Origin of the sequence: Chromobacterium vaccinii (assembly GCF_000971335.1) — a bacterium.
Lineage (GTDB): Bacteria > Pseudomonadota > Gammaproteobacteria > Burkholderiales > Chromobacteriaceae > Chromobacterium > Chromobacterium vaccinii.
The window spans coordinates 54,300-109,849 of record NZ_JZJL01000012.1 but is presented as its reverse complement, the minus strand read 5'-3'; the positions used below and the strand labels follow the sequence as shown (position 1 = coordinate 109,849).

Genomic DNA, 55,550 nt, shown 5'->3' with positions numbered 1-55,550 from the left:
TTCAGCATGGTGCCCATCAGCAGCGACTCGAACTGTGCGGCAGTCTCCCGCGCGGCGGCCTTTGGATCCGAAGCGGCCTTGGCGCGCAGGCTGCGCAGATGGCTCGGGTCTATCGCCAACTGGTGGCTGAGCGCGTCCTGCGGCAGAACAGACTGGAATTTAGCGGTCATCAATCACTCCTCGCCGCGTAAAAAGCAACAATCATGCCACAGTCGCGCCAGATTCAAATAATCTGCAAGTCGGCCTTCAGCGAACCCGCCGATTTCATTGCCTGCAAGATGGAAATCAGATCCTGCGGCGTGGCGCCCAGCGCGTTGAGCGCGTTTACCACCTGGGACAGGTTGGCCCCGCCCTTCAGGCCCACCACCTTGCCGCTGGTGCTGTTGATGGTGATTTCAGCCTGATTGGTGACGACGGTCTTGCCGCCTGACAGGGGGTTGGGCTGGCTCACCTGCGGCGTGTTGTTGACGGTGACGGACAGATTGCCGTGCGATACCGCGCAGGAGCTCAGCGTCACCGCCTGGTTCATCACGATGGAGCCGGTGCGGGCATTGATGATGACCAGCGGGGAAAGATCTGCCGGATCGACGGCAATATTTTCCATCCGCGACAGGAATTGCACGCGCTGATTGCTGTCGAACGGCGCCCTAACCTCGATCAGCCGGCCATCCACCGCGCGAGCGGTATCCGAGCCGAACACTTTGTTGATGGCCTGCACCGCGCGGTTGGCGGTGGTGAAGTCCGCCTCCTGCAGCTCCAGATGAATGAATTCGCCGTCGCCCAGCGCGGTCTGCACTTCCCGCTCCACTGTGGCGCCGCCTGGAATGCGGCCCACGCTCAACTGATTGATCTGGGTGGAGCTGCCGCCGGCCGACGCGCCCGCGCCGCCCACCACGACATTGCCCTGGGCCATCGCGTAGATCTGGCCGTCGGCGCCCTTCAAGGGCGACAGCAGCAGCGTGCCGCCGCGCAGGCTCTTGGCGTCGCCGATCGACGACGCGGTGATGTCGATCGCCTGCCCGCGTTTGGCGAACGGCGGCAAGGTGGCGGTCAGCGTCACCGCGGCCACGTTCTTGGGATCGATCTTGGTGCCCGGCGGAACCTGCACGCCCAGCTGGTTCAGCATATTGGTCATCGCCTGGCCGGTGAACGGCGAGGAAGTCACCTTGTCGCCGCTGCCGTCCAGACCCACCACCAGACCATAGCCGATCAACTGGTTGGGGCGCACGCCGCCGATATTGGCGATATCCTTCAAACGCTGCGCCGACAGGGCCGGCAGCGAGGCCAGCAACAAGCTGGCCAGCACGATCCATTTCTTCATCATCCCACCCCTCGCCGCGCTCAAATCGGCAGCAGCGACATGAAAATCTTGGACAACCAGCCGGGCTCGTTGTACAGCCGGTTGTTGCCCTTGGTTTGCTGTTCGATGCGCGCATCCGCCACTTTCAGCGACGATACCGTGCGATCCGGAGAGACATCGCGCGGATTGACCACGCCGGACAGGCGGATGGACTCGGTGTCGCTGTTGATGCGCACCTGCTTCTCGCCGCTGACCACCAGGTTGCCGTTGGCCAGCATGTCGATCACCGTCACGGTGATGGAGCTGACGAAGGTGGTGGCGACCTGATTGTTGCCCTTGCCGGTATTGTTGGCGGTGCCCGAGCTGTTGAAGTTGGTGCCGCCCAGGCCGCTGGCCAAACCGCTCGGCAGGAAGGGGATCTTCACCCCCGCCGTGATGCTGGACGTCAGCCCGGAGGTGCGGGTGTCGGTGGTCTGTTCAGACTGCGACGTGGAAGAATTCTCCTGAATCGTGACCTGCAGCGTATCGCCCACCTGCACCGGCATCGCATCCTGGAACATCGGCCGGTAGCTGGCCGCCTGGAAGATGGCGCCATTGGCCGGCAAGCCCACCGAGCGCGGCTGCGGCCGCGCCGTGGTCGGGCCCTGCACCAGCGGCGGCTCCTGCACCACGCACCCCGTCAGCAAAGCCGCCCCGGACAGCAAAATCGCCAGATTGGTTTTCATCGCCCCACTCCCATCATGCCGGCCGCGCTCGGCCCATCGTTACAGATTGCTCAATTTTTGCAGCATCTGGTCGGCGGTGGTCACCGCGCGCGAATTCATCTCGAACGAGCGCTGAGCGGTGATCATATTGACCAGTTCCTCGGTCACGTTGACGTTGGACATTTCCAGAAAACCGGACCGGATCGAACCCCGGTTGTCGGTTTGAGCGTCGCCGTCCTGCGGATCGCCGGAAGCCGCGGTCTGCAGATACAGGTTGCCGCCCGTGCTCTCCAGGCCCTGGGGATTGATGAAGGTGGTCAGCAGAATCGTGCCCGCCGTCTGCGGCGCGGTGGCGCCGGGCAGCGTGTACTGCACGACTCCGGCCGTCGACACGGTGATCTGCGTCGCATTGGCCGGAATATTGATATTGGGGTTCATCGGATACCCCATCGCCGTCACCACGTCGCCGTTGGCATTGCGCTGGAACTCGCCGTCGCGGGTGTACGCGGTGGTGCCGTTGGGCAGCTGGACGCGGAAAAAGCCGTCGCCGTCGATCTGCATGTCCAGCGGCTGGCCGGTCTGGGTTGGAATGCCCTGCGCATGTATGCGAGTGGACGCCACAGCTGCGGCGCCGGTGCCGATCTGCAGCCCGGATGGCAAAGTGCTGCCGTTGGCGAGCTGCCCGCCAGGCTGGCGCAGAGTCTGGTAATACAGCTCTTCAAATATGCCGCGGCTGCGCTTGAAGCCTATGGTATTGACGTTGGCCAAGTTGTTGGACACCACGTCCAGTTGAAACTGGCTGGCATCCATGCCGGTCTTGGCGATATACAGTGCGCGCATCATGGCGTTTTACCTTGTTCTTTCTTCTGTCCCGGCATCAGCTCATGGACAGCAACTGCGCAGCCTGCTGATCGTTCTGCTGCGAGGTTTGCATCATCTTGATATTGAGTTCGTACTGGCGGCCATGGGAGATCATCTGCACCAGCGCCTCCACCGAATTGACATTGGAAGCTTCCAGCGTTTCCGGCACCAGCTTGACGTCGGCGCTGGCCGGCAGCGTGCCGCCGCCGTTGACGTGAAACAGGCCGTCCTCGCCCTTGTACACATCCTTGGGCCCGGGATTGACCATCTTGATCTGCCCCACCAGCTGCGGCGCGCGATTGGCGCCGGTCAGCGGCGCCGCCATCACCGAGCCGTCCTGGCCCAGCTGAACCTGGGTTCCCGCCGGCACCGTGATCGGGCCGCCATCGCCCATGATGACAAGACCGGTGCGGGTGTGCATCAAGCCATTGGCGTCCAGCACATAACCGCCGTCGCGGGTATACGATTCTTGCCCGTCCGTGCCCTGCACCGCGAAGAAGCCCGGCGAGCCAAGCGCGAAATCGGACGGGTTGCCGGTATGCTGCAGCGCGCCCTGGCTGGCGTCGAAGCCGACGGTGTTGTCGACGACATAGGTCCGGGTCGGCGCGCCGTCACCGATCACCGGCAGCGCCCGATATGCCGCCAGATCCGCCTTGAAGGCATTGGTGTTGACGTTGGCCAGATTGTTCGCGGTAGTCGCCTGCTGCCAAGCCTCATGCTTGGCGCCGGTCATCGCGAGGTACAGCACTCTATCCATGCTTCAATCCGCCGCTTAGATGTTCAACAAGGTTTGGATCAGCGTGTCCTGCGTCTTGATCGTCTGCGCGTTGGCCTGATAGTAGCGCTGCGCGGTGATCATGTTCACCAGCTCGTTGGTCAGGTTGACGTTGGAATCCTCCACCTGCCCGGACGACAAGGTGCCGGCATTGCCAGCGCCCGGATTATTGACCGTCGGCGAACCGGAATTGCCGGTCTGAGACCACATATTGCCGCCGATATCCTGCATCCCCTGCGGATTGACGAAGGTGGCCAGGGCTATCTGGCCGATTGTCTTGGTCTGGCTATTGGAGAAGCTGGCCTGAATCAGGCCGTTGGCCGAGATGTTCACGCCCTGCAGCGTGCCCGGCGCGGTGCCGTCCTGAATCTGCGGCGACAAGGTGCCGAACTGCTGATTGTTCTGCACGGAGTTGGTGAAATCGACGGTCACGGTCTGAGGGATCGCCGAGCCGTTCACCGGCGTGGTGGTGAACGTGATCGGCACCGGCGTGAAGGGGGCGGGGGTCAGGTTGCCGCTGGTGTCGAAATTCAATGTGAAGCTTGCTCCGCCGCCAGTCGTAGTCGTTGGTTTGCCATCGACGTAGGTATTGACCGTCCAGGTGTTGCCGGTAGCGGCAGACGACGTCAGCGAGTAATAGAACACCATCTGGTGCGGATTGCCCAGGCTGTCGAACACCTGCACGGTATTTGGCCAGTTATACGACGTGGGGTCCGCCGGATTGTTGAGCGGCGAGCCGGTAGGCGTTTTCTGATTGGAGTTCAGCTGCACCGGCATGCTCAGCTTGGTGGTGGCGTGCGGAGCGATGGACGTGGTCGTCAATTGCAGATTGCCGACCGGCCCTTGGGAAACGCTCCCGCTCGAATTCGCCGTCCAGCCCTGGACAAAATTGCCGGCGGTGTTGACCAAGTAACCTTGGCTATTGACCTGGAACTGGCCGTTGCGGGTATACGCCTGCGTGCCGTTGGGCAAACCCATGATGAAGAAACCGGCATTGTTGATCGCCAAGTCCAGGCTGCGGCCGGTGGAGTCCAGATTGCCGTTGCCCATATTCTGGGTCACCGCCTGCACCTGGGTGCCGATGCCCGGCGTGGTCGCGGTGATGCCGTACAGGCTGTTGCCGTAGAGATCGGCGAACTCGGTGCGCGAGCTCTTGAAGCCGACGGTATTGGCGTTGGCCACGTTGTTGCCTATGGTGTCCAATTGCACGGACGCCGCGTTCAGACCACTCAGACCTTGTTGAAAGCCCATCTCAACTGCTCCTCATCAAGCTTTATTTAGGCAGAGTGCTTCAGGACATCTGCGCGACATTGGACAACGGCACCAGGTTGTTGCCCGGCAGCACCAGCATCGGCGAACCGTTTGCCCAGGATACCGCCTGGACCTGTTGGGTGTTGTAAGCCGTGGCGGTGGTGTTGCCGGACGAACTGGCCTGCGCCACCTTGACCTGGAAGGTATAACTGCCGCCGGCCGGCAACTGGTTGTTGTTGGCATCCTTGCCGTCCCAGCTGAAGGTCGTCAGCCCCTTGCCCGGATTTTGCAGCGGCACCGTATCCACCACATTGCCGTTCTGATCCAGCACATTGACCTGCACCGAGGCGGCGGGTCCGTTCAACAGCACGCCCGCCTGCGTCGTCTGGCCGGCGGCCGGCGCGGTCAGCGCGTTGCCGGCCACCATCACGTTCTTGCCTATCATGCTGGAGGCCATCAGCGACTGGGTGGCGCTCTGCGCCGACACCATTTGCTGCATGGTCTGGTTCAGCGTCTGCAGGCCGGCCACCTGGCTGATCTGGGCCATCTGGCTGGTCAGCTGGCTGTTGTCCATCGGATTCAGCGGATCCTGCGCGTTCAGCTGCGCGGTCAGCAAGGTCAGGAAGTTGTTCTGCAGGCTTTGCGCGCTGGTGGTGGACAAGGAGCCGCCAGTGCCCGAACCATTGGCCGTCTGAACACCGCTGCTGCCTGGCGTGGCCTGGCTGTTCAGCGAGTTGAAATTGAACGCGTTGCCGGTGGTGCTGTTGGTCGCTGCGGTAGTCATGGCGTCACCCTTTACCTGGTTTATTGGCCGAGCTGCAGCGTCTTTTGCAGCAGCGTCTTGGCGGTGTTCATCATTTCAACGTTGTTCTGGTAGGCGCGAGAGGCGGCGATCATGTCGGCCATCTCCTCCACCACGTTGACGTTGGGCATGGTCACGTAGCCGCGCTCGTCGGCCAGCGGGTTGCCCGGTTCGTACTTCAGCCTCGGCGGCGACTGGTCTTCCACCACCGACGTCACGCGCACGCCGGCCACTTGCGGCTGGGCGTTGTCCACCGGAATCGCGGTGAACACCACGTGGCGCCCCTTGTAAGGCTGGCCGGTCGAACTGGTGGCGCTTTCGGCATTGGCCAGATTGCTGGCCACCACGTTGAGCCGCATCGATTGCGCCGACAGCGCCGAACCTGAAATATTGAAGAGATTAGACAGTGACATTCAATCAGCCTCCCGTGCCGCTGCCCTGGATCGCCGAGCTCAGGCCGCTGATCTTCTTGTTGAGGAAGGCCAGCGTGGTCTGATACTGCAAGGCGTTGTCGGCGAAAGCGCCGCGCTCCACGTCCATGTCCACCGTGTTGCCGTCCAGGCTGGGCTGCACCGCGCTGCGGTACTGCAGCGGCGTGCCGGAGCCTTCGCCGGCCTGATTGGCGATGTGGCGCGCGTCGGTCTGGGCCAGTTTCAGTTGCCCCTGCTTGTCCACCTGCGCCTGCAGCGCGGACTTGAAATCGAAATCCACCGCCTTGTAATACGGCGTTTCAGCGTTAGCGATGTTGCTGCCTATCACTTCGGCGCGATAGGCCTGCAAATTCAGCGCGCGCTGCTGAAAATCGAAATAGTGGGCAATCTTGTCTAGCATTGGGCAATCTCCTCGCTGGCCTACGCTAAAGCACGAAGTGTGCCAGCGCTTGAAAGCCGCGCAAAGCCAAGTTTTCACGCCGATTAGGCTTCAAGCGGCAAGTTTGCCGGCCGGGCGCGGCGCGAGCGGCGGCAAAACTTGCCGCCCCCATCCGCATCAAGCTATTTGAGGATTTTGCTTGCCGGCCCACCCAAATCGTGCCAAACCGACAATAATGTAAATAAGTAGAATGTCGGAGCAGAGCGATGCTGGCTTTGGAACAACTGCTGATCTCATTGGCCGAACCCTCCCAGGTGCAGGCGCAAATCATCACCAAGGCGCTGGAGGCGATGGGCGCCGCCCAGATAGAAGTCCACCCTTCCGGCCGCGAGCTGATAGAGCAGGCCCGGCAAAGGCGGCCGAACCTGATCATCAGCGCCTACCACCTGCCCGACATCACGGGCGCGGAGCTGGTCCGCGAGCTGCGCGAAAGCGATGATCTGTACGACCTGCCCTTCATCCTGATCTCCAGCGAAACCAATCCGGAAAGACTGGAAACGATACGCCAGGCCGGCAGCCTGGCCATGCTGCCCAAGCCGTTCACGCCCGAGGAGTTCGATCTGGCGATGCAGTCGGTGATGAGTTTTCTCAACTGCCCCAGCCTGGGCGCCGAGGTCGACTCCGACATGGCGCTGATGAACGTGCTCATCGTCGACGACAGCAGCACTTCGCGCCACCACATCCGCCAGGTGCTGGAGAAGCTGGGCTTCGAGCATTTCTGCGAGGCGGCCAGCAGCGAAGCGGCCATACCCTACCTGGAGCAGGAGCCATTCAAGCTCATCATCACCGACTACCACATGCCGGGCATGGATGGACTGGACTTCGCCCGCCACGTCCGCAGCAGCGGCCTCCAGCCGGACACGCCGGTGATGATGATAACCAGCGACAGCGACAATATCGGCAAGGATGACCTGGAGGAGGCCGGCATCGCCGCCTGCTGCCAGAAGCCTTTCGACATGGACAAGATGCGCGAGCTGATCCGCACCTTGCTCAACGAGTACTGACGCCCGCGCAATCGGCGCCCAAAAAAACGCCCGGCTCAACCGGGCGTTTCATCTCCTCGGCAAGCGCTTTCGCGCCGCCGGGCAAGGCCTGCTCGCCAAGCTCAGCGCGGTGCCACCCATACCAGGCGCGAATGCGCCTTGTCCGCGCCGAAAGACTGGCGGCGCCAATAACCCTGGCTGGCATATTCGGTGCCATCGGCCAGCTCCGGCCCCCGGCAGAAAGTCACCTCGCCGAAGCCGGACTTCAACAGCTGGCTGCGCGCCTTCCGCCGGGTTTTGACGCACGAAGGATGCGCGGCGTCCGCCACCCACTCCGCCGGCGCGGAAGCCTCCCAACCCTTGGCCAGTTCCAGCTTGGGCTGAGTCATCATCGCCAGGCCGTTCAATACGGAAGACAGCAGCCCCTGCCAATCGGCGGCCACATTTTCCAGCTGCGGCGCCAACTCGCCCGGGTACTCCACCCGCGCCAACTCAACTTGGTCCGCCGCTTGCAGCCAATTGACGCCATCCGGCGCGAAGCCCATCCGCACCATTGTCAGCAGCAAGGCGCGGCGTTCCGGCTGATGCGCGATGAAGGCCCCGCCCTCGCCCGGCACATGCAGGAAGAAGGCTGCGGCGGGCAGATTCAGCGTATCGGGCAGGTTCGACGGCTGCCGGGTATGGGCCAAGGCGGCCGCCAACGCGCCATCCAGATGGGACACCACGCGCCCGTGGCGAGCGAAGTGTCCCCAGGCCTCGGCCAACGCCAATTCGCAGACGATGGTGGCCTGCGGAATCTCGAACACTTGCGCCGCGCGCTCCAACTCGCGCTTGATCACATCCTTCATCTGCGCCCGCGCCTCGGCGGCCTGGACCGTCTGGGCATACAGCTGCCCCACTCGCTTGGCCCAGGGCCGGGTGGCGGCGTAGCGTTGCACGGCGTATTCCATGCCACTGCTTCCTTCGAAATAAAAAGGGCCGCATTGTAGCAAACGCGGCCCCATGTCCCAACCCGTCCCCCAAAGCCGCTCCAAGCCTCTAACGGCCGCCGCCCTTTCGCCGCGCCGGCGACCGGTCCTGAATGACCCCGGAGTACAGCCACTGCCGGAAGTGGTTCAGCGCCATCGGCTTGCCGAAATAGAACCCCTGCAGCAACTCGAATCCACTCGCTTTCAGATAGTTCCGCTGGCCCGCAGTCTCCACGCCCTTGACGATCACGCTCACGCCCAACTGGCGGGACGACGGCAACAGGCCGTCCAGCACATTGCCGCGCAGCGTGTCCTGCCCCAATGCGGAGGCAAAGCCTTTTTCCACCTTCAGATAATCAAAACCCCAGCGCCGCAGATAGTCCTTGTCGGCATAGCCGGAGCCGAAATCGTCCAGCGCCAGCTTCACGCCCTCCCGCTTGAGTCTTCGGATCACCTCGTGCGCGCCGGACGCCTCGCTCAATGGCGTCTGCTCCGAAATTTCCAGCACCAACGCCGCCTGCTTGGCCTGCAGCATCTCCCGCATTTCCCGGCAATCGTCGGCCAGCTCCGGCATCGCCAGATGCTCGCCGGCGATATTGACGCCGACGATGAAACCCGGCGGCAAGGCCACCTGGCGCAACTCGCCGGCCGCCCGCTTAAGCAGATAGCGGGTCAGCGGCACGATCAACCCCGCCTCGGTCGCCTCCCGGATGAACAGGTCGGCCCTCACATTGCCCTGCATCGGATGGCGCCAGCGCGCCAGCACTTCCGCGCCGACGCATTCTCCGCCCGCGGCGGTGACGATGGGCTGGTAATGGACGAAAAACTCCTGGTTGCGTATGCCTTCCAGTATTTCCCAGTCGCTGGCGCTGCGCACGCCCGCGCCGCGCCGCAGCCAGCCGGCGAACATCGCCCCGGCCAGCGCGGCCAGAACCCCCACCTCCGCGCCGAGCGCCCATCCGCGCCAGTCCGGCGGATCAAAGCCCGCCCGGCCCAGCCACCAAGGCAGGAACAGCGCCGGCAGCGCGCACGCCAGCACCGCCAGCGCATACACCGGCGCGGCGCCCGCCCCGGCCGCCCGCCGCGACAGCCACACCGCCAACTTCCGCCCCATCCGCATCCGCCCGCCCCCAGCCCGCTGCCTTATAGTCCAGTGTAGCGAGCAGGGATGGCTTCGCCAGCCGCGCCCGCGCCCGCGCAGGGCGATCGCAGGCTATTTTTGCGGACAGTCCAAATCAAGACACAAACAATCAAATACTTATCCGGCCATTTTTCAGAAAACTGTTGCCTTGCCTCCGTAATTAATGTACAGTCCGGCCTCTTGTCATTTCACCGGGCAAACCCACACCACGCCTCTGCCCGAGTGTGTTTTCATCGTCCCTGACCCTTTACCAGGCTTCGTCCAAGCAATAATGTCGCTTTCGACTGGACCGCTGTTCGCCGCTTGCCAGGTTAGTGCCGATGATTTGCGGCCCAAAGGCGCCGTATAACCGCCACGAAATCTGGCTATAAGTGACGCCGGCATCATCCGGCCTGAAAGGATATACATGAACTTTTCCGATCTGGGCATCGCCCCGACCATCCTGCGCGCTCTGGAAGCTGCCGGCTACACCTCCCCGACCTCGGTTCAAGCCGAAGCCGTCCCGGCCGCCATCGCTGGCCGCGACCTGCTGGTTTCCGCTCAAACCGGTAGCGGCAAGACCGCCGCTTTCCTGCTGCCTGCGCTGACCAAGCTGTCGGAACGCTCCACCGGCAAGGGCCAAGGCCCGCGCGTTCTGGTGCTGACCCCGACCCGCGAACTGGCGCAACAAGTTGAAAAGAACGCTCTGGAATATGGCAAGGACCTGCGCTGGATGAAGACCGCCTGCCTGGTGGGCGGCTCTTCCTTCGGCTTCCAGATTCGCGCCCTGTCCCGCCCGATCGATCTGATCGTGGCGACTCCGGGCCGCCTGATGGACCACATGCGCTCTGGCCGCATCGATTTTTCCCGTCTGGAAATGCTGGTGCTGGACGAAGCCGACCGCATGCTGGACATGGGTTTCATCGACGACATCGAAGCCATCGTCAAGGCTACGCCGGAGTCGCGTCAGACCGTGCTGTTCTCCGCCACGCTGGACGGCATCGTCGGCCGCATGGCTGAAAAGATGACCCGCGATCCGCAGCGCATCGAGATCGCCCGCACCGAAACCTCCGGCGGCACCATTGACGAGCACCTGCTGTACGCGGATGACCTGAACCACAAGCATCGCCTGCTGGATCACATCCTGAAGGAATCCGGCTTCGACCAGTGCGTGATCTTCTCCGCCACCAAGGCGTATACCGAAGAGCTGGCCGACAAGCTGTCGGATCAGGGCTACTCCGCCGCCTGCCTGCACGGCGACATGCCGCAAAGCTGGCGCAATCGCACCCTGAACGACCTGCGTCGCGGCCGCATCAAGGTATTGGTTGCCACTGACGTGGCCGCCCGCGGCATCGACGTGCCGACCATCACCCACGTGGTGAACTTCGACCTGCCGAAACAGGCCGAGGATTACGTGCACCGCATCGGCCGTACCGGCCGCGCCGGCCGCGACGGCACCGCCATCACTCTGGCGGAAGCGAAAGAGTCGCACAAAGTGCGCCGCATCGAGCAATACCTGAAGCGCTCCATCGCTGAAGGCGTGATCGAAGGCATGGAGCCGACCCGTCGCCCGTCCAAGGGCGGCCCGCGTCGCAACGGCAAGCCGGGTGGCTACGGCGATCGTCGCGGCAATGGCGGCGGCAGCCGCGGCGGCTATCAGGGCAATCGCCGCGAAGGTGGTTACCAAGGCCAGCGCCGCGAAGGCGGCTACCAAGGCAACCGCGGTCCGCGCAGCAACGCGCAATAAGGCTGAGCTTGAAATGAAAAACGGCGGGAATCCCCGCCGTTTTTTTGCGTCCGCGCCGCGCCTTATTTCTTGGCCGCCGCAGGCTTGCACAACATGGCGCTCGGCGAATGGAAACTGCCGCTGGGCAGGCCGCGATTGTCGAACACGGTCCCGCCAAGAAGCAGGCCCTTGTTGGGATTCGTCACATTGGACGGCCAGGGAATGATGTAATTGATCTTGGAGATGCCGGAACTGCCGGCGCTGCCTCCGGAGAACGACACGTCGCCCGCGAACTGGATCTGGGCGGTCCGGTAGCCGATGGGCCCCCACGGGCCGCCTTGCCTGACCTGTCCGGACACGATCATCACCTTGTCGCGCACTTCGATCGAAGTGATTCCGCCGCCGCTGCCTGCCGCGCCCGCCTCGTCGCCCCAGGATCCGCTGGCGGTGAAACCCACCAAGTCCATGTAGCCGGTCACTTTGTAGCCATTGACGTTGCCTGCGATCAACAGCCGGCTGGGCGACACCGCGCCGATGTAGTTGATGGTGGCGTTGGTGTTCAACTGGTTGAACCCCGGCCCGATGATCGCGAAGCGCGTATCGCAATCCTGATTCGAATCGGCCAGAACGGACGGACTGGCTCCTGCAAAAGCCGCGCCTGCCGCCAGGGCAAGCAGTATCTTGGACTTCATCACGGTTCCTTTCCTGTTGTCATCGCGGCGATTAGATGCCAATGGCCTCCTCGCCGCGTCGTCTATCGTGAAGCAAGCCAAGAAAAAATGACATTGATATCAAAAAACAAACAATAAAATTTGATTGATATCAATGACCCTTATTCCCCGCCTATCGCCTGCCGCCGCGCCAAAGCCAGCATCAGCCAGGCCCCATGGGGCAGCCACTGCTCGCTCCAGCGCCATGACTGGCTGATGTCGGTCTGCTCCGGCAAGAGGAAAGCGATGCCATCGCCCCTTCCCGGCTCGGCGGTGACGCCGTTGCAGACCCCGCCCGGCGCGTTGTGGTAGCCTGGCTCATAACGCGGATTGTTCCTCCCATGCCCCTGCCACATGCAAACATCGAATGGATTGCGGCCCAATACCCAGTCCACAGCGGCCTGGGCGTAGGCATCCAGGTCTTCCGCCAGCTCCGGCCAGCGCGCCGCGCCGCGCCAGGCGGCGGCGGCCAGCGAGCCCAGCCGCGCGTTCTCGCCCTGCCACCAATAGCCGCTCGCATTGCGCTGCGGCATGAAAAAACGCGCGCCTTCGATCTCGCCCGCCTGCCTCACCCATTGCCGCGGATAACCGAAAGGGTTGCCCGCCGCGCTGCGGGCCAACTCGCCTCGCAGTCCTAGCTTCCATCCCCGCTCCACGGCTTCGGCGCAAGGGCCGTCCGGCAAGGTTTCCAGGTAGCGCGCCAGCGCCATATAGGGCAGGCCTGCATCGGACGCGTGACAGAAACTGCGGGTTTGCCGGCGATCCAGCCAGAACCAGCCATCGCCATGCTGTCGGGCCAGCAAGCCGGCCGCGCGCTCCGCCGCCGCGTCGGCGTAACCGCTGTCGCCGCAGGCCGCGTACAGTTCGCAGGCGGCCAGCAGCGCGCAGTAGTCGTCGATCAGGTTTTCCTCGCCGTCCGGCAGATAATCGCGGCCATGCTCCCGCAGATGGGCGAAACCCTTCCGCGCGGCCGCCAGATATTCGGCCCGCTCGCTTTCGCCGTATCGCGGCAGCGTCGACGCCGCCGCCAGCGCCGCCACCGCCATGCCGCCGCCCTGGCGCCAGCCCGCCTGGAAAGCCGAAGATCGCACGCCCTGCTGCGTGGAATAGGCGCACAGGCTGCGTCGGCCCTCGTCCTTGCTCCAGCCATCGAACAGGGTCTGGTAAAAGAAGCCCGACTCATGCTGCATCCGCAGCAGGAAATCAGCGCCATGCAGCGCCTCGTCCACCAGGCGCTCGTCGAACCATTTGCCCTGCTGCGGCAAGGCTTGCCGCGCCTGGATCAGGCTCCAGACCAGCAACGGCGTCTGTTGGGGGTTCAGATAATTGGCGTAGGACAGGTGGCTCAGGTACTTGGAGCAATCGCCGGAAGCGTCGAACCACCCGCCGTGCGCGTCGCGCCGCGCGTCGCCGCCCTCTTCCGGCGCCGCGCGGTCGGCCTGATCGTACAGGCCGCTGCAGCGCTGCGACTTGAAATAGAACACCAGATCCGACAACAGCGCCGGCCCGTACAGGCCATCCGCCACCTCGAACGGCGCCGACACCAGCGGCGGCGAGCTGCCTTCCAGCCACAGCTGGTAGCGCCCGGGCTTGGTCAATTCGTCGAGATCCGCGCGCCAATAATGATCGTCGCCCCAGCCGTTCACGCCGCCCTGCGCCCGCAAGGGCGCGCGCATCACCACCTTGCCGGCGGCATCCAGCACCGCCGCGCCATCCACCGCCGAGCCGGCCTCCGCCTGCAGCAATATCGGCTTGGCCGCCTTTCGCTCGAAACCCAGATGATTGAACAGAAACCGCATCGCCATCGTCGCCCTCCAGTCTGATTCCGCGCGCTCAGCGCCGCCCGCCCTTCAGCAACACCTCGTATTGCGGATTGAATTCGTCGAACACCAGCAAGGCCGCCGCCCCCAGCGCCACCACGTCGCGGCCGGCGCTGCCCTGCCGCACGCGCTCTCCGCTGCTACTGCGCACCGACAGCGGCAACGGATGCAGCCGCGCCATCAAGGCCTCTTGCCAGACTGGCGGCAGCAATCCGCCCAGCACCACCGCGTCGATGTCCAGCATGGATTCCAGAATGTTGATCGCCTGCCGCAGCGGCCCGGCCGCCGCGTCCAGCCAGCGCTCTCCGGCCGCGTCGATTCCCCGCGCGGCCAGATGCTCCGGCGTGGCGAGCGGGCCGCCGGCGATGCCCAGTTCCTCATACAGCGCCTGCAGCGATACGTAGCGCTCCAGGCAGCCGCGGTTGCCGCAATCGCAGGGCCGGCCGGCCGGCACCACCATCATGTGCCCCACTTCGCCGGCGTTGCGCCGGCCGCCGGTGTACAGCCGGTCATCCAGAAACAGTCCGGCGCCCAGCCCGGCGCCGATGAACAGGTAAACGAAATTGCGCAGCTCGCTGGCCATGCCGTACAGCCGCTCGCCTATCGCCGCCGCGGTGGCGTCCTTTTCCAGCAGCACCGGCAGGCCCAGCGTCCGCTCCAGCGCCGCCGCGTCCACACCCTCCCAGCCCGGCAGCGTGGTCGGCCCCACCGAGGTCATTCCCTCCACGCCGAACGGCCCCGGCATCACCAGGCCCAAGCCCAGCAATCGCCCCCAGTCCAGACCGGACTCCCGCCTCAGCCGCTGCAGCAGATCCGAGATCAACGGCAATGCTTCGTCCGGCGACGGATGCCTCACCGGCGCCTCCAGCCTGGCCCGCACCCGGCCCGACAAATCCAGCGCCAAGGCCACCAGCATCTGGTGATCCAGCTGCATCCCCACCGCGTAGGCGCCGTCCGGATTGAGGGTAAGCGGAATGGCGGGCTGTCCGCGCGCGCCCTCGCGCAAAGGCTGGCCTGCCAGCAACATGCCGGCGTCCAGCAGCTCGGCGGCGATATTGGACACCGTCTGCGGCGTCAGCGCGGTCAATCTGGCCAGATCCGCCCGGGTCAATTGGCCGTTCAGGCGCACGGTTTCCAGCACCGCGCGGCGGTTATGCGAGCGGGCGTATTCGAGATTGGTGCCCGACACCGTGCGCGGCTCGGCGGCTGATGATGTTTTTTTCATGAAACGGAAGTATGACGGCGACGCACCGGCCAAACAAGCCATTGTCATTGAGCGGCACTTAAATAAATCAAGTTGACGAAATAAAATTCGAATGCTTTACTGATGAAAATTCAAATGTCATCATTCGAACGAGGCGGGCCGCAAGCCCGGCAAGCGATGAATCCAAGCATCCGATACCTGATAGGCGTGGATGGCGGCGGCACCGGCACCCGCATCCGCCTGAACGCGTCAGACGGCTCTCCGCTGGCCCAGTCGGAAGGCGGCGCCTCGGCGCTGTCATTGGGCATCGGCAAGGCTTGGCAAGCCGTGCGCGCCACGCTGAACGACGCTTTCGAGCAGGCCGGCCTCCCCGTGCCGCCCGTCCATGAGTGCGCGCTGGGCCTGGGCCTGTCAGGCGTTCACAACAAGCAGTGGGCGAGCGAATTCAAGGCCCTGGCGCCGGACTTCGCCGAGCTCCGCCTGGCCACCGACGGCTACACCACTCTGCTGGGAGCGCACGGCGGCCAACCCGGCATCATCGTCGCGCTGGGCACCGGCAGCATAGGCGAAGCGCTGTATTCCGACGGCAGCCACCGCGAGGTGGGCGGCTGGGGCTATCCCAGCGGCGACGAAGCCAGCGGGGCCTGGCTGGGCCAGCGCGCCGCCCAACTCACCCAGATGGCGCTGGACGGCCGCCGCAGCCACAGTCCGCTGACGCGCGCGGTGCTGGAATTCGTCGGCGGCGACTGGCAAGCGATGATGAACTGGAACGGCCGCGCCACGCCGTCCCAGTTCGCCCGGCTGGCGCCGCTGGCGCTGAGCGCCGCCCGCGTCGATCCTGAAGCCGACGCGCTGCTGCGCCAGGCCGGCGAGGACGCCTGGGCCATCGCCCGCGCGCTGGACCCGCGGGACGAACTGCCGGTGGCCTTGTGCGGCGGACTGGGCCAGGCGCTGCGCGACTGGCTGCCGCCGGGCTTCCGCCAGCGCCTCGTCGCGCCGCGCGGCGACTCCGCCCAAGGCGCCTTGCTGCTGCTGCAACGCTCGAACCCGCAACAATAAGGAGAAGACGATGAAACCGTTCCGCCCCGCCCTGGCCGCATTCGCGCTGCTAGCCTGCAGCCTGTCCGCCCATGCCGAAAAAGTCCGGCTGGAATTCTGGACCGACTCGCTGAAGCCCACCTTCGACGGCTACTTCGCCAGCGTCAAGAAAACCTACGAGGCGCAGCATCCCGACGTGGAAGTGCAATGGGTGGACGTGTTCAACGACAACTTCGAAACCAAGCTCAACGCCGCCATCGCCGCCGGCCGACCGCCGGCGCTGGTCAACCACGACGTGCCCCGGCTGTTCAAATACGCGCAAAAAGGCACGTTGATTCCGCTGGACACGGCGCTGGGCGCGGACAAGGCGGCCTATCTGCCCAACGCGCTGGCCGATCTCAGCTTCGGCGGCAAGCTGTACGGCCTGCCGTGGTACAACAACATCAATGTGCTGGTGATCAACGGCGAACTGTTCAAGAAAGCCGGCCTGGACCCGAAACGGTCGATCTCCAGCCTGGACGACGAACTGCGCCTGGCCAAGATCATCAAGGCCAAGACCGGCGTCCCCGGCCTGCTGCCCCAGCTGGGCCAGATAGACGGCATCATGCTGGGCCAGGGCCTGCCGCTGATCCAGAACGGCAAGGCCGTGTTCAACAGCCCCGCCCACGTCGCGCTGATCCGCAAGCTGGCCGACGCCTACAAGGCCGGCGCGCTGGCCAGGGACAATCTGTTCGCCGACGACAACTACCAGGCCAGCATCAAGCTGTACAACAGCGGCCGGCTGGCGATGATGGAAACCGCGCCGACCTCCGCCCAGCGCACCCAAAGCGACGCGCGCAACATCTACGCCGCCACCGTGGTGCAGCCGGCGCCGCAGGGGCCGACCAAGATCGCCCAGGGCGGCTATCTGTTCAGCTGGTCCGTATCCAAGGGCCTGCCGGCGCGGACGCAGCAGGAGGCGGTCAAGTTCGCCAGGTTTCTGACCGGCGACGCCCAGCAGCTGGCCTTCGCCAAAGTGACCGGCGCCACCTTCCCCTCCACCCGCCGGGCGCTGGCCGACAGCTATTTCGTCAAGACCTCGGCCGGCGGCGGTGCGGTAGAAAGCTCGCGCATCGAGGGGGCCAAGGTGGCGCTCAACATCCGCACCCTGGTGCTGACCGGCGTGCCCAATGTCGGCGATCTGAAAAAGAATCTGGTCGACAACGTGGAAGGCGCGGTCACCGGCAAGAAGGACGCGCAGAAGGCGCTCGACGACGCCGCCGCCTTCTGGAACCGCCAGCTGAAGTAACCCTCTTCCCTCCTCAGCCCCTCGCCGCGTCTTCCGGCAGGGGCGCTTTTTCTTTTGAAGGCCAAGCCGGACCGCAAGCATGATGCCGACTTCCACCCGCAACGCCTGGCTGTTCCTGTCCCCCGCCCTGCTGCTGATGGGTGTGTTCACTTTTTGGCCGCTGCTGTTCGGCAGCTATGTCGCCTTCACCCGCTACGATCTGGTCTCACCGCCACAATGGGTGGGCCTGGACAACTTCCGCTACCTGCTGGACGACCCGGTGTTCATCCAGGCGCTGGGCAACTCGCTGCGCTACCTGCTGGTGGTGCCGGCCATCCAGCTGGCCGGCATCGCGCTGGCGGTGCTGGTGAACCGGGCGCTGCCCGGCATCAAGTGGTTCCGCGCAGCCTTTTACCTGCCGGTGATCACCACAGTGTCGGTGGTGGGCATCATGTGGAACTGGATGTACGCCGACTACGGCGTGCTCAACGGCGCGCTGCACTGGCTGGGATGGGTAAAGCAGGAACATGATGTCGGTTTTCTCAGCGACGAGGACCTGGCGCTGTATTCGGTGATGTTCGTCACTTTCTGGCGCGGCATCGGCTATTACATGGTGCTGTATCTCGCCGGCTTGCAGGCGATTCCGGCCGAGATGCAGGAGGCCGCGCGGCTGGACGGCGCCAATGCCTGGCAGCGCTTCTGGCGCATCACCCTGCCCATGCTCAGGCCCACCATCCTGTTCTGCAGCCTGATCTCCACGCTGGACGCGATCAAGGCTTTCGAGGAGGTGCTGGTGATGACGCGCGGCGCGCCGATGAACTCCACCTACACCGCGCTCTACTACGCCTTCCACCAAGGCTTCAACCAGCTGGATTTCGGCCGAGGCAGCGCCGCCGGCCTGGTGCTGACCCTGGTCTGCCTGCTGCTGGCCTGGCTGAATTTCAAGCTGATCCGCGCCGATCACCGCTGAGGACGACATGACCGCCATCGCCCTGAACCGCGCCGCGCCGCGCAAGCTGCTGCGCCGCCTGCCCGACTACCTGCTGCTGCTCGCGCTGTCCTTCGCCTGCGTCTATCCCGTTCTGTGGACGCTGGGCATCGCCGTAGGCGACGGCGAGCAGGTGTTCGACTTCCCGCCGCCGCTGTGGCCTCAGGGCGCCGGCTGGCGACACTTCGCCGCGGTGTGGGACGCCATCCCGCTGGGACGCTTTTTCTGGAATTCGCTGTGGATTTCCGGCCTGACCACGCTGGGCACGCTGGCGGTGTCGGCGCTGGCGGCGTTTCCGCTGGCCAAGCTGCGCTTCCGCGGCCGGCAGGCGGTGTTCTACGCCATCATCGCCACCCTGCTCTTGCCCAGCGAGATCAACTTCATCAGCAACTACGTCACCATCAGCCGGCTGGGCCTGGACGACAGCCGGCTGGGCGTGGTGCTGCCATCCATCGCCGGCGCTTTCGGCATCTACCTGATGAAGCACGCGTTCGAGGAGATTCCGGACGAGATCGTCGACGCCGCGCGAATGGACGGCGCCAGCGACTGGCAGGTGTTCCGCCGCATCTGCCTGCCGCTGTCCTTGCCCTACCTCGCCACGCTGGGCATCTTCACGCTGGTGTGGTCGTGGAACGTCTACGTCTGGCCCAGCGTGGTGCTGAAAACGCCGGATCTGTATCCGCTGTCGGTCGGCGTGCTCTATCTGAAGGGCGCGTTCGCCACCTCCACCCGGATGGTCGCCGCCGGCGCGGTGCTGACTATCCTGCCGGTGCTGGCGGTGTTCGCGCTGTGCCAGCGCTACTTCATGCGGGGAATGGATGGGGCTGTGAAATGAAAAACACAGGCTGCGGTTCCGGCGCAGCCCCGCCGCTGCACGACATGGGTCCAGCAGGCCCGTATCATGGCGATTCATCTTTCTCTCAGGAACCCAGCGTGCGCAATATTGCAATGCGGGAGCTTCTCTCCGCCCTTCTGCTCGCCCTTTCCACCGGCGCCGCGGCCGCGCCACCGGCCCGGAATCTGCCGGAACCGGCCATCACGGTCCGTTTCGACTATTACCCGCAAGACCTCGCCAGAATCCGCGCCCTGGAGCATAAACTGGCCAGCGCGATCAAACGCGCCAGGGCCGGCGAATTGGGTGAAACCGAACTGCACCTGGACGGCAATGACGGCTTTTGTACCTGTACGGCCCCGATCCGGACCGGCTATACGCGGCGGCGGGCCCCATCCTGAAACCATCCAGGCTGATGGTCCATGCCGAAGTGACAAAACAATACGCCGCCAGCTCAAAGACCTTTCCGCTGAGTAAGGACAGTCCGGATTAGATCCGCCAGCCGCCGCGGGATAGCCGCAGCCTCGACATGAGCTGGCTTAGAGATCCATCCGTTTCCTGAAAGACCTCAACGCGCAGACCAGCGCCGCGATGCCGGGTATCGCCACGCATAGGAAGATGGGAACGCCCGCCGCGCGCATCAGGAAGCCGGCCAGCACCGCCGCCAAGCCGTAGATGGGAAGAATCAGCCACTCCCATAGCGCCAGGTTGGCGGCATCCTCCGCCATCGGACGCGGCGGATGGCCCCTTCCCCGCCGGATCACGCGTATCAGGTAAAGATCCAGGACAAAGTCCAGCACGCCAAGCAGCATCCTGCCGATGAACTCCAGCATCGGAGCCTCCATGATTCGATACGCGACGGTCCGAGTCTAGCATTGCCGGATGAAGACAGTGCCCGAACAACCGCGCGCCGCGAACGAGTCTTATTGTCAGACATCGCCGCCGTCATTTAATCTGCTCGGCACGACCTTACATTCCACAACCATACGGTCGATGCATAACCATACCAAGACAAAGGAAATCGCCGCATGGACACCCGCTCCCTCTCGCCGCACCGCCCATTGAACCGGCAGGACTGCAAAACGCTGTTCCTGGCCGCGCTGGGCGGCGCGCTGGAGTTCTACGACTTCATCATCTTCGTGTTTTTCGCCGTGGTGCTGGGCAAGCTGTTCTTCCCGCCGTCCATGCCGGACTGGCTGAGCCAGCTGCAGACCTTCGGCATCTTCGCCGCCGGCTATCTGGCGCGCCCGCTGGGCGGCATCGTGATGGCGCATTTCGGCGACCTGATGGGCCGCAAGCGCATGTTCACGCTGAGCATCGTGCTGATGGCGCTGCCGACGCTGGCCATGGGCATGCTGCCCACCTATCACGAAATCGGCATGGCCGCTCCGCTGCTGCTGCTGGCGATGCGCATCCTGCAGGGCGCGGCGATAGGCGGCGAAGTGCCGGGAGCCTGGGTGTTCGTCGCCGAACACGCGCCGGCGCGCCACACTGGCTTCGCCTGCAGCGTGATCACCTCCGGCCTGACCATAGGCATCCTGCTGGGCTCGCTGATCGCCACTGCGATCAACCTGGCTTTCAGCCCGCAACAGATCGCCGACTGGGCATGGCGCGTGCCCTTCCTGGTGGGCGGCGTGTTCGGCTTGGTGGCGATGCAGCTGCGCCAATGGCTGCACGAGACGCCGGTTTTCGCCGAGATGCAGGCGCGCAAGGCCCTGTCCGAGGAGCTGCCGCTGAAAACCGTGCTGAAGAAGCATAAGGCCGCCGTCGCGCTGTCGATGTTCGTCACCTGGTTCCTGGCCATCTCCATCGTCGTCGCCATCCTGATGGCGCCGGCCTATCTGCAAAAGCAGTTCGGCCTGCCGGCGGTGGACACGCTGCGCGCCAACAGCCTGGCCATCGTCGCGCTGACGCTGGGCTGCCTGGTGGCGGGCGTGTCCAGCGACCGCCTGGGCAGCGGCCCCACCTTCATCGGCGGCAGCCTGCTGCTGGCGGTCAGCAGCTACGCGTTCTACTCGTCGATGGCGGCGCACGCCGGCCAGCTGTACACCCTGTATCCGCTGCTGGGCTTCAGCGTGGGCATCGTCGGCGCGGTGCCGCTGGTGATGGTGCGCGCCTTCCCGCCGCAGGTGCGCTTCTCCGGCCTGTCCTTCTCGTATAACGTCGCCTACGCCTTCGCCGGCGGACTCACCCCCATCCTGCTGTCCATCTGGCTGAAGTACGATGCGCTGGCGCCGGCCTACTACCTGATGCTGCAATGCCTGATCGGCCTGCTGGTGGGCTGCTACCTGCTGTTCGCCGGCAGGAAAACCGGCTCGGCGGCGCTGGCTCAGGAGGGCTGAACCGGCATCACGCTGTTCTCGTCCACCGGCGGCAGCCTGGCCGCCGGGTCCTGGCGATAGAACTGGCTCAGCAGTCGGTACAGCTCGGGATAATCCCGCCGCGCCAGATGCGGGATTTCGAAGAAGGCCTCGCTGAGCACGGCGAAGAACTCGGCCGGGTTCTCGCTGGCGTACGGGTCCAGCCAGCCCTCCACCCCGTGGTCCACCTCGCGGCAGAACTGCCGGTAGGCCTGGTTCCAGGCCCGGCTCCACGCGGCGCGGTCCATGCCCTTGTGCAAGGGCGGCGCGCCGTTGGCCGGTCCGTCCAGCATGTCGAACTGGTGGGCCGTCTCGTGGATCACCACGTTCCAGCCGTCCAGCAACGGCGATTCGTTGACGTCCGGCCAGGAAAACACCAGCGGTCCCTGGTAGTGCGCCTGGCCGATCAGCACCTGCTCGCCCTCGTGGGTGAGCCCTATCCCGTCCTGCCAGCGGTTGCGCGCCACGAACGGGGCCGGGTACAGTATCGCCTCGCGCCAGTTTTCATAGGCGCGCATGCCCAGGTTCATGCCCGGCAACGCCAGTTGCAGGGCCAGCCGGCAGCGCATGGCGTCGTCCACTTCCATGTCTTCCAGGCCGGTGATGGTCTTGGCCAGCAGCAGTTCGCCGGCCAGCCTGACCAAACGGTCTGTTTCTTCGGTCGACAAACCGACCAGCAGCGGCATGCCGCCCGCCTCGTCCCGCAACCGCGACAGCAAGGCGGCCGATATCCGTTTGCCGCCCAGGCGGCGCATCCAGTCTAATAGCATGAACTCTTGGCTCGGAATCGCGTCAGTCATTGATACCTTAGGGCGGGGAAGGAGCAATTCAATGCCCCGCCCCGCAATACAGGAGAAACCATAATGACCCTCCCTCTCTGGCACAATCTGATGCTGAACCCGCTGGCAGCGTTCGGCATTCTGCTGGCGCTGGGCGTGATAGGCGGCCAGATCGCGGTGCGCGTGGCGCGCCTGCCCGCCATCACCGGCTACATCGTCACCGGCCTCATCATCGGCCCCTACAATCTCAACCTGCTCAATCAGCAATTGCTGAACGAAGCCTCGCTGTTCGTGCAGCTGGCGCTGGGCATCGCGCTGTTCGAAGCCGGCCGCCGCGTGGACCTGCGCTGGCTGCGGGTGGAGAAAACCCTGCTCGCCACCACCCTGCTCTACTGCCTGCTGGTGTTCGGCGCGCTGTTCGCGCTGCTGAACGGCAACGGCTTCGGCGCGCCGGCCAGCCTGATGCTGGCGGCGTTGGGCATGGCCACCTCGCCCATCGTGGTGCTAGAGATCGTGCGCGAATCGCGCGCCGACGGCCAGGTCAGCGAGCGGCTGCTGACCGCCACCGCGCTGTCCAGCCTGCTGGCGATGGCCGGCTTCGCGCTGGCGCTGTCCTACACCCATCTTTCCGCCGACCACAGCGTGGAAGACGGCATCCTGATGCCGGGCTGGCTGATCCTGGGCTCGGTGGCGCTGGGCCTGGTCGCCGGCCTGGTCATCACCCAGCTCAACCGCTGGCTGGGCGGCCACCAGCGCGAGGCGCAGCGCGTGCTGCTGTTCGGCCTGATCGCGCTGCTGGTCGGCGCCGCCGACATGCTGCAGCTGCTGGCCCTACTAGCGCTGCTGGTGGCCGGCATGAGCACCCGCACGCTGCGCCACGGCTACACCGTCAGCGAGCCAGGCATCCTGTCGCTGAGCCATGTTTTCACCGTCGCCTTCTTCGTCTCCGCCGGTGCCCACCTGTCGCCGCAGGCGCTGGCCTCGCACTGGCAACTGGCGCTGCTGTGCCTGATCCTGCGCAGCGGCATCGGCATGCTGGTGTGGTGGCTGGCCGCGCGCGGCAACGGCCTCTCCCGCAAACAGGGAGCCTGGCTGGGGCTGGCGCTCAGCCCGATGAACAGCGGCTCCGCGCTGCTGCTGGGCCTGGGCATCGTGTCGCTGGGCGAAGCCGCCGCCAGCTTCAGCGCGGCGCTGATGGCCGCGCTGCTGATCAACGAGATCGTCGCCCCCGTCCTCACCCGGCTGGCCTTGCGCCTGGCCGGCGAAACCGCAGGAGCCAGCCATGCTTGAATTCAACCAAAGCCAGCCGCTCACCCTGGGCGTGGAGCTGGAACTGATGATACTGAACCGCCGCGACTACAATCTCACCCGCGGTTCCGACGATCTGCTGCTGCAGATCAACCGCAAGCCGCACGGCTTCGACATCAAGCCCGAGATCACCCAGGGCATGATAGAAATCGGCACCGCTGTCCATAGCGACGTCAACGCGATGCTGGAAGAGCTGCTCGCCATTCGCAAGCTGCTGGTGGACAGCGCCCACAAGCTCAATCTGGGTCTGGCCGGCGGCGGCGCCCATCCGTTCCAGCACTGGGAAGACCAGCGCATCTACCCCAAGGAACGCTACCACCTGGTGTCCGAGCTGTATGGCTACCTGGCCAAGCAGTTCACCGTCTACGGCCAGCACATTCACATCGGCTGTCCGGACGGCGACGCCGCGGTGCGGCTCACCCACTACCTGGCCCGCTATATCCCGCACTTCATCGCGCTGTCGGCGTCATCGCCGTTCCACCAGGGCGTGGACACCTCGTTCCAGACTTCGCGGCTGACCAGCGTCAACGCCTTCCCGCTGTCCGGCTGCATGCCGGTGGTGGATAGCTGGAGCGCGTTCAACGACTACTTCGAGCGGATGGAGGCGCTGGGCATCGTCGCCAGCATGAAGGACTTCTATTGGGACATCCGGCCCAAGCCGGAATACGGCACCGTGGAAATCCGCATCTGCGACACCCCGCTTTCCATCGAGACCCCGGTGCTGCTGGCCGCCTACGCCCAGATGCTGGCTCGGCGCTGCTTCGAGGAAGAGTGGAACGACATCTGCTCCGAGCCCTACCTCACCTATAGCTACAACCGCTTCCAGGCCTGCCGCTTCGGCTTCGACGGCGTGATGGTGGATGCCCGCTCCAAGAACCAGCTGGGACTGCAGGAAGACCTGCTGGACACGCTGCGCGCGCTGGAACCGCACGCCGAGGCGCTGGGCAGCCAGCGCCAGCTGGCGGCGCTGCGCCAACGGGCATTGAAATGCCATAGCGACAGCCGCTGGCTGCGCCAAGTGTTCGAGCAGAGCGGTTCGCTGAGCGAAGTGGTGCGGCGCCAGAGCGAGCACTGGATGTACGCCGAGCCGGGAGTCGGCGTAAACTGAGCGATTCCAATCGGATCGCCCCTTTATGCCTTTCGAACTCCCGCAACAGCCGGCGCCGGAACTGCCCGCGCGCTGGTGCGTCTTCAACGGCGGCCTGCTCTGGCTGCAAAACCAGCAGTTGCCGCCGCATCCGCCTGCCGGCTGCGCGCTGACCGGCCAGCGCTTTCTCGGCATCCACGAAGGCAGCAATCTGTTCATGGCGGACCTGGTCGGCGAAGCTCCGCCGCAAGCGGGAGAATGGCTGTCTCTGCGGCCGGCGCTGATGGCCATGCCCGCGGCCCAGGTGCAGGCGGCCGCCCGCGCCGCCCAGCTGCGCCAGTTCTTCCACAGCCACCGTTTCTGCGGCCACTGCGCCACGCCGCTGGCGGCAAACAGCGACCAGCTGGGCCGTCACTGCCCCAGTTGCGGCCAGCTGTACTACCCCCGCATCTCCCCCGCCATGATGGTGCTGGTCCGCCGCGGCCGCGAACTGCTGCTGGCCCGCAGCCCGCATTTCACGCCCGGCATGTACAGCGCGCTGGCCGGCTTCGTCGAACCGGGCGAAACGCTGGAAGAGTGCGTGCACCGCGAAACCTGGGAGGAAGTGGGCATCAAGGTGAAAAACCTGCGCTACGCCTTCTCCCAGTCCTGGCCTTTCCCGCACTCGCTGATGCTGGCCTTCACCGCGGAATACGACGGCGGAGACATCCGCCCCCAGGAAGGCGAAATCGAGGATGCCGGCTGGTTTGACATCGACGCGCTGCCCACGCTGCCCTCGCCGATCTCCATCGCCCATCACCTGATCGCGCATGGGCGCGAGCTGATTCGCAACAATGCCACGTAGTTTTTCTGGCGAAATATTAAATTTTATTTAACTTCGCTATCTAGTAAACCCGCCTGGCCATCGTTCCGTTTTGCTAATTGCCTCCCGCTCAACCCCGCGCGGGAGATCCCTGACTCGCCAAGACGGAATGCCATATGAAAGTAAAATACACCCGTGAGCTGACCCTGGCGCTGTGCCTCGGCGCCGCATACGCCGGCGCACAGGCCGCGCCCATGACGGTGGACAGCCTGGACGGCCCGGTCACCGGCAATGAAATCCAGTCCTTCATCGGCTTCATCCAGGGCATGCAACCCATCGCCTCCGAGTCCGGAGAAATGTGGAGCCAGGGCAGCGATGGCCAGGCGATGAAGGCGATGTCCCAGGTTTACGATATCGCTCCGCGCAAGGAAATCATCGACAAAATGACCGACTACTGCGACACCCTGCTGTCGCAGCGCAACGACATGCTGCCTGCCCCTTCCGGCCAGCGCATGATCTGGACCGGCCGCATCGACCCGGTATGGCCGAACACTCCGGACAAATCCCCGATTCAGACTGGCGGCGAGCAAGGCGATCCGGTCGGTCATCTCGCAAGCTGCGCCCGCGCGATCCTCAAGACCCCGGTGCTGTACAAGCAAAATGTAGCGGGCGGCGACCGCTACCGCTTCGGCGCCACCTATCTGCAACGCGCCAAGACTTATCTCGCCGAAGCCGACAAGACTGTGGACCAGCACATCCTGAAATCGCTGCTGACGATGAAGGACGGCCGCATGTATTTCGCCGACAACTCGCCATACCAAGGCGGCAAGCCGGTGCCTTGGTATCAGCAGATGATGTTCGATTATGGTTTCATGAACCTGGCCCAGGCCCATGAACTGCTGAAAGACGATCCGGCCCGCGTCCAACGCTACGACGCCATCGTCAAAACCAATCTCGACTGGTTTTTCCAGTCCGGCCTCACCCGCTATACAGACAAAGCCGGCAAAGCGGCCTACAACTGGGCCTACGCCATGCCGGCCACCGGCGGCGAGGACTGCAATCACGGCAGCATGGACGTGTACGGCTTCTACCGCCTGTTCCTGAGCGGCCGTTACGGCCTCGCCGCCAAGCAGATGGAGCCGTTCGGCGACACCGTGGCTGACGTGATGCGCCTGGGCGACCGCGACTACTCCGGCCGGGTGGATGGCAGCAGCGACAACACCAGCAAGCACGGCGGCGAAACCAACTACCTGCGCACCGGCTTCATGCTCGCCGCCCTGTCCCGCCCGGATGCCTACTACGCGATGATGAGCGACGCCGGCATCCAAGACGGCGGCTCCTCTGGCGCGCCGGGCGTCTACGCCAACTTTCTGACGATCAAATCCCTGCGCGCCGGCAGTACCGCCAGCAAGGGCGAGAAGCATTGATCTGAACCAGGCGGCGAATCATCCGCGCGCCTCGGCAGCGCGGATGATTCACTTACTTCGCCCACAAATAGATGCTTGGCGGCAAAGGTCAACATCCCCCGATCCTTCAAGCCACGCAAGTAAAACCACGTACAGCCCGCTTCCCGCCTCACCAGAAATTCAAATAGAATATTTAATCTAGAAAAGCATTGCAAAATGCCGCTCGCCTCGTTTACTTCAGGATAAAAGAGCCAATCGTGAAACAGAAAACCCCGCTGGGACTTGCCTTGATATTGACCTTGCCCCTTGCCTGCGCAACCGCGCAGGCGGCCGCCATGACCGTGGACAGCCTGGACGGACCGGTCACCCGCAACGAAATCCAGTCCTTCGTCAATTACGCGCAGGGGCTGCAACCGGGCGCGTCCAATGTCGACAACGAATGGGCGCAAGGTCGCAGCGGCGAAAATCTGAAAGCCATGGCCCTGGTTTACGACATCGCGCCGAGCCAGCCCCTGCTGGACAAGATGGTGTCTTTCTGCGACGCGCTGCTGTCGGAACGCAACGACATCCTGCCGGCTCCAGCTGGCCAGCGAGTGATCTGGACCGGCCGCATCGATCCTGTATGGCCGAACAAGCCGGACGTCAGCCCAATCCAGACCGGCGGCGAACAAGGCGACCCGGTGGGCCACTTGGGCAACTGCGCCAGGCAGATCCTGAAAACCACTGCGGTATACAATCAGAAAGTGGCCGGCGGCGACCCCTTCCATTTCGGCGCCACCTATCTTCAGCGCGCCAAGACCTACCTTAGCCAAGCCGACAAGACGGTTGACCAGCACATCCTGAAATCGCTGATCAAGCTGACCGACGGCAACCGCATGTACTTCGCCGCCAACGCGCCATACAAAGCCGGCCTGCCTGTGCCGTGGAACCAGCAGATGATGTTCGGCTACGGCTTCCTCAACCTGGCACAGGCGCACGAACTGCTGAAAGACGACCCGGCCCGCGTCAAACGCTACGACCAGATCTTGCAAGCCAATCTGGACTGGTTCCTCCAGTCCGGCCTCACCCGCTACACCGACAAGGCCGGACGCCCCGCCTACGATTGGGGCTACACCATGCCCGACACCTCCGGCGAAGACAACAGCCATGGCAGCCTGGATACCGCCGGCCTGTATCGGCTGTATCAAAGCGGACGCTACGGCCTACAAGCCGTGCAGCTGGCGCCCATCGCCAACACCGTGCTCGACGTGATGCGCCTGGGCGACCGCCACTACGCCGGCCGCCTCAACGGCACCACCGGCGCCGGCAACAGCAAGGACACCAACTACCTGCGCAGCGGCTACCTGTTCACCGCGCTGTTCCAGCCCAGCGCCTACTACACCATGATGAGCGACGCCGGCATCCAGGATGGCAGCAACGCCTCCCGCATCGACGCCTTCTCGCGCTTCCTGGCGGTGAAAGCCGCGCGCGCGGCCGGCGGCGGCAAGCATAAATAACGACTGGTGCCTCCCGGCGTTTCATCCCCAGAGATAAACCGCACAGCCAGGCTGTGCGGTTCTGTTTTTGTGTGCGTCACCGCGGCTGCGGCCAACTCCTGCGGTACGAATAACAACTTGGCCTGAATTTCGTCGCGGATACCATTCGGATAGGCCCAGCCATACTTTTGGTGACAGCCGCCTCCAATTCGAGCAGTATGCGCGCAGCCTAAGCCACAGCGCCTTCAGGCACTTGTTCAGTGTGACGTATAAGTCTTATGCTGGTGAAACCCCTTCTTTTCGCCGCTACGTTTTTGCGGGAGGACGTCGGAATCATCCCGAACAACACTAGCGGATTCGACGATGCGGGCAAGACCCCGCGGGTGTTTTACGAGAACGAGATTCTGCCGCTGCTGGCACGACTCGAGGAGCTGAATGAGTGGGCGGGGGAACGGGGGTGGGGTTTGGGGAGTATGCGTTGGCGGTTGAGGCTTCCTGAGTCTGCTTTTCCCTTGGCAAATCCCCGCAATTGCGGGGATTTTTCTTATGAAATAGGAAAATCTGATAGCTATATTTTCCGCCAACTCCTCATTCATCGCATCGATGATAAATTTCTTTTTAAATATTAACAACACCTCACTTAAAAAAATGAAAACAAAATGGATCAAAATTTTACAACCCATCCTTGACCAAGGAAATTTATTGATAAACTTCCCGCTCATCTCAATACATTAACACCTTAAGATAACGGACTAACCTCCACTAAAGTGTGAGGCTTAACTACTGGCTGAAAATTAGTTATTGAATGCAACGAGACACTCCCATAATGCAGTTTCTCAGCATGCTCGATACTAACATTTTTTATTAGTTCTCCTTTTGAATTAAAAATGTTATATGAGTCCGGAAAGCTTTTTTTGTCAATATAATCCTTGGGATCTATCAAGTCAATTTTTGGTATATCACATTCAAAAATATATACATCACCCCCTGTACTTGCTGCTAAATTAGGATCATCAGCCACACATGAACCCAGATCCTCATCCAGAGTGAAGCTCTGAAATCTATCATGATTTTTTAGATCCTTCTGCACAGCCTGCGTTAGTGCTGTATTCAAACTCTTATACAAACTTCGACACATCACAACTCGTTCAGTAGGTTTTAATTTATTATAGCTATCACTATCAGGTGCCTTTATTTCAAATTTTGAAATCGAAGCAAGCAATTCCTTCCGCACTCTCTGAGAATTATCACCCGGAAAAGCTTCTAAAAATCCAACCGCCTTATCAATAATATTTTTAGACGCTTCAAATGAATAACTATCACTATTCCGAGCATCAACCCCATTGGGAACAAAACCAGTTTCTACTTTCGGCGCAGTACAGTTCAGCTCTCTAACATGCGAATTCGCATGATCCACAATTGAATATTTCGAAGGCGCAGGATTAAAACCATCATGTGCACGATCACAACTAGGCTTAAGTCCATACGTTATTTTTATATTCTCTGCCTCAGATTTTGAAACTTTAACAGATCGAAAAACTCTTTCCACTCCCAAATAATCTGAATATGCTTTTCTAGCATCCCAACAATTTTCAAACTTTCCATGTTTACTCACAAACTCACAAAATCCATGGATTCTTGATGAGGCACATATTGCAGGATCGACCAAAAGTTCAGTGCAATTTGGATCTAATGCACTGAGAAATTGATGTAACATCTCTCCCGTCACAACGCTATTATTCCGACCAGGATACATCTTTAGTGCAAACAAATGGGGATCACCCATCTCCTTACATAACGCTTTCAATTCTTCTTCTCTATGGCTATATACAATAGAATGCACCCCTCCCTCACCTCTCATGCTCTCCACACCCACCCCTGACGCAGGCGAAACCTGAGCATATTGCATATTTGATTGCAACAGCAATCTAGGACTATTAATCATTCATACTCTCCGCATCTTCTAAAATATTGAAATTTTTCAAAAAATATCTTCAAAGCTACCTAGCCGATTCTAAAACCGCCACAAAAAATCATAAGGAACTCACTCAAACAATTAACATGACCAAATAAGTCATCACATCAAATTAAATCACTCTGCAAAATAAACACTCCATATGAAGTTCCCTTTCAATACCTCTGCCGAAAACCTTTAAATTACCATTAATTTCATAGTCAATCTTTCAAAAATCGATCATTTTCGCTCTTCCAGTAGACTTCACCAAAGCAATAAAGAATGGATGATACGTATTGCAACCGTACAAAATTCGACTAAATAAGCAGATAGCACAGCTTGCAGTCTCAATCCGAAATCAGGTTATGCTCGGACCGCCTCATCGTGGGCCTTTCATCAGGCTGAACCAGCCCCACCGCAATATGCCACCAACATTAAATCTGCTTCCGATTCCTCAGCGCGCGCAGTCGAAACCTCGCTCCGCTCGCTTCATGTGTGGGAAAGCGTGCAACCGCATGAGCCGGCAGGAAAGCCCGTCAGCACCGGGCCTCATGGACGGTAGAAACCCGCTGGAAAACTTGCGGATTCATGCGCCTAAGCTCATGCAAAGGAACGAGCGTGGTCTAGCAGAACTGGGGGGGCGTCAAAAAATGCTGGGGAGGGGGTCGCCGGAATGGTAACCAGTGATAGGTGACGGCGTAAAATCGACCTAAACCATTGAAATACAATGATTTTTCAGGTTTATTTTTCGAGGTCACCAGCGGTAGCCGATACAGTAACAAAAATCTAAGTATTTGATTTTATTGAGATTAAAAATCTAAAGGTTACAAGGTATAGAGGTAATCTGATTACTTATAGGCTATTGATTTGTTACTTTTCTCCATGCCTTGCAATGCCTTGAATTTACTCGGAGAAATGGCCTTCCTGCGTGACAGGTTACCGATGTTACTATTTTTCTAGCCCCCCATCACTTTGGAAAAACCCACTCACACGCATAACGCCCCCCCACACGTACATGTATGTGTGTGCGTGCACTTGGAGCCCTCAGGAAAAAACCGTGTACTTGGCTAGCCTGTTAGGGTGGGAATGATTTTTGTAGAAGCCGTAGGGTGGAATTTGATACGCAGAACAGCGAGGTTGAAACTGATGGCTTCTTAAATGAAATCAGGGGTTTGCGTATGCAAACCCCTGATTAGAATTTGGTGCCGGCGGCAGGAATCGAACTCGCGACCCCCTGATTACAAGTCAGGTGCTCTACCAACTGAGCTACACCGGCGAAGAGAGACGCATTATGCCCGGCTGTTTATTGCTTGGCAAGAGTCTTAGTGCTTTTTCTTGTGCTTATGATGCGGCTTGGCGGCTGCCTTCTTGTTATGGGCCTTATGCTTATGCGCTTTGGCGGGCTTGCGGGCTTTCTTTTGAGCGTGATGCTTGGCCTGCCCTTTTTTCAGATGCTTGCCGCCTGCTTGGGCGCGCTTGTTTTTGGCGGCATGCTTGGATTTCGCGCGGTAAGGCTTGGCTGCATGTTTTTTGGCGTGGGCCTTGCCGGATTTGGCATGCGGGGCCTTGGCTTTGCGCTGCTGCGCATGGGCGGCAGGCTTGGAAACGTGGCTTGGCGCGGCTTTGGCGCGGGGCTGGTGCAGCGGCTTGGCTGCGGGGGCGGGCTGGAAGTCGCCAGGCAGCGGCTGGTCTTCCGGCTCTGCGTGGCTCAATGGGCTGGCTATGGCCAGGCCGATGGCGATGAACGGGCTTATCAGCTTGATCAGGTTCATTTTTTTATAGGATTCGTTTGAGGGAAACCGTTGATCGGAATCATGGCGGTATTTGCCTATATTAGCATGAGTGCGGAAGGCGGCCAGAAACCGGGCCCGGCCGAAGCAGCGTAACGAAGGATGTGCTGGATCAGGAGTGACTGCCATGAAGCTTTCCACCCGCCTGGGCATTCTGGTATTTAACGCAGGCCTGGGCCTTATCGTATTGGCGGGCGTCGCCTTGTACAGCCTGCATGATTCGCAGCTGGAAGACCGCCGTTCTCAGATTCGCACCTTGCTGACGCTTGCGGGACAGCAAGTTTCTCATTTCCAGAAGCTGGAGCAGTCCGGCAAGCTGTCCCAGCCGGAAGCGCAGCGGCGGGCGATCGAGGCGATGAGCAGCCTGCGCGACAAGGGCACTTATGTTTTCGCCCGCGGCAGCGACAACCTGGTGCTGGTTCACCCGGACAAGCGCAAGCTGGGCAAGAACGATCCCGGCGAAAAGCTGCCGGACGGACGCACGCTGGTGCAAGCTTACGAAGACGTGCTGCGCGACGCCGATTTCGGCTTCGTCCAGATTCGCACCCGCCGCCCCAATGGCGACGTGCCGCTGCCCAAGCTCAACGCGGTGATGCGCATCCATGGCTGGAACTGGACCATAGGCACCGGGGTGTTCCTGGATGATGTCGACCAGGTGTTCGACAGGCTGGCGCTGCGGCTGCTGCTGATCGGCGCGGGGATGCTGGCGGTGGTGATCGCGATGGCCTGGCTGGTGGCCCGCTCGATCTACGCCGTGATAGGCGGGGAGCCTTATGACGCTTCGCGCACGGCGCTGGACATCGCGGCCGGCGATTTGACCTTGAGCGTAAAAAGCGAAGGCCGCGGCAGCCTGATGGAGGCGATAGCGACGATGCAGGCCAGCCTGCGCGGCATGATACAGAGCCTGCAGCGCGGCGCGACCGATCTGGAGCGCGCGGTAGGCGGCCTGAGCGGCCAGGTGGAGCGCATCAACGACGCGGCGCACCAATCGCTGCTGGCGACGCAAGGCACCTCCCGCGAGATCGAATCCATGGCGGCTTGCAGCAATCAAGTGAGCGCCTGCGCGGGAGAAACGGAGAGCGATTCGCTGCGGTCCTGCCGGCTGGCCGGCGAAGGCGAGAAGCTGGCGATGCTGGCGGCGGACGAAATCCAGCTGGTATCGGGACAGATCGCCAGCGCGTCTTCGCTGATCGGCGGCCTGACCGACCGCTCCCGCGAGATAGACGGCATCGCCGGCGAGATCAAGGAAATCGCCGACCAGACCAATCTGCTGGCCTTGAACGCGGCGATAGAGGCGGCAAGAGCCGGAGAGACCGGGCGCGGTTTCGCCGTAGTGGCGGACGAAGTGCGCAAGCTGGCCGAACGCAGCGCCCAGGCCACGGAAAGAATCACCGGCATGGTGAGGCGGATCCAGGAGGATACCGGCTCCGTGGCGGACAGCATGAGCGAGGTGAGGCCGCTGGTGGCCCGCGGCGTGGAGCGCGCGAAAGAGGCCGCCCAGGCGCTGCGCGAGATCAACCAGGGCGCCGAGCACACGCTGGACCAGATCCGCACAATGGCAAAGGTGGCCACGGAGCAGGCTGAGGCCGGTCATAGCGTCGCCACCAACGTGGCGTCCATCTCCCAGATGGTGGACGCGTCCCAAGCCTCGGTATCCGAAGTGAACGGCAATGTCGAGGCGCTGTCCGCGCTGGCCCACCAGCTCAAGGACTCGGTGGCCAAATTCCGTCTGTGATAAGCGCTCCTGCCCTATCCGAGCGACAGGCAGCCCGCTGCGGAATGAAAAAGGGCGGTTTTCGCCGCCCTTTTTCATTCCGCCATGGCGCTCAGCGCGTCCTTCCCGCCCGCCACAACACGTCAGGCACGCCCTGTTCCCGATTCAGGTAGCGCGCGAGCACGAACAGAAAATCCGACAAGCGGTTCAGATAACGGCGCAAGGCCTGGGACAGTTCTTCCTCGCGGGCCAACGCCACCACCGCGCGCTCAGCCCTGCGGCAAACGGAACGCGCCTGGTGCGCCAGCGCGGCGCTGCGCAAGCCGCCGGGAAGAATGAACTCCTGCAACGGCCCCAGTTCCTCGTTCATGAAAGACACCAATGCCTCCAGCGCCTGCACATGGCCGTCGGAAATGGCGATGTAGCCGGGCACGGCGAGTTCCGAACCGAGATCAAACAGATCATGCTGGATTTCCGCCAGCCACTCCGCCATCGGCTGCGGCGGAGACTCCGCCAGCAACACGCCGATCACCGAGTTGAGCTCGTCGACATCCCCAAGCGCCTGGATGCGGGCGCTGTCCTTGGCGACGCGGCTGCCGTCGCCCAGGCCGGTGGAGCCGTCGTCGCCGGTGCGGGTGATGATGGAGGACAAACGGTCACTCATGCCCGTCCTCCCCTATCCTGCGCACGCCGTCGCCATCGCTCAGCGCCTGCCGCAAACTTTCTTTCAGCGCATCGCCGAACAGCATTTCATAATCCTCTTTCAATTGGTGCATCATCCCGGACAACATTTGCTTGGCCTGCACCTCGATCGCGTCCTGCAGCCAAAGCGACAGCTCCACTTTCATCCGCGGCAGCATGCGTTCGTACAGGGAGTTGAACAAGGCCTGCTCGTCCAGCACCGTCGCCGGCGGCCCTTGCCGCCCAGCCCCGGCGGCGGACGACATCGCCGCCACCTTGACCACCGAAACGGGCGCATCCAGCGCCATCTCCTGCGGCGGCGCAGGGGCATCCTCCGGCGCAGGCGCGGCCAGGCTCCGGCCCAACAGGCCGGACAAGGCCGGCATGTCCTCGTCTTCCAACGGCGCGGGCTGCGGCACCGCCTCGTACAAGGTGGACACCGCGTCGCCATGCCCCTCTGCCACGGGCTCCGCCTGGACATTTTCTGCGTGCGCATCCACAGCCTGCGGCGTCGGGACGGGTTCCGGCAAGGCCGCTTCCAGAGAAACGGCCCCCAGCGCCGCAAGGTCCGCGTCAAGGGCCGGCTCGGCCAGGGAGCGAGCCGCCTCGGCAGGCTCCGCGAAACCATCCATCGCCTCAGCATGTGCCGGATGGGCGTCCGGGGCCAGCTCCGCGAGCTCTGCCGGTTCGGTCATTGCCGCCGGCTCCGATGGGGCCGTTTCATCCGACTGCGCGCCATCCAAAGAGGAAGGCTGCGGAACGGACTCATCAGACGCCTCCATCTCTGCGTGCGGAAGCATCGCATCAGTGGAAGCCTCTTCGGCAAATCCCGGCCCGACATCCGCCACCGGCTCCAGAACCGTCGACTCGGCCAATGCCGCCGGCTCCGACTGGATCACGACATCCGGCTGCGCGCCATCCAAGGACGACGCCAGATCAGTCTCGCCAAACGGTTCCGCCTCTGCCGGCGAAAATTCGGCATCAGCCGGCTCGCCCTCCCCCAATGTCTGCTCGACATCAGGCACAGGCGCCAAGCTCTTGGCCTGCTCAACATCGGCTTCTATCCGCTCAGACGCTCCGCCCTCCGGAGGCTCGGCCTCAATGAACGGCGCGGACTCGGCCACAGCCTCCTGCTCGACAAGCAAGGGCGTGGTCTCAAGCACAGCCTCATCCTCAACAAGCGCATCGGCAGCAAGCTCAATCGGCTCGGATGCAGGCTCCAGTCCAGAATCCACCAACGGCTCCGCGTCGGCGACCGGCAGCGCCTCTTCCGCCAACTGCGGGACATCCGCGTCAAATGCCTCCACCGGCATGCCGGGATCAAGCGCCGCCTCGGTCTCCGACGGCTCATCCGGCACGGTGAACGCCTCCATCTCCGGCATTGCCTGCGCCATATCCGCCTCAGCAGCGGCAACCGGCTCCGCCGGACTCTGCTCAAGCGCCTGGCGCTGCTCCAGCGGCATCGCGGCCAACGGAGCGACCGACGCGTCCGCAAATGGCTGCGGCGCTTCGCTCTCCAAGCCAGGCGCCGCATCGTGAGCGGCGGCATCCGCCTCTGCAGTTTCCTGCGCCTGCTCGATGTCAGCCGTGGGCTGGGCGATCTCGGCCTCAAGGCCTGCATCGGGCAAAGCGCCGTCGGCCTCCGCCGCATGCGGGACTTCCGACTCAACCACAGGGGCCTCGATGGGCTGCGCCGCGGCGATGGATGGCTCCTCCCGCTGCGGCAAGCCGAACGCTTCGGCCACTTCTCGATTGGCGGCCTGCTGCTTTGCCCGCTCTTCCGCCAGCACGCGCTCCGCCTCGGCGATCATGTCCTTGATCGTCGGCTTGGGCGGCTCGGCCTGCTGTTGGGACGGCAGCTCTGACAGCCACTCCAGCCCGCTGGACGGCGGCGGCTCGCGGCCTGCGCCGCCACCCAGCACGCCGCTGGGCAGGCTGTCGATGGAAATGGAAGTGAATGGCGGCGACGCATCGGCCGCCTGGGCCATCGGCACTGCATCAGCCGGAGAGGCCTCCGGCGCGGACTGCGCTGCGCGCCCGTCCGCCGCGTCTGGAATCGGCAGTTCGGGAAGGGATTCCACCTCGACAGGCGGCGTCTCAATCGCGCCCTCCGGCTCCAGCGCCGGCAGCTCTTCGGGCGCGCTCTCGGCAGCGGGCTGATGCGCGTCGGCGGGAAGCTCGCTGGCGGCGGCCACCACATCGCTCCAGCCCATCTCGTCCGGAACGGCCGCCTCCGCGGCATCTTCCGCTGGCGCCACCGGATGCGGCTCGAACGGCACCTCGCCAGACGGCTGCGGATCGGCCCTGGCCATCAACTCAGCCAGTCCATCCGCCTCCGGGGCTTGCGCCTCGGCCTTGGGCTCCAGCACGAAGCCCAGCTCCTCGCCGTCGGCCGCGATGTCGGCGTCCGCCAGCTCCAGCGACGGCAAACCGCTGAAATCCAGGCCGCCGGCCGGCTCGGCTTCCGGCTTGGGCGCCTCCAGCAATTCGTCCAGCGTCAGTTCGGGAATTTCCAGCTGAGGTTCGCCCTCGTCCAATTCGGCCGCCAGCAAATCCAGCTCGGAAGAGAAATCGAACTCGGGCACCTCCGCCTGCGCTTCCGTGGATGCTTCCTCGGCCAGTGTCGGCACGGCCTGTTCGTCCACCACTTCAGTCAGGACCGGCAGGTTGAGGCCGCTCCAGTCGGGCTCGTCGGCTTTCGGCGACTCGGTCATGGCGTTTGGCTCATGTCGTGATGTTCGATCGCGCAACCGTGCTCACGGTAGGCACGGAAACGCTCGCGGGCGGTGGCCAGCGACTCCGGGTCGCGCCCCACTATTTCAAGAATGCGCTCAAACCTGCCGAATTCATAGGGCAATTGCGGCCCCAGATTCAGCAATACCGGGTGGGTCAAGTCGTCCGGCAGGCTGGCCGCGAGCCAGACCGGCGTCTCGGCCGCGCCCGGCTCGCCCAGCCGGCAATGCGGCACGAAGCGGGTATCGCCGAAACTCCACAAGCGGTTGCTGAACACTTCGACGCTGCGTTCGCTGTCCAGCCAGATCAGCAACCGTTCCTTCTTGCGCTGCACGGTATCCGCCAACCTGCAGGCGAAAGCCTGCGGATCGGCGACATTGGTGTAGAAATCAATCTTGCTCATCGTCTGCCACTTCGGGCGCCTCGCGGCGCGGGCGGCCGCGGCGCACCACGTTGCCCAGCGCGATGTCGGCGCGGTCTTGCAGGAACTGCACCAGCAGCGGCACCGGACGCGCGGTGGCGCCCTTGTCCTTGCCGCCCTTCCAGGCGGTGCCGGCGATGTCCAGGTGCGCCCAGTCGTAGGCTTTGGCGAAACGGGACAGGAAGCAGGCCGCGGTGATGCTGCCGCCCGGGCGGCCGCCGATATTGGCCATATCGGCGAACGGGCTCTTCAGCTGCTCCTGGTATTCATCCCACAGCGGCATGTGCCAGGCGCGGTCGGCGACTTCCTCGCCGGCGGCCAGCAACTCGCGCGCCAGGCTGTCCTGGTTGCTGTACAGGCCGGTGGCGATATGGCCCAGCGCGATCACGCAAGCGCCGGTCAGCGTGGCGACGTCCACCACCGTGGCCGGATTGAAGCGCTCCGCATAGGTCAGCGCGTCGCACAGGATCAGTCGGCCTTCGGCATCGGTATTCAACACTTCGATGGTCTGGCCGGACATCGAGGTGACGATGTCGCCCGGCTTGACCGCATTGCCCGCCGGCATGTTTTCGCAGGTGGGCACGATGGCTACGATGTTCAGCGGCAGATTCATCTCCACCACCGCGCGGAACGCGCCCAGCACGGTGGCGGCGCCGCACATGTCGTACTTCATCTCGTCCATGCCCTCGCCCGGCTTCAGCGAGATGCCGCCGGAATCGAAGGTGATGCCCTTGCCCACCAGCACGATCGGCTTGTCGTTCTTATCCTTGGCGCCCTGGTGTTTGAGCACGATCAGGCGCGCTTCTTCGCTGCTGCCCTTGGCCACGGACAGGAAGGAATGCATGCCCAGCTCGGCGATTTCCTTAGGTCCCAGAATCTCGGCCTCGCCGCCGAAAGCATCGGCGACCTTGCGTCCTTCGTCGGCCAGATAGCTCGGCGTGCAGACGTTGCCCGGCAGATTGCCCAGGTCTTTGGCCAGCTTCATGCCGTTGCCGATGGCCAGGCCGCGTTGCAAGCCTTTCTCGCCGTCGGCCAGATCGCTGCGGCGCGGCACCGCCAGCGTCAGCTTGCGCGGTTCGCGCGCGGACTCGTCCTGCTTGCTCTTGAAGCGGTCGAAGCGGTACAGCGCGTCCAGGGTCACCACGGTGGCCTGCTCGATCATCCACTCCACGTCATGCTTCTTGACGGTCAATTCGGACAGGTAGCTGACGGCCTCGCTGGCGGAGGTCTGGGTCAGCGCCTTGACCGAGGCGCGCACGGCCTCGCGGTATTCCTTGGCGCGGAACTCCCGCTCCTTGCCCAGGCCGACCAGCATCACCCGATCGCACAGCGTGTGCGGCACCGAATGCAGCACCAGCGTGCTGCCCAGTTTCCCCTCCATATCGCCGTGGCGGATCACGTCGCTGATGAAGCCGTTGGAGATGCGATCGAGCAGATCGGCGGCAAAGGTGAGCTTGCGCGATTCATAAACGCCGACCATCACGCAGGCGACGCGCTGCTTCTCCGGGCTGCCGCTTTTTATGTTAAATTCCATAGGTACTCCGCTGTAGAACGAGTGTCGTTGCGCCACCTCATGACGGCCGTCTAAGCTCGGGAAAGACGGACGGCTCGGCCGCCGGTAACGCAGGATTGTTGTATTAGTCCAAATTTGCCGGAATTGGCGATTCAGAATTGTCTCATCGAATTATCACAATGCTTTTCACAAAAAGTCAAAAAGGCACTGAATAAATGGTTTTTCAAAAAAGCCTGACACGGGAATTGACTTTAACCGCGCTGGGCGTATTCGTCGTGCTCCTCGCCATCATTGTTTCCACCCAAGCGATCAATCTGCTGGGGCGGGCGGCGGAGGGGCAGATCGCGAACGAGGCGGTCACCGCGCTGATCGGTTTCTGGACATTGGGTTTTTTCCCGGTTCTGATGATCCTGACCGTGTTCGTCAGCGTGCTGGTCGTGCTCACCCGCACCTGGCGCGACCATGAGATGGTGGTCTGGCTATCCGCCGGCCTGTCGCTGCGCGACTGGATCTGGCCCATCATGCGCTTCACCGTGCCGCTGGCGGTGCTGATCGCCGTCGTGACGCTGTTCGTCGGCCCCTGGGCGGACCAGCGCAGCCAGGATTACGCGGAAATCATCAAGCGCCGCGAAGAAATCTCCGCAATATCGCCGGGCGTGTTCAAGGAATCGGCATCGTCCAGCAAAGTGTATTTCATTGAAAATTATTCCGGCCTGCACAGCGCCGCCACCAATATCTTCATGCAGGATATGACCGACGGCAAAGTGAGCTCCATTTTCGCAAAGCGCGGCTATATTTCGATCAAGCCGGACGGCGAGCGCGTGCTGGTGCTGGAAGACGGCAAGCGCTATGTCGGCGAACCCGGACAGGCCGATTACCAGATAGGCGATTTCAAGCGTTATACGGCCAGCCTGGGAGACAGCCAGGCCTCGACCGGACCGGCCAGCAACCGCCAGTCCATCCCCACCAGCGTTCTCCTCGCCGGCAGCGGCAACCCCGAATACCGCGCGGAGCTGGCCTGGCGCCTTTCCATGCCGATCAGCTGCATCCTGCTGGCGCTGCTGGCGCTGCCGCTGTCCTATTACAATCCGCGCAGCGGCCATACCTACAATCTGCTGTTCGCGCTGCTGGCCTTCTTCGTCTATCAAAACGGCCTGACCCTGACCCGAAACTGGGTGGGCCAGGACAAGGTGGGCGTCTGGGCGGTGGCGCTGGTGCACGCGCTGCTGCTGCTGGCGGCGCTGCTGCTGCTCAAACACCGCGATCGTCCGCAGGCGCCTTTCTCGCATTCCCTGCGCCTGATGTTCAGCAAGAAAAGCTAAGCCGCCACGTCGATGAAACTCATACACCGCTACATCATCAGCACCCTGACCCAGTCCACGCTGTTCACCTTGCTGGCGCTGCTCGGCCTGTACGGCTTTTTCGATCTGCTGGGCGAAGTGCCCGCCCTAGGCACAGGCACCTATACCGCCAGCGTGATGGCCACCTACGTGGCGCTGCTGGTCCCCGGCCACGCTTATGAACTGATGCCGCTGGCCGTGCTGATCGGCGGCATGGTGGCGATGACCCAGCTGGCCAGCTCCAGCGAATACACGGTGATCCGCACCTCCGGCGTCACGCTGGGCCAGATCGCAGCCACGCTGCTGAAGTTCGGCCTGGGCTTCGCCGTGCTCACCATCTTGCTGGGCGAATTCGTTTCGCCGTGGGCGATGCAGGAGGCCGAGCGCACCAAGCTGACCGCCACCCACTCCATCGTCGCCAAGGAGTTCCGCTCCGGCACCTGGGTGAAAGACAACCAGAATTTCATCAACGTGCATGAAATGCTGCCGGACAACACCCTGCTGGGCATCCGCATCTACACCTACGATCAGGACTTCAAGCTGGAGCGCACCCGGATCGCCGAGCGCGGCACCTTCTCCAAGCAGGACCGCAGCTGGCAGCTGGAAAACGTCAAGGAAACCGTGCTGGCCGCCGATCACACCATCAGCAACGCCTACCCGGCGCTGAAATGGAAATCCATCATCGAACCGGAAATCCTGTCGGTGCTGCTGGTGGTGCCGGAACAAATGTCGGCGCACAACCTGCTCACCTACATCGAGCACCTGAAGAAGAACAAGCAGCAGACCCAGCGCTACGAGATCGCGCTGTGGAGCAAACTGTTCTACCCGCTGGCCTGCATTTCGATGGCGCTGGTGGCGCTGGCCTTCACGCCGCAACAGCGCCGCCACGGCCAGTTGGGCATCAAGCTGTTCGCCGGCATCTGCCTGGGCGTGACCTTCCACTTCGTGAACCGCCTGTTCGGCCACCTGGGCTTGCTATACGACTGGAACTCCATCCTGTCCGCAACCTTGCCCACGCTGATCTTCTTCCTGGGTGGCATCGGCATCATCGCGAAACAGGAAAGGCGCTGACATGACACTTGCGGCCACCCCCCTGCAGCGCTGGCGGCAGATGCTGGCCGACAAGCGACAACAACTGGCAGACGCCTACCGCGCCGACCGCGACGCGCCGGCCTTCCTCCGCCATTACAGCCAGGCGGTGGACCAGGCGCTGGCCGAGCTATGGCGCGAGCAGGGCCTGGACGAACTGGCCACCCTGGCGGCGGTGGGCGGCTACGGCCGCGGGCAGCTGTTCCCCGGCTCCGACGTCGACATCCTGATCCTGCTGCCCGACCAGCCATCCGCCGAAACCAACGACAAGGTCAGCCATTTCATCGGCCTGATGTGGGACATCGGCCTGGAAATCGGCCACAGCGTGCGCACGACGGACGAATGCCTGCGCGAAGCCGCCGGCGACATCACCATCGAGACCAATCTGCTGGAAAACCGATTGGTGGCCGGCCCAGCCGAGCCCTGGCGCAAGCTGATGACGCGGCTGGAGGCGCAGCGCGACCCGCTGGCCTTCTTCGAAGGCAAGACGCTGGAGCAGCAGCAGCGCCACACCCGCCACTTCGGCGTCAGCAACAACCTGGAACCCAATCTGAAGGAAAGTCCGGGCGGCCTGCGCGATCTGCACACCATCCTGTGGATCAGCAAGGCGGCGGGGCTGGGCGACAACTGGGATTCGCTGGTCCGGCGCGGCATCCTCACCCTGGCCGAGGCGCGGCTGATCAAGCACAGCGAGGAGCAGCTGCAGAAGCTGCGCATCGATCTGCACCTGCTGGCCCGCCGCCGCGAAGACCGGCTGATCTTCGACCTGCAGCAACAGGTGGCGCAGGCCTGGGGCCTGGCCGACACCCCGGCCAAGCGCGCCAGCGAGCAACTGATGCAGCTTTACTTCCGCGCAGCCAAGACAGTGAACCAGCTCAACGGCATCCTGCTGCCCAATCTGCGCGGACGCATCTACAGCCAGGTGCCGCGCGTCACCCAGCACATCAACGAATACTTCCACGCCGTCAATGGCATGCTGGGCATCCGCGAGGTCAATGTCTTCGACAAACACCCGCACGCCATACTCGAAGCCTTCCTGACGCTGCAGCGCCACCCCGAACTGTCCGGCTTCGCCCCGCGCATGCTGCGCGCCCTGTGGCACGGCCGCAGCCAGATCAACGACCGCTTCCGCCAGGATCCGCGCAACCGCGCAACCTTCATGCAGATCTTCCGCGAGCCCGCCGGCCTCACCCGCACGCTGCGGCGGATGAACCTGTACGGCATCCTCGGCCAGTACCTGCCCAACTTCGGCCAGATCGTCGGCCAGATGCAGCATGACCTGTTCCACGTCTACACCGTGGACGAGCACATCCTGATGGTGGTGCGCAATCTGCGCCGCTTCGCCATCAGCGCCTACAACCACGAATACCCGTTCCTGTCGCGGCTGATCAACGATTTCGAGCGCCCCGAGGTCCTCTATCTGGCCGGCCTGTTCCACGACATCGCCAAGGGCCGGGGGGGCGACCACTCCCAACTGGGCATCGCCGACGCCGAGGCCTTCTGCCGCGACCACGGCTTGCCTCCGGAAGACTGCGAACTGGTCGCCTGGCTGGTGGGCCAGCACCTGACAATGTCCAGCATCGCGCAGAAGCAGGACATCTACGACCCGGAAACGGTGCAACGCTTCGCCGATCTGGCGCGCACGCCGCGCCGCCTGGCCGCGCTCTACCTGCTGACCGTGGCCGACATCCGCGGCACCAGCCCCAAGGTGTGGAACACCTGGAAGGCCAAGCTGCTGGAAGACCTGTACCACGCGACGCTGCGCGTGCTGTCGCGCGGCGGCGAGATAGACCTCGCTTCAGAGCTGGAAGCGCGCAAGAACCAGGCCCGCGCCCAGCTGCGGCTGCACGCGATACCGGACGGCGCCGAGGCCGGCCTGTGGGCGCAGCTCGACACCGTCTACTTCCTGCGCCACGAGGCCAAGGAAATCGCCTGGCACGCCCGCGTGCTCAACCGCCAGCTGTCTCCCGACCTGCCGCAAGTGCGCGCGCGGCTGGCCGACGACCACGAAGGCCTGCAGGTGCTGATCTATTCGCCCGACAAGCCGGAACTGTTCGCCCGCGCCTGCGCCTTCTTCGGCCGCACCAACTACAGCATCGCCGACGCCAAGGTCTACACCACCCGCCACGGCTATGCGCTGGATACCTTCCACGTCTTCGTCCCCGAGCACCACGACGGCGACTACCGCGACATGATCAACTTCATCGAGTTCGAACTGGCGGCGGCGCTGGCCGCGGACCAGCCCTTGCAGCTGCCGCCGCAAGGCCGGATCAGCCGCCACTTGAAGCATTTCCCGATCACGCCGCAGGTATCGATCCGCCCGGACGACCGGGACAACGACTTCATCCTGTCCATCGTCGCCGGAGACCGCCCCGGCCTGCTCGCCCGCATCGCCAAGGTGCTGGCCGATTACCGGCTCAATGTGCAGTCCGCCAAAATCATGACCTTGGGCGGCCGGGCCGAGGACTCGTTCCTGATCTCCGGCGCCGCGCTGAAGGACGACAAGACCTCGCTGGCGCTGGAAGCCGCCCTGATCGCCGCGCTGCGGGTCTGAAATCCTGCTTGGAATATTCCACATCATGACGTTAACATTGCATTGCGCAATGCAAGGAACATGACATGTCGGATATTCTGCGGGACATTCCCGAACAGATCGAAAGCGAACGCCTGATCCTCCGCTGCCCGCTGCCGGGAGATGGCTCCGCCGCGCACGCCGACAGGAAAACACCCAGCGCGACACCGCCCAGTACGCGCTGGCCAACTAGGCGACATATATGGATTTGCTGACGCCTTATCTGGAACGCCTGGCCGCCGACGGCAATTTCAGCGGCGTCACCCTGGCTGCCGAGGGCGATAGGCAATGGCTGCGCAGCCATGGCTGGGCCGACGCGGCTTCCGGCAGGCCGATGGCAAACGATACGCCGCTGCGCATAGGCTCGCTCAGCAAAAGCTTTACCGCCGCGCTGGTTTTGCGCCTGGTGGACGATGGCCTGCTGGCGCTGGATCAGCCCCTTCAGCCGCTGTTGCCTCAATTCAAGCTGCCGGACGCCCTCACCGCCGGCCACTTGCTGCGCCACCGCTCCGGGCTGGGCAACCATACCGCCCTGCCCGACTACTGGCCGACGCGGATGCGGCAACGCTGGACGCCGGACCAACTGATAAACGACATCCTCGCCCATCCGCCGCTGTTCGCTCCGGGCGAAGGCTGCGCCTACAGCAATACCGCTTACGCCTTGCTGGCGCGGCTGCTTGAGATTTTGCGCGGCAAACCGTTCGCGGCTCTGTTGCGCCAGATGCTGGCGCCGGCGGGGCTGAGCGGCATACACGATGAAATGGAAGCGCCGGCAACCGATGGCGCGCGCGGTTATTGGCTGGACACCGAATGGCAAGAGGCGCCGCCCTTGGACATCAGCAACGGCTTCGGCGCCTACAGCCTCAGCGCCAACGCTCCCAGCCTGCTGCGCTGGTGGCAAGCGCTGAGCAGCAGCGACATCCTCTCCCCGGACAGCCGGGAGTGGATGTTCGCCACCGAAAACGGCGAGGACGGCTTCGCCGCCGGCTGGTATCGCGAACACACGCCCGACGGCCCCGTATTCTCCCATCTTGGCGACATCAACGGCTTTGTTTCGGTCTTGCTGGCCCAGCCAGCCAAAAACCGTTGCGTGATCGCGCTCAGCAATCTGGCTCAAACCGATGCCTGGGCGCTGGCGGAAACGGTTTGCCAGCTCCTTGACGGCAAACCTGTCGATACCGGCCCCGCCGCAACCGGCTTCGCCGCCCTGCCCGATTGGCTCGATGGGCGCTACCTGGCCGGCGACGGCGATGAAATCATCATGAATGGCGGCATCGCCACGCTCACGCGCCGCTACGGCGCGCGCTGCGACTGCGCCGTCATCGCCAGCCGCAGCGGGCCGGAGCATTGCGAGGCCAAACTGGAGCGGCTGCCCGAACGGCTGATCTTCAGCCGCCAGGCCGCCGGAACCCGGCTGACCCACATCAGCGGCCTGAAGCGCCGCGAATATCGAAAAACCTCCAACGCCTCGCACTGAATCCATCATGCAATATTTCTCGCTTTCCCAGCCGCAAGCCATGCTGCGCTGCCACGACATTCCCGGCCACGGCGCGCCGCTCATCATGCTGCACGGCCTGGGCTGCGCCTCTTCGTTCGATTATCCCCGGCTGCTGGCCGAACCGGGCCTCGCCGGCCGCCGCGCGCTATTGGTCGACCTGCTAGGCCACGGTTTCAGCGACAAACCGGAGGACTTCAGCTACGACCCTGGCGCCCAGGCTCAAGCGCTGGCGCAATGGATCGAACAACTGGGCTTGCGCGAATTCGATCTATACGGCCACAGCATGGGCGGCAGCATCGCCATCGACCTGGCTACGCTCATGCCGGATCGCATCCGGCGCTTGGTATTGGCCGAACCGAACCTGGACAGCGGCGGCGGCGCCTACAGCCGCGCGCTGGCAAGCTGGAGCGAGGCCGACTACGTCGCCCGCGGCCATCGGGAAATCATTCGGACCTTCGGCGCGGACAGCCCCAACTGGGCCGGCAGCATGGCCGTCGCCTCGCCGCTGGCCGTGCATAGAGCTGCCAAGGGCCTGATCGCGGGCAGCGCAGTCAGTTGGCGCGAGCAGCTGCAGGCCTTGTCCATGCCGCGCCGCATCATCTTCGGCGAGAAATCGCTGCCCGATCCGGACGTCGAATGGCTGCCCCGGCATGGCATCGACACCAGCATCGTCGCCGACGCCGGACACTCGCTGGCCTGGGACAATCCCGCCGGCCTTGCCGAGGCTATCGCCGCCGCGCTGGATTGAGAATGATGCTTTGACCAATTTCAACGCCGGCGCTATGCTGCAAGCCTGATATTACGTTAACGTAAGATGAATCATGCTCTACTTCGAAGACCTTAGGCCCGGCCAGCTTTTTTTAAGCGCCGAACACACGCTGAGCGAGCAGGAAATCATCGCTTTCGCCCGCCAGTTCGACCCGCAGCCTTTCCATACCGATCCGGAGGCCGCCAAGCAGACATTCTTCAATGGCCTGGCCGCCAGCGGCTGGCATACCAGCAGCCTGTCGATGCGGCTGGTGGCGGAGTCTGAACTGGGCCGCGCCGCCAACGGCCTGATCGGCATGCAGATCGACAAGATGCGCTGGCCGCAGCCGAGCCGCCCCGGAGACACGCTGCAGGTGGAAGTGGAAGTGCTGGACAAGCGCCGCTCAAGCAGCCAACCCGGCTTCGGCGTGGTCAAGGTGAGCTGGACCACCCGCAACCAGCGCGGCGAAACGGCGATGCAGCTGGAGTGCGCGATCTGGCTGCAATGCCGCAGCAAGGCCGAGGCCGCCGCGCCGGAGCTTGCCGGCGCCAAATAAGCGCGGACATGAAAACGGCCGCGCAGCGCAAGCCCGCGGCCGTTTATCGTTTCAGGCCATGCCCGCTCAGCGGTAAACCTGGATCATCTCCACCTCGCGCAGCGCCGACAGCGTGGTGCCGCCCGCGTAGCTGACCGAGGACTGCAGGTCTTCCTGCAGTTCGCGCAGCAGCTTGCCCATGCTGCCCTTGTACTCGACCAGGATCTTCTTGCCCTCGACGTTGACGTAGGCGCCCTTGTTGAACTGCGAGGCGCTGCCGAAGTATTCCTTGTAGTGTTTGCCGGCGATTTCGACGATGTCGCCGGCCGACTCGTCGTAGCCGGCGAACAGCGAACCGGCCATCACCATCGCCGCGCCGCAAACCAGCGCCTTGGCGATATCTCCATGCTCGACGATGCCGCCGTCGGCGATGACCGGGATCTTCACCGCGGCCACGCAATCGCGCACGGTGGAGACCATCGGGCGATGGAAGCCGGTCTTGTTCTTGGTGATGCAGACGCGGCCGCCGGCGATGCCGGCCTTGATCGCGTCGCAGCCCCAGGCTTCGAGGTCGCGCGCGGCCTCGGCGGTGGCGACATTGCCGCCGATCAGGAAAGTATTCGGAAAGTGCTGCTTGATGTGCTTGATCATGCGCTCGGCCTTCACGCACCAGGCGTTGGCGACGTCCAGCGTCATGTATTCGGGTTCGAGGCCGGCGGCCTTCAGCGCGTCCAGCTGCTCGTAGGTGTCGTCGTTGACGCCGACGCTGATCGACGCGAACAGGCCCCGCTCCTGCATGTAGCGAGTGAAGGCCACCGCGTCGACATTGAAGCGGTGCAGCGTGTAGAACCAGCCTTCGCGGGCGAACAGCTCGCAGGTCTCGGCAGAAACCACCGACTTCATATTGGACGGGTAGACCGGCATCGCGAAGCGGCGCGGGCCGAACTGCACGGAGGTGTCGCACTCCTTGCGGCTGTCCACCACGGTTTTCTTCGGCACCAGGTATACGTCGCCGTAGTTGAGTTCGGTCTTGATCATGCGTGTGCTCCCACAAAAACAGGTTTGGATGAAAAAAACAGGGGCCCCAAACAAAGACGGGAGCCGTATAGGCTCCCATTTGCAGCTACCCCTGCGACGCCTGTCTTCGGCTCGCACGCAGTTACGAAACAAAGCTACGCGCATTGAATCTCGACGTCAAGAGTCTACACGTAAAAATTTTCGCTACTTGTCGCACCAAGCCGCCGGATCGTCCCCCAGCCAGCGCAGTATCGGCAGCCAGGCTTCGCGGTCCCGTTCGGTACGCGAGGCCGGCAGATCGAACAAGGACATCCCCGCCGAAGCCGCTTGCACGTAAAGCTGGGTATCCCGCAGCCAGCTGAGCACCGGCACGTCGTGCCGCGCCAGGAATTGCTCCAGCTCGCGCGCGGAACGGGTGCGCGGATCCACCCGCATGCCCACCACCGCCATATAGGCCTTGTTCTTGCGGATGGATTTTTCCTCCAGCATCTGCTCGAAAAAGGCCTCGCTGGCCCACGCGTCGAACGGCGACGGCTGGATCGGCACGATCACGTGCCCCACCTGCGACAACAACGAGGTCAGTTTCTTGCCGTGCAGGCTGGCGGGACTGTCCAATACCACCACCTCGGTGCCGCGCGGCGGGCGCTTGGGTTCGTTGGCGGCCACTTCCCAGCCGGAGATGCCGGGCAGCGCATGATCGCGCCGGGCCAGCCAGTGCAAGGAGGTCTGCTGGCGGTCGACATCCCCCAACATCACCTTCTTGCCACTGGCTGCGTAATAGGCCGCCAGATTGGTGGCCAGCGTCGACTTGCCGCTGCCGCCCTTGGGATTCGCTATCAGTACCGACCTCACCCTCGCCTCCTTCGCCTTGCGCTTGACCCGGACCACTATACCAGAGTCATCGCCCTTGCCGGCAGCCGGGGAAAACGATAGTTTCGGGTAGAAAGGAGAGGGAATGAACCGTAGTTTCGACGCTCTGCTGTTCGACATGGACGGCCTGATGCTGGATACCGAGACGCTGTCCTGCGCGGCCACCCGCCGCGCCGGCGCCGAGTTGGGCATACAGATAGACGACGCGATGCTGATGGGGATGGTCGGTTTGTCCGAAGCCCGCTGCACCCGCTACATCGCGGAATACCTGGCAAACGAGGAATTGGCCGCGCGGCTGCAGCAAACCAGCCGCGCCGGCTACCGCCGCATGCTGGAGCACGAGGAGATTCCGCTCAAACCCGGCATCGTGGAGCTGCTGGACTGGGCGGAAAGCCAAGGCATTCCGCGCGCGGTGGCCACCTCCACCCGCCGCGCGGTCGCCGACGTCAAGCTCGCGCGCAGCGGACTGGCCCGCTACTTCCGGCACACCATCGCCGGAGACGAGGTAGCGCGCACCAAGCCGGAGCCGGACATCTATCTGGCCGCCGCCGCGCTGCTGGGCGCGGCGCCTGAGCGCTGCATCGTGCTGGAGGATTCGCCGTACGGCATGCAGGCCGGCGTCGCCGCCGGCGCCAGGGTGATCCTGGTGCCGGACCTGATCGCGCCGTCGGAAACGCAGCGCGCGCAGGCGCTGGCCGTCTGCGGCGACCTGCATCAGGCGCTGACGCTGCTGCGAACCTTGTAATCGCGGCCGGCGGACCTTCGCCAGCCGCTCGTCGCCCTAACCGTGACCGCGGATGCGCGCGATCAGCTCGTCCAGCACGTCCTCGGACTGGTCATGCCCCACCTGGCAGGTGCCGGCGGCCTCATGGCCGCCGCCGCCATACTGCAGCAGCAGCGCGCCGATATTGGTGCGCGAAGTGCGGTTGACGATGGACTTGCCCACCGCGAACACGGTGTTCTGCTTGTTCAGCCCCCACATCTGGTGGATGGAGATGTTGCAGTCGGGAAACAGCGCATAGATCATGAAGCGATTGGTCGGGTAGATGGTTTCCTCATGCAGCAGGTTCAGCACCACCACATTGCCGTGCACGCGGGAACAGCGGCGGATCTGCTCCTTGGCCAGCGTCTCGTACTGGCGGTACAGCGCCACCCGTTCCTGCACATCCGGCAGTTGCAGGATTTCATCGATGCCGTGATTGCGGCAGTAGCCGATCAGATCCATCATCAGCTGGAAATTGCTGACCTTGAACTCGCGGAAGCGGCCAAGGCCGGTGCGGGCGTCCATCAGGTAATTGAGCAGCACCCAATCCTTGGGGTCGAGTATTTCGTCGATGGAAAACTGGGCGGAGTCCGCCTTGTCCACCGCCGCCATCATTTCGTCGCTGATGCCGGGAAACGCCTTCTTGCCGCCGTAATGGTTGTACACCACCCGCGCCGCCGACGGCGCGCGCGGATCGATCACGTAGTTGTCGACGTCGGTGGTGTTGCGCAGCGTCTCCGACAGATGGTGGTCGAAAACCAGATGCGCCTTGGCGACGTATGGCAGGTTGGTGGTGATGTCGTCGCCGGTGATCTCCACCTTGCCGTCCTGCATGTCTTTGGGATGAGCGAACATCACCTCGCGGATCAGCTTGAGTTCGTTGAGCAATACCGCGCACACCAGTCCGTCGAAATCGCTGCGCGTCACCAGGCGGTACTGTTTTTGCTGCGTCATCTGCGCCTCCCGTTCGTTGCATTCTCAGCGGTCCGGCCCCGCCACCTCCAGCGCGCCGGCCATGCGGTCGGCCAACCCGGCCAGCCTCGCGTCCACATCCGCCTCGGGCAGCTCCACCGTGAGCCAGACCCTGTCGGCGTATTGCTGATCCACCACCGCCAGCCCCGTCTCCTGGCATGCGTGCCGCAGACGGGCCTCGCCGGAGAAATCCACTCCCAGCCGCCGCAGGCAGGTTCGGCTCAGCGGCGTCAGGACGGCCTCGGCCAGCGCGGCATTGACAGCTTGAGTGTAGGCCCTGACCAGGCCGCCCGCACCCAGTTTGATGCCGCCGAAGTAACGCACCACCACCGCCAGCACATTGACGATGTCCTTGTGCCGCAATACGTTGTACATCGGTTTGGCCGCAGTGCCCGACGGCTCTCCGTCGTCGTCCAGCATGGAATCGCCGGCGCACAGCAACACCGCGCAGTAGTGGCGGGCATCCGGCCAGCGCGCGCGTACGGCCGCCAGCTCCCGCATCGCCTCGTCGCGGCTGGCCACCGGAAGCACGATGCCAATGAAGCGGCTCTTGCGGATTTCCACCTCGGCCTGGGCCTTTTCTTGCACCTGGAACATTCAACCCATCCTGCTGTCTGAAACGGGCGGGCATTGTAAACCCGGAGGTCGCAATCCGGCACGGCCGGCAACGCATTCGCGGTCTAAACTGAAAGCGGGAACCCATCCGGAGGGAACGGCCATGACCGCCCTGCTCCTGCTTGCACCGCTGATCGTCGCCGGCCTGTGGCTTTATGTCAGGAAATGCTGGCTGGACAGCGAAGACGCCATCCACCTGTCCCATTTCCTGCCGGACCGCGACCACGTTTGAGCTTTGTCCGCGCCGCCGGCCCCGCCGGCGACCCCGTTGTCATTCGCAAGAAATGGCCGGACAATAACCGTGATGATCGCCCCCTGAGGATTTCATGTCGCAACTCACCTTCTGGTTCGGCTGCGCGCTGGTCGCGCTGATCGCCGAATTCGTGTCGGGCACCTTCTATCTGCTGATGGTGGCGCTGGCCCTGGCCTGCGGCGGCCTCGCCGCCTGGCTGGGCGCGCCGGAGCCATGGCAATGGCTGATCGCCAGCGTCAGCGGCGCCGTCGGCCTGCTGCTGATCTATCGCCGCAGGCGCAGCCTGATGCCTCCTCCCCCGCCCCAGGACGATCCCGACTGGGGCCAGCAGGTGGAAATCCGCGCGCTCACCACCCCGGGCCATGCCCGCATCCACTACCGCGGCGCCGAATGGGACGCCGTGCTGCTGGACAGCAGGCTCAGCGCCGGCGGCACTGGTTATATCTCCGGCCGCGAAGGCAATCAGTTCAAGATCTCGTCACAACAACCGCAATAAAGAGAAAATCCATGGAAATCGTCCTGATCCTGTTCGTGGCCGTCGTCATCTTCATTTTCAAATCGCTGGCGGTGGTGCCGCAGCAGCACGCCTATATCGTCGAGCGCCTGGGCCGCTACCACGCCACCCTGACTCCGGGCCTGAACATCATCACGCCCTTCATCGACCGCATCGCTTACAAGCACAGCCTGAAGGAGATCCCTCTGGACGTGCCCAGCCAGATCTGCATCACCCGCGACAACACCCAGTTGAAGGTGGACGGCATCCTCTACTTCCAGGTGACCGACGCCAAGCTGGCCTCGTACGGCACCAGCAACTTCATCGTCGCCATCACCCAGCTGTCGCAGACCACGCTGCGCTCGGTGATCGGCAAGCTGGAGCTGGACAAGACCTTCGAAGAGCGCGACGACATCAACCGCACCGTGGTGGCCTCGCTGGACGAGGCGGCGATCAACTGGGGCGTCAAGGTGTTGCGCTACGAAATCAAGGACCTGGTGCCGCCGCAGGACATCCTGCACGCGATGCAGGCCCAGATCACCGCCGAACGGGAAAAACGCGCCCGCATCGCCCAGTCCGAGGGCGTGAAGGTGGAGCAGATCAACCTGGCCACCGGCGCGCGCGAAGCGGCGATCCAGAAATCCCAGGGCGAGATGCAGGCCACCATCAACAACTCCGAGGGCAACAAGCAGGCGGCGATCAACCAGGCGATGGGCGAGGCCGAAGCCATCCGGCTGGTGGCCGACGCAACAGCCGACGCGATCAACCGCATCGCCGGCGCGGTCCGCACCGAGGGCGGCATCGAGGCCGTCAATCTGAAAGTGGCCGAGCAATACATCGACGCCTTCGGCAAATTGGCCAAGGAAAACAATACCATCATCATGCCGAGCAACGTCGCCGACGTCGGCGGACTGGTGGCGAGCGCGCTCAGCGTCGTCAAACAAACTAATCGTTAATCCCTCTGAGAGGCCCGGCGCGGCTTGAATCTGGCCGCGCCAGCCCCCATAATCACCCGCATGAAATTTTTTACCGATCTCCTTCCCGTCCTGCTGTTCTTCGGCGCCTACTGGCTGACACGCGACATGTTCCTCGCCACCGGCGTGGCCATCGCCGCCACGGCGGCGATGGTGGCATGGGCCTGGTTCAAGCACCGCAAGGTGGACACCATGCAATGGATCAGCCTCGGGCTGATCGTGGTCCTGGGCGGCGCCACGCTGCTGCTGCACGACAAGCACTTCATCATGTGGAAGCCCACCGTGCTGTACTGGGTGATGGGCGCCGGCCTGCTGATCAGCGAATTCGCCGGCAAGAACGGCCTGCGCCTGATGATGGGCAAGCAGATCGAGATGCCCGATTCCGTGTGGCGCAAGCTCACCTGGGCCTGGGGCGGCTTCTTCGCCTTCATGGGCGCGCTGAACCTGTTCGTCGCCTATCACTTCAGCGAGGACGTCTGGGTCAACTTCAAGCTGTTCGGCGGCATGGGGTTGATGCTGTTATTCGTGATCGCCCAAAGCCTGTTCCTGGCCAAGTACATCGAGGAAAAGAAATAATGCTGTACGCCATCATCGCGCGCGACCATCCCGGCAGCCTCGAGCGCCGCATCGCGCTGCGCGCCGAACACCGCGCGCGGCTGGCCGCGCTGCAGGATCAGGGCCGGATGAAACTGTCCGGCCCGCTGCCTGCCATCGACAGCGCCGATCCGGGCCCAGCCGGCTACTGCGGCAGCCTGGTGGTGGCCGAGTTCGCGTCGCTGGAAGAAGCGCGCGCCTGGGCCGCGGCCGATCCGTACCAGGGCGGCGGCGTTTACGCCAGCGTGGACGTCCAGCCCTTCGTGCAGGTCTTCCCCGCATGAGCGGCACCGTGGAATTGCTGGAAACCGCGTTGCGGGCTCTGGAGCCCGAGCATCTGGACATCCGGGATGACAGCGCGCTGCATGCCGGCCACGCCGGCGCCAAGAGCGGCGGCGGCCACTACACGCTGACCATCGTCAGCGCGCGCTTCGCCGGCCTCAACCGCGTGGCGCGGCACCGGTTGATCTACCAGACCCTGGGCGAACTGATGGCCGGCCGCGTTCACGCGCTGGCCATTCGCGCCCTGACACCAGAAGAACTCTGAATTTCTACCAAAGGGACAATATGAAACTCTCCCGTATCGCCGCCCTGACGCTGGCAGCCTCGATCAGCCTGCCGGTCGCCGCGGAGTCGATCGCCGTGGTCAACGGCGTTTCCATCGACAAGTCCGAACTGGACGCCGCGGTCGCCAATGTCGTGCAAAGCAATGGCGGCAAGGTGCAGGACAGCCCGGAACTGCGCGAGCAGTTGAAGAATTCGCTGGTCAGCCGCCAACTGATCCTCCAGGAAGCCTCCCGCCGCGGCCTGGACAAGCAGCCGGCCTTCGTCAAGCGCATGGATGAAGCGCGCGCCGAACTGTTGCGCGACGCGCTGTTCGCCGACATCGCCGAAAAAGCCAACGTCGGCGATGCCCAGATCAAGGCCCGCTACGACGAGATGGCGGCCCAGGTCTCCGGCAGCAAGGAAGTCCACGCCTACCAGATCACGCTCGGCAGCGAAGCCGACGCGCAGAAGGCCATCGCCCAGTTGAAGAAGGGCGCCAAATTCGAAGAGCTGGTCAAGACCCGCTCCATCGATCCCAACGCCAAGCAAAGCGGCGGCGACATGAACTGGGGCAATCTGTCCCGCATGGAGCCCAAGCTGGCCGAAGCGCTGAAAGCCATCCCCAAGGGCCAGGTCAGCGGCTCGCCCTACCAGTCGCAACTGGGCTGGCACGTGTTCAAGGTAACGGACGTCCGCAACGCCCAGATTCCGCCGCTGGACGCCGTCAAGCCGCAGATCGCCCGCCAATTGCAGGAAGAAGCCATTGCCAAGGCCGTGGAAGATCTGCGCGCCAAGAGCAAGATTCAGTAAATCCACCTCATCCGGGAATAGAACAAAATGCGTAAAATCTTGCTGCAAACCGCCCTGGTAGCCGCGTTCGCCGGCAGCGCCATCGCCGTGGCCGGCCCGACTGTCAACGGCCAGCAAATCTCCGACGCCCGCGTCGACGCCGTGGCCAAAATGATGGAAGCCCAGGGCCAGAGCGTGAACCCGCAGGCCCGCGACCAGATCAAGGACCAGCTGGTGACCGCCGAAGTGCTGCGCCAGGAAGCCGTGAAGAAGGGTCTGGACAAGTCTCCGGAATTCACCGCCGAACTGCAGAACATGCAGTCGATGGCGCTGGCCAACCGCCTGATCAAGGACTACGAGAAAGCCAACCCGATCAGCGACGCCGACCTGAAGGCCGAATACGACAAACTGGTGGCCTCGGTTCCGGAAACCAAGCAGTTCCACGCCCGCCACATCCTGGTGAAGAGCGAGGCGGAAGCCAAGTCCGTCATCGACGCGCTGAAGAAAGGCAAGTCCTTCGACAAGCTGGCCAAGGAAAAATCGCAGGATCCGGGCAGCAAGGCCAATGGCGGCGATCTGGGCTGGCAGGAAGCCGGCACCTTCGTCGCGCCGTTCTCCGAGGCGATGAGCAAGCTCGCCA

At 63.3% G+C, this 55,550-nt stretch carries 56 protein-coding genes and 1 tRNA gene (2 of these 57 cut by a window edge); 30 read left to right on the top strand and 27 right to left on the bottom strand.

Annotation, left to right across the window (positions count from 1 at the left end; translation table 11 throughout):
- The 9 genes in view from flgJ to flgB are tightly spaced (at most 53 nt apart) and all read right to left on the bottom strand, a layout consistent with a single transcriptional unit that may run on beyond the window.
- Window positions 1-170, bottom strand: partial view of a flagellar assembly peptidoglycan hydrolase FlgJ gene (gene flgJ, locus VL52_RS08510; protein ID WP_046156621.1) — the 5' end (the start) only. 793 nt of this gene lie to the left of the window's left edge; 170 of the gene's 963 nt are visible here — the first part of the coding sequence; the start codon lies at window positions 168-170; its stop codon lies beyond the left edge, outside the window.
- 53 nt (window positions 171-223) lie between these two features.
- Window positions 224-1,321, bottom strand: a complete 1,098-nt coding sequence (locus tag VL52_RS08505; RefSeq protein ID WP_031296417.1) for a flagellar basal body P-ring protein FlgI — start codon at window positions 1,319-1,321, stop codon at window positions 224-226.
- Window positions 1,322-1,341: 20 nt separating this feature from the next.
- Window positions 1,342-2,025, bottom strand: coding sequence for a flagellar basal body L-ring protein FlgH (locus tag VL52_RS08500; protein ID WP_046156620.1), 684 nt, complete (start codon window positions 2,023-2,025; stop codon window positions 1,342-1,344).
- A gap of 39 nt (window positions 2,026-2,064) precedes the next feature.
- On the bottom strand, window positions 2,065-2,847 hold the full coding sequence (flgG, locus tag VL52_RS08495; RefSeq protein WP_046156619.1) for a flagellar basal-body rod protein FlgG: 783 nt from the start codon (window positions 2,845-2,847) through the stop codon (window positions 2,065-2,067).
- Between the two features lie 34 nt (window positions 2,848-2,881).
- A complete protein-coding gene (locus VL52_RS08490; RefSeq protein ID WP_046156618.1) occupies window positions 2,882-3,622 on the bottom strand; it encodes a flagellar basal body rod protein FlgF in 741 nt (246 codons plus the stop codon).
- A gap of 15 nt (window positions 3,623-3,637) precedes the next feature.
- Window positions 3,638-4,891, bottom strand: a complete 1,254-nt coding sequence (gene flgE, locus VL52_RS08485; RefSeq protein ID WP_046156617.1) for a flagellar hook protein FlgE — start codon at window positions 4,889-4,891, stop codon at window positions 3,638-3,640.
- A gap of 40 nt (window positions 4,892-4,931) precedes the next feature.
- Window positions 4,932-5,675, bottom strand: coding sequence for a flagellar hook assembly protein FlgD (locus tag VL52_RS08480; RefSeq protein WP_052717484.1), 744 nt, complete (start codon window positions 5,673-5,675; stop codon window positions 4,932-4,934).
- 20 nt (window positions 5,676-5,695) lie between these two features.
- Window positions 5,696-6,106, bottom strand: a complete 411-nt coding sequence (flgC, locus tag VL52_RS08475; protein WP_021477269.1) for a flagellar basal body rod protein FlgC — start codon at window positions 6,104-6,106, stop codon at window positions 5,696-5,698.
- Window positions 6,107-6,110: 4 nt separating this feature from the next.
- Window positions 6,111-6,524 carry a flagellar basal body rod protein FlgB gene (flgB, locus tag VL52_RS08470; RefSeq protein ID WP_046156616.1) on the bottom strand — a complete coding sequence of 138 codons (414 nt, stop codon included), beginning with the start codon at window positions 6,522-6,524 and terminating at the stop codon, window positions 6,111-6,113.
- Window positions 6,525-6,769: 245 nt separating this feature from the next.
- Here flgB and VL52_RS08465 point away from each other — a divergent pair, with 245 nt between their 5' ends.
- Window positions 6,770-7,567 (top strand): response regulator, encoded by a 798-nt coding sequence (locus VL52_RS08465; protein ID WP_052729223.1) that lies wholly within the window; start codon window positions 6,770-6,772, stop codon window positions 7,565-7,567.
- 101 nt (window positions 7,568-7,668) lie between these two features.
- Here the strand turns inward: VL52_RS08465 and VL52_RS08460 are convergent, their stop codons facing one another.
- A complete protein-coding gene (locus tag VL52_RS08460; protein ID WP_046156615.1) occupies window positions 7,669-8,496 on the bottom strand; it encodes a hypothetical protein in 828 nt (275 codons plus the stop codon).
- Window positions 8,497-8,584: 88 nt separating this feature from the next.
- Window positions 8,585-9,628 carry an EAL domain-containing protein gene (locus tag VL52_RS08455; protein WP_052729222.1) on the bottom strand — a complete coding sequence of 348 codons (1,044 nt, stop codon included), beginning with the start codon at window positions 9,626-9,628 and terminating at the stop codon, window positions 8,585-8,587.
- 433 nt (window positions 9,629-10,061) lie between these two features.
- Between VL52_RS08455 and VL52_RS08450 the strand changes: the two genes are divergently transcribed.
- On the top strand, window positions 10,062-11,381 hold the full coding sequence (locus VL52_RS08450; protein ID WP_021477274.1) for a DEAD/DEAH box helicase: 1,320 nt from the start codon (window positions 10,062-10,064) through the stop codon (window positions 11,379-11,381).
- A 62-nt stretch (window positions 11,382-11,443) separates the two neighbouring features.
- On the opposite strand, the gene VL52_RS08445 is transcribed toward VL52_RS08450, so the two are convergent.
- The 3 genes from VL52_RS08445 to VL52_RS08435 all read right to left on the bottom strand — a co-directional run bounded on the left by VL52_RS08445 (window position 11,444) and on the right by VL52_RS08435 (window position 15,115).
- Window positions 11,444-12,052, bottom strand: coding sequence for a hypothetical protein (locus tag VL52_RS08445; RefSeq protein WP_046156614.1), 609 nt, complete (start codon window positions 12,050-12,052; stop codon window positions 11,444-11,446).
- Between the two features lie 140 nt (window positions 12,053-12,192).
- A complete protein-coding gene (locus tag VL52_RS08440) occupies window positions 12,193-13,875 on the bottom strand; it encodes a glycoside hydrolase family 9 protein (RefSeq protein WP_235429245.1) in 1,683 nt (560 codons plus the stop codon).
- 28 nt (window positions 13,876-13,903) lie between these two features.
- Complete coding sequence (locus VL52_RS08435) at window positions 13,904-15,115, bottom strand: ROK family transcriptional regulator (protein ID WP_046156613.1); 1,212 nt, start codon at window positions 15,113-15,115, stop codon at window positions 13,904-13,906.
- 156 nt (window positions 15,116-15,271) lie between these two features.
- Between VL52_RS08435 and VL52_RS08430 the strand changes: the two genes are divergently transcribed.
- The 5 genes from VL52_RS08430 (at window position 15,272) to VL52_RS08410 (ending at window position 19,620) form a co-directional block, all read left to right on the top strand.
- Window positions 15,272-16,153, top strand: coding sequence for a glucosamine kinase nucleotide-binding domain-containing protein (locus VL52_RS08430; protein ID WP_046156612.1), 882 nt, complete (start codon window positions 15,272-15,274; stop codon window positions 16,151-16,153).
- A gap of 10 nt (window positions 16,154-16,163) precedes the next feature.
- Window positions 16,164-17,420 carry an ABC transporter substrate-binding protein gene (locus VL52_RS08425; protein ID WP_046156611.1) on the top strand — a complete coding sequence of 419 codons (1,257 nt, stop codon included), beginning with the start codon at window positions 16,164-16,166 and terminating at the stop codon, window positions 17,418-17,420.
- A 79-nt stretch (window positions 17,421-17,499) separates the two neighbouring features.
- Entirely contained in the window at window positions 17,500-18,369 is an 870-nt protein-coding gene (locus VL52_RS08420) for a carbohydrate ABC transporter permease (RefSeq protein WP_046156610.1), read from the top strand.
- A gap of 7 nt (window positions 18,370-18,376) precedes the next feature.
- Window positions 18,377-19,222 carry a carbohydrate ABC transporter permease gene (locus VL52_RS08415; protein WP_046156609.1) on the top strand — a complete coding sequence of 282 codons (846 nt, stop codon included), beginning with the start codon at window positions 18,377-18,379 and terminating at the stop codon, window positions 19,220-19,222.
- Window positions 19,223-19,320: 98 nt separating this feature from the next.
- Window positions 19,321-19,620 (top strand): hypothetical protein, encoded by a 300-nt coding sequence (locus VL52_RS08410; RefSeq protein ID WP_144410194.1) that lies wholly within the window; start codon window positions 19,321-19,323, stop codon window positions 19,618-19,620.
- Window positions 19,621-19,758: 138 nt separating this feature from the next.
- On the opposite strand, the gene VL52_RS08405 is transcribed toward VL52_RS08410, so the two are convergent.
- The gene (locus VL52_RS08405) at window positions 19,759-20,052 is read right to left on the bottom strand and encodes a hypothetical protein (RefSeq protein WP_046156608.1); all 294 of its coding nucleotides are present in this window, start codon (window positions 20,050-20,052) and stop codon (window positions 19,759-19,761) included.
- Window positions 20,053-20,247: 195 nt separating this feature from the next.
- Between VL52_RS08405 and VL52_RS08400 the strand changes: the two genes are divergently transcribed.
- On the top strand, window positions 20,248-21,561 hold the full coding sequence (locus VL52_RS08400) for an MFS transporter (RefSeq protein ID WP_046156607.1): 1,314 nt from the start codon (window positions 20,248-20,250) through the stop codon (window positions 21,559-21,561).
- Here VL52_RS08400 and VL52_RS08395 read toward each other — a convergent pair.
- Window positions 21,549-22,349 carry a M90 family metallopeptidase gene (locus VL52_RS08395; RefSeq protein WP_235429244.1) on the bottom strand — a complete coding sequence of 267 codons (801 nt, stop codon included), beginning with the start codon at window positions 22,347-22,349 and terminating at the stop codon, window positions 21,549-21,551. The genes VL52_RS08400 and VL52_RS08395 overlap by 13 nt on opposite strands.
- A gap of 93 nt (window positions 22,350-22,442) precedes the next feature.
- Here VL52_RS08395 and VL52_RS08390 point away from each other — a divergent pair, with 93 nt between their 5' ends.
- The 6 genes from VL52_RS08390 to VL52_RS08365 all read left to right on the top strand — a co-directional run bounded on the left by VL52_RS08390 (window position 22,443) and on the right by VL52_RS08365 (window position 29,065).
- The gene (locus VL52_RS08390; RefSeq protein WP_046156606.1) at window positions 22,443-23,648 is read left to right on the top strand and encodes a cation:proton antiporter; all 1,206 of its coding nucleotides are present in this window, start codon (window positions 22,443-22,445) and stop codon (window positions 23,646-23,648) included.
- Window positions 23,641-24,774: a YbdK family carboxylate-amine ligase gene (locus VL52_RS08385; protein WP_046156605.1), complete on the top strand. Its 1,134-nt coding sequence runs from the start codon at window positions 23,641-23,643 to the stop codon at window positions 24,772-24,774. The genes VL52_RS08390 and VL52_RS08385 overlap by 8 nt, the downstream gene beginning before the upstream one ends.
- Window positions 24,775-24,799: 25 nt before the next feature.
- Entirely contained in the window at window positions 24,800-25,597 is a 798-nt protein-coding gene (gene nudC / locus VL52_RS08380) for an NAD(+) diphosphatase (protein WP_046156604.1), read from the top strand.
- A 134-nt stretch (window positions 25,598-25,731) separates the two neighbouring features.
- On the top strand, window positions 25,732-26,982 hold the full coding sequence (locus VL52_RS08375) for a hypothetical protein (protein WP_046156603.1): 1,251 nt from the start codon (window positions 25,732-25,734) through the stop codon (window positions 26,980-26,982).
- 236 nt (window positions 26,983-27,218) lie between these two features.
- Window positions 27,219-28,457: a hypothetical protein gene (locus tag VL52_RS08370; RefSeq protein WP_144410192.1), complete on the top strand. Its 1,239-nt coding sequence runs from the start codon at window positions 27,219-27,221 to the stop codon at window positions 28,455-28,457.
- A 257-nt stretch (window positions 28,458-28,714) separates the two neighbouring features.
- Window positions 28,715-29,065, top strand: coding sequence for a hypothetical protein (locus tag VL52_RS08365; protein WP_046156601.1), 351 nt, complete (start codon window positions 28,715-28,717; stop codon window positions 29,063-29,065).
- Window positions 29,066-29,175: 110 nt separating this feature from the next.
- Here VL52_RS08365 and VL52_RS24465 read toward each other — a convergent pair whose 3' ends face one another.
- From VL52_RS24465 to VL52_RS08355, 3 genes are all read right to left on the bottom strand, one after another.
- Window positions 29,176-30,381: a hypothetical protein gene (locus VL52_RS24465; protein WP_144410191.1), complete on the bottom strand. Its 1,206-nt coding sequence runs from the start codon at window positions 30,379-30,381 to the stop codon at window positions 29,176-29,178.
- A 1,209-nt stretch (window positions 30,382-31,590) separates the two neighbouring features.
- Window positions 31,591-31,666: transfer RNA gene (locus VL52_RS08360), tRNA-Thr, on the bottom strand.
- Window positions 31,667-31,712: 46 nt separating this feature from the next.
- Window positions 31,713-32,309 carry a hypothetical protein gene (locus tag VL52_RS08355; RefSeq protein ID WP_144410190.1) on the bottom strand — a complete coding sequence of 199 codons (597 nt, stop codon included), beginning with the start codon at window positions 32,307-32,309 and terminating at the stop codon, window positions 31,713-31,715.
- Between VL52_RS08355 and VL52_RS08350 the strand changes: the two genes are divergently transcribed.
- On the top strand, window positions 32,308-33,915 hold the full coding sequence (locus tag VL52_RS08350; RefSeq protein WP_046156600.1) for a methyl-accepting chemotaxis protein: 1,608 nt from the start codon (window positions 32,308-32,310) through the stop codon (window positions 33,913-33,915). The genes VL52_RS08355 and VL52_RS08350 overlap by 2 nt on opposite strands.
- Before the next feature lie 91 nt (window positions 33,916-34,006).
- On the opposite strand, the gene VL52_RS08345 is transcribed toward VL52_RS08350, so the two are convergent.
- Genes VL52_RS08345 through VL52_RS08330 form a run of 4 tightly spaced genes read right to left on the bottom strand, consistent with a single transcriptional unit; the run spans window position 34,007 to window position 39,263 of the window.
- Complete coding sequence (locus VL52_RS08345) at window positions 34,007-34,558, bottom strand: cob(I)yrinic acid a,c-diamide adenosyltransferase (protein WP_046156599.1); 552 nt, start codon at window positions 34,556-34,558, stop codon at window positions 34,007-34,009.
- Complete coding sequence (locus VL52_RS08340; protein ID WP_046156598.1) at window positions 34,551-37,289, bottom strand: hypothetical protein; 2,739 nt, start codon at window positions 37,287-37,289, stop codon at window positions 34,551-34,553. The genes VL52_RS08345 and VL52_RS08340 overlap by 8 nt, the downstream gene beginning before the upstream one ends.
- On the bottom strand, window positions 37,286-37,711 hold the full coding sequence (locus VL52_RS08335; protein WP_021477573.1) for a DNA polymerase III subunit chi: 426 nt from the start codon (window positions 37,709-37,711) through the stop codon (window positions 37,286-37,288). The genes VL52_RS08340 and VL52_RS08335 overlap by 4 nt, the downstream gene beginning before the upstream one ends.
- Complete coding sequence (locus VL52_RS08330; RefSeq protein ID WP_046156597.1) at window positions 37,698-39,263, bottom strand: leucyl aminopeptidase; 1,566 nt, start codon at window positions 39,261-39,263, stop codon at window positions 37,698-37,700. Before VL52_RS08330 ends, VL52_RS08335 begins: the two co-directional genes overlap by 14 nt.
- Window positions 39,264-39,457: 194 nt before the next feature.
- Between VL52_RS08330 and lptF the strand changes: the two genes are divergently transcribed.
- From lptF to VL52_RS08300, 6 genes are all read left to right on the top strand, one after another.
- Entirely contained in the window at window positions 39,458-40,564 is a 1,107-nt protein-coding gene (gene lptF, locus VL52_RS08325; protein ID WP_046156596.1) for an LPS export ABC transporter permease LptF, read from the top strand.
- A gap of 12 nt (window positions 40,565-40,576) precedes the next feature.
- A complete protein-coding gene (gene lptG / locus VL52_RS08320) occupies window positions 40,577-41,653 on the top strand; it encodes an LPS export ABC transporter permease LptG (RefSeq protein ID WP_021477576.1) in 1,077 nt (358 codons plus the stop codon).
- Window position 41,654: 1 nt separating this feature from the next.
- Window positions 41,655-44,225, top strand: coding sequence for a [protein-PII] uridylyltransferase (locus VL52_RS08315; RefSeq protein ID WP_046156595.1), 2,571 nt, complete (start codon window positions 41,655-41,657; stop codon window positions 44,223-44,225).
- A gap of 220 nt (window positions 44,226-44,445) precedes the next feature.
- Entirely contained in the window at window positions 44,446-45,720 is a 1,275-nt protein-coding gene (locus VL52_RS23220; RefSeq protein ID WP_052729219.1) for a serine hydrolase domain-containing protein, read from the top strand.
- Between the two features lie 7 nt (window positions 45,721-45,727).
- Entirely contained in the window at window positions 45,728-46,489 is a 762-nt protein-coding gene (locus VL52_RS08305) for an alpha/beta fold hydrolase (RefSeq protein WP_046156594.1), read from the top strand.
- Window positions 46,490-46,562: 73 nt separating this feature from the next.
- Complete coding sequence (locus VL52_RS08300) at window positions 46,563-47,045, top strand: MaoC family dehydratase (RefSeq protein WP_046156593.1); 483 nt, start codon at window positions 46,563-46,565, stop codon at window positions 47,043-47,045.
- A 66-nt stretch (window positions 47,046-47,111) separates the two neighbouring features.
- Here the strand turns inward: VL52_RS08300 and VL52_RS08295 are convergent, their stop codons facing one another.
- Complete coding sequence (locus VL52_RS08295) at window positions 47,112-48,062, bottom strand: GMP reductase (protein WP_046156592.1); 951 nt, start codon at window positions 48,060-48,062, stop codon at window positions 47,112-47,114.
- Between the two features lie 183 nt (window positions 48,063-48,245).
- The gene (locus VL52_RS08290) at window positions 48,246-48,893 is read right to left on the bottom strand and encodes a nucleotide-binding protein (protein WP_046156591.1); all 648 of its coding nucleotides are present in this window, start codon (window positions 48,891-48,893) and stop codon (window positions 48,246-48,248) included.
- Between the two features lie 103 nt (window positions 48,894-48,996).
- Between VL52_RS08290 and VL52_RS08285 the strand changes: the two genes are divergently transcribed.
- A complete protein-coding gene (locus tag VL52_RS08285; RefSeq protein ID WP_046156590.1) occupies window positions 48,997-49,656 on the top strand; it encodes an HAD family hydrolase in 660 nt (219 codons plus the stop codon).
- 36 nt (window positions 49,657-49,692) lie between these two features.
- Here VL52_RS08285 and VL52_RS08280 read toward each other — a convergent pair whose 3' ends face one another.
- Both VL52_RS08280 and VL52_RS08275 read right to left on the bottom strand, forming a co-directional pair.
- Entirely contained in the window at window positions 49,693-50,628 is a 936-nt protein-coding gene (locus VL52_RS08280) for an exopolyphosphatase (RefSeq protein ID WP_046156589.1), read from the bottom strand.
- A gap of 24 nt (window positions 50,629-50,652) precedes the next feature.
- Window positions 50,653-51,243: an IMPACT family protein gene (locus VL52_RS08275; RefSeq protein WP_046156588.1), complete on the bottom strand. Its 591-nt coding sequence runs from the start codon at window positions 51,241-51,243 to the stop codon at window positions 50,653-50,655.
- Between the two features lie 121 nt (window positions 51,244-51,364).
- Between VL52_RS08275 and VL52_RS25550 the strand changes: the two genes are divergently transcribed.
- The 8 genes from VL52_RS25550 to VL52_RS08240 all read left to right on the top strand — a co-directional run.
- The gene (locus VL52_RS25550) at window positions 51,365-51,493 is read left to right on the top strand and encodes a hypothetical protein (protein ID WP_260799699.1); all 129 of its coding nucleotides are present in this window, start codon (window positions 51,365-51,367) and stop codon (window positions 51,491-51,493) included.
- A 94-nt stretch (window positions 51,494-51,587) separates the two neighbouring features.
- On the top strand, window positions 51,588-52,010 hold the full coding sequence (locus VL52_RS08270) for an NfeD family protein (RefSeq protein ID WP_046156587.1): 423 nt from the start codon (window positions 51,588-51,590) through the stop codon (window positions 52,008-52,010).
- A gap of 11 nt (window positions 52,011-52,021) precedes the next feature.
- Window positions 52,022-52,963 (top strand): SPFH domain-containing protein, encoded by a 942-nt coding sequence (locus VL52_RS08265; RefSeq protein ID WP_046156586.1) that lies wholly within the window; start codon window positions 52,022-52,024, stop codon window positions 52,961-52,963.
- A gap of 60 nt (window positions 52,964-53,023) precedes the next feature.
- Window positions 53,024-53,557: a septation protein A gene (locus VL52_RS08260; RefSeq protein ID WP_046156585.1), complete on the top strand. Its 534-nt coding sequence runs from the start codon at window positions 53,024-53,026 to the stop codon at window positions 53,555-53,557.
- Complete coding sequence (locus tag VL52_RS08255) at window positions 53,557-53,859, top strand: YciI family protein (protein ID WP_021477589.1); 303 nt, start codon at window positions 53,557-53,559, stop codon at window positions 53,857-53,859. The genes VL52_RS08260 and VL52_RS08255 overlap by 1 nt, the downstream gene beginning before the upstream one ends.
- A complete protein-coding gene (locus tag VL52_RS08250; protein ID WP_046156584.1) occupies window positions 53,856-54,122 on the top strand; it encodes a BolA family protein in 267 nt (88 codons plus the stop codon). Before VL52_RS08255 ends, VL52_RS08250 begins: the two co-directional genes overlap by 4 nt.
- A 20-nt stretch (window positions 54,123-54,142) precedes the next feature.
- A complete protein-coding gene (locus VL52_RS08245) occupies window positions 54,143-54,931 on the top strand; it encodes a peptidylprolyl isomerase (RefSeq protein ID WP_046156583.1) in 789 nt (262 codons plus the stop codon).
- Between the two features lie 27 nt (window positions 54,932-54,958).
- Window positions 54,959-55,550, top strand: the 5' portion of a protein-coding gene (locus VL52_RS08240) for a peptidylprolyl isomerase (RefSeq protein ID WP_021477592.1). 191 nt of this gene lie beyond the right edge of the window; only the first 592 of its 783 coding nucleotides appear in the window; its start codon is at window positions 54,959-54,961; the stop codon falls past the right edge of the window.

What these genes read in the sequence shown, in the direction of transcription:
- VL52_RS08460 (WP_046156615.1), bottom strand. Translation starts at nt 8,496, where the DNA reads ATGGAATACGCCGTGCAACGCTACGCCGCCACCCGGCCCTGGGCCAAG.
- VL52_RS08315 (WP_046156595.1), top strand. Translation starts at nt 41,655, where the DNA reads ATGACACTTGCGGCCACCCCCCTGCAGCGCTGGCGGCAGATGCTGGCC.
- VL52_RS08400 (WP_046156607.1), top strand. Translation starts at nt 20,248, where the DNA reads ATGGACACCCGCTCCCTCTCGCCGCACCGCCCATTGAACCGGCAGGAC.
- VL52_RS08480 (WP_052717484.1), bottom strand. Translation starts at nt 5,675, where the DNA reads ATGACTACCGCAGCGACCAACAGCACCACCGGCAACGCGTTCAATTTC.
- VL52_RS08275 (WP_046156588.1), bottom strand. Translation starts at nt 51,243, where the DNA reads ATGTTCCAGGTGCAAGAAAAGGCCCAGGCCGAGGTGGAAATCCGCAAG.
- VL52_RS08425 (WP_046156611.1), top strand. Translation starts at nt 16,164, where the DNA reads ATGAAACCGTTCCGCCCCGCCCTGGCCGCATTCGCGCTGCTAGCCTGC.
- flgC (WP_021477269.1), bottom strand. Translation starts at nt 6,106, where the DNA reads ATGTCACTGTCTAATCTCTTCAATATTTCAGGTTCGGCGCTGTCGGCG.
- VL52_RS08490 (WP_046156618.1), bottom strand. Translation starts at nt 3,622, where the DNA reads ATGGATAGAGTGCTGTACCTCGCGATGACCGGCGCCAAGCATGAGGCT.
- VL52_RS08390 (WP_046156606.1), top strand. Translation starts at nt 22,443, where the DNA reads ATGACCCTCCCTCTCTGGCACAATCTGATGCTGAACCCGCTGGCAGCG.
- VL52_RS23220 (WP_052729219.1), top strand. Translation starts at nt 44,446, where the DNA reads ATGGATTTGCTGACGCCTTATCTGGAACGCCTGGCCGCCGACGGCAAT.
- VL52_RS08265 (WP_046156586.1), top strand. Translation starts at nt 52,022, where the DNA reads ATGGAAATCGTCCTGATCCTGTTCGTGGCCGTCGTCATCTTCATTTTC.
- VL52_RS08445 (WP_046156614.1), bottom strand. Translation starts at nt 12,052, where the DNA reads ATGAAGTCCAAGATACTGCTTGCCCTGGCGGCAGGCGCGGCTTTTGCA.
- flgG (WP_046156619.1), bottom strand. Translation starts at nt 2,847, where the DNA reads ATGATGCGCGCACTGTATATCGCCAAGACCGGCATGGATGCCAGCCAG.
- VL52_RS08285 (WP_046156590.1), top strand. Translation starts at nt 48,997, where the DNA reads ATGAACCGTAGTTTCGACGCTCTGCTGTTCGACATGGACGGCCTGATG.
- lptF (WP_046156596.1), top strand. Translation starts at nt 39,458, where the DNA reads ATGGTTTTTCAAAAAAGCCTGACACGGGAATTGACTTTAACCGCGCTG.
- VL52_RS08355 (WP_144410190.1), bottom strand. Translation starts at nt 32,309, where the DNA reads ATGGCAGTCACTCCTGATCCAGCACATCCTTCGTTACGCTGCTTCGGC.
- VL52_RS08405 (WP_046156608.1), bottom strand. Translation starts at nt 20,052, where the DNA reads ATGCTGGAGTTCATCGGCAGGATGCTGCTTGGCGTGCTGGACTTTGTC.
- VL52_RS08375 (WP_046156603.1), top strand. Translation starts at nt 25,732, where the DNA reads ATGAAAGTAAAATACACCCGTGAGCTGACCCTGGCGCTGTGCCTCGGC.
- VL52_RS08295 (WP_046156592.1), bottom strand. Translation starts at nt 48,062, where the DNA reads ATGATCAAGACCGAACTCAACTACGGCGACGTATACCTGGTGCCGAAG.
- lptG (WP_021477576.1), top strand. Translation starts at nt 40,577, where the DNA reads ATGAAACTCATACACCGCTACATCATCAGCACCCTGACCCAGTCCACG.
- VL52_RS08280 (WP_046156589.1), bottom strand. Translation starts at nt 50,628, where the DNA reads ATGACGCAGCAAAAACAGTACCGCCTGGTGACGCGCAGCGATTTCGAC.
- VL52_RS08255 (WP_021477589.1), top strand. Translation starts at nt 53,557, where the DNA reads ATGCTGTACGCCATCATCGCGCGCGACCATCCCGGCAGCCTCGAGCGC.
- VL52_RS08500 (WP_046156620.1), bottom strand. Translation starts at nt 2,025, where the DNA reads ATGAAAACCAATCTGGCGATTTTGCTGTCCGGGGCGGCTTTGCTGACG.
- VL52_RS08335 (WP_021477573.1), bottom strand. Translation starts at nt 37,711, where the DNA reads ATGAGCAAGATTGATTTCTACACCAATGTCGCCGATCCGCAGGCTTTC.
- VL52_RS08385 (WP_046156605.1), top strand. Translation starts at nt 23,641, where the DNA reads ATGCTTGAATTCAACCAAAGCCAGCCGCTCACCCTGGGCGTGGAGCTG.
- nudC (WP_046156604.1), top strand. Translation starts at nt 24,800, where the DNA reads ATGCCTTTCGAACTCCCGCAACAGCCGGCGCCGGAACTGCCCGCGCGC.
- VL52_RS08270 (WP_046156587.1), top strand. Translation starts at nt 51,588, where the DNA reads ATGTCGCAACTCACCTTCTGGTTCGGCTGCGCGCTGGTCGCGCTGATC.
- VL52_RS08245 (WP_046156583.1), top strand. Translation starts at nt 54,143, where the DNA reads ATGAAACTCTCCCGTATCGCCGCCCTGACGCTGGCAGCCTCGATCAGC.
- flgB (WP_046156616.1), bottom strand. Translation starts at nt 6,524, where the DNA reads ATGCTAGACAAGATTGCCCACTATTTCGATTTTCAGCAGCGCGCGCTG.
- VL52_RS08430 (WP_046156612.1), top strand. Translation starts at nt 15,272, where the DNA reads ATGAATCCAAGCATCCGATACCTGATAGGCGTGGATGGCGGCGGCACC.
- VL52_RS08465 (WP_052729223.1), top strand. Translation starts at nt 6,770, where the DNA reads ATGCTGGCTTTGGAACAACTGCTGATCTCATTGGCCGAACCCTCCCAG.
- VL52_RS08300 (WP_046156593.1), top strand. Translation starts at nt 46,563, where the DNA reads ATGCTCTACTTCGAAGACCTTAGGCCCGGCCAGCTTTTTTTAAGCGCC.
- VL52_RS08345 (WP_046156599.1), bottom strand. Translation starts at nt 34,558, where the DNA reads ATGAGTGACCGTTTGTCCTCCATCATCACCCGCACCGGCGACGACGGC.
- VL52_RS25550 (WP_260799699.1), top strand. Translation starts at nt 51,365, where the DNA reads ATGACCGCCCTGCTCCTGCTTGCACCGCTGATCGTCGCCGGCCTGTGG.
- VL52_RS08450 (WP_021477274.1), top strand. Translation starts at nt 10,062, where the DNA reads ATGAACTTTTCCGATCTGGGCATCGCCCCGACCATCCTGCGCGCTCTG.
- flgE (WP_046156617.1), bottom strand. Translation starts at nt 4,891, where the DNA reads ATGGGCTTTCAACAAGGTCTGAGTGGTCTGAACGCGGCGTCCGTGCAA.
- VL52_RS08330 (WP_046156597.1), bottom strand. Translation starts at nt 39,263, where the DNA reads ATGGAATTTAACATAAAAAGCGGCAGCCCGGAGAAGCAGCGCGTCGCC.
- VL52_RS08420 (WP_046156610.1), top strand. Translation starts at nt 17,500, where the DNA reads ATGATGCCGACTTCCACCCGCAACGCCTGGCTGTTCCTGTCCCCCGCC.
- VL52_RS08305 (WP_046156594.1), top strand. Translation starts at nt 45,728, where the DNA reads ATGCAATATTTCTCGCTTTCCCAGCCGCAAGCCATGCTGCGCTGCCAC.
- VL52_RS08250 (WP_046156584.1), top strand. Translation starts at nt 53,856, where the DNA reads ATGAGCGGCACCGTGGAATTGCTGGAAACCGCGTTGCGGGCTCTGGAG.
- VL52_RS08340 (WP_046156598.1), bottom strand. Translation starts at nt 37,289, where the DNA reads ATGACCGAGTCGCCGAAAGCCGACGAGCCCGACTGGAGCGGCCTCAAC.
- VL52_RS08505 (WP_031296417.1), bottom strand. Translation starts at nt 1,321, where the DNA reads ATGAAGAAATGGATCGTGCTGGCCAGCTTGTTGCTGGCCTCGCTGCCG.
- VL52_RS08350 (WP_046156600.1), top strand. Translation starts at nt 32,308, where the DNA reads ATGAAGCTTTCCACCCGCCTGGGCATTCTGGTATTTAACGCAGGCCTG.
- VL52_RS08415 (WP_046156609.1), top strand. Translation starts at nt 18,377, where the DNA reads ATGACCGCCATCGCCCTGAACCGCGCCGCGCCGCGCAAGCTGCTGCGC.
- VL52_RS08435 (WP_046156613.1), bottom strand. Translation starts at nt 15,115, where the DNA reads ATGAAAAAAACATCATCAGCCGCCGAGCCGCGCACGGTGTCGGGCACC.
- VL52_RS08455 (WP_052729222.1), bottom strand. Translation starts at nt 9,628, where the DNA reads ATGGGGCGGAAGTTGGCGGTGTGGCTGTCGCGGCGGGCGGCCGGGGCG.
- VL52_RS08365 (WP_046156601.1), top strand. Translation starts at nt 28,715, where the DNA reads ATGCTGGTGAAACCCCTTCTTTTCGCCGCTACGTTTTTGCGGGAGGAC.
- VL52_RS08260 (WP_046156585.1), top strand. Translation starts at nt 53,024, where the DNA reads ATGAAATTTTTTACCGATCTCCTTCCCGTCCTGCTGTTCTTCGGCGCC.
- VL52_RS08440 (WP_235429245.1), bottom strand. Translation starts at nt 13,875, where the DNA reads ATGGCGATGCGGTTTCTGTTCAATCATCTGGGTTTCGAGCGAAAGGCG.
- VL52_RS08395 (WP_235429244.1), bottom strand. Translation starts at nt 22,349, where the DNA reads ATGCTATTAGACTGGATGCGCCGCCTGGGCGGCAAACGGATATCGGCC.
- VL52_RS24465 (WP_144410191.1), bottom strand. Translation starts at nt 30,381, where the DNA reads ATGATTAATAGTCCTAGATTGCTGTTGCAATCAAATATGCAATATGCT.